The organism is Nocardiopsis sp. SBT366, from assembly GCF_001083815.1.
Lineage (GTDB): Bacteria > Actinomycetota > Actinomycetes > Streptosporangiales > Streptosporangiaceae > Nocardiopsis > Nocardiopsis prasina.
In genome coordinates this window covers 1-57,671 of sequence record NZ_LAVM01000026.1, presented here as the reverse complement: position 1 = coordinate 57,671, position 57,671 = coordinate 1, and the positions used below count along the sequence as shown (strand labels likewise).

General features: G+C 70.6%; 50 protein-coding genes and 3 tRNA genes (1 of these 53 running past the window's edge). 31 read left to right on the top strand and 22 right to left on the bottom strand.

Annotated features, from left to right (window positions below; all coding sequences use genetic code 11):
* The 3 genes from ADX84_RS10465 to ADX84_RS10455 all read left to right on the top strand — a co-directional run.
* Positions 1 to 726: the 3' portion of an isoprenyl transferase gene (locus ADX84_RS10465; protein WP_049571338.1), read on the top strand. 102 nt of this gene lie to the left of the window's left edge; the window shows 726 of its 828 coding nt (coding positions 103-828); its start codon lies off the left edge, out of view; its stop codon occupies positions 724 to 726.
* Positions 726 to 1,526 carry an SGNH/GDSL hydrolase family protein gene (locus ADX84_RS10460; RefSeq protein WP_199776546.1) on the top strand — a complete coding sequence of 267 codons (801 nt, stop codon included), beginning with the start codon at positions 726 to 728 and terminating at the stop codon, positions 1,524 to 1,526. The genes ADX84_RS10465 and ADX84_RS10460 overlap by 1 nt, the downstream gene beginning before the upstream one ends.
* A 118-nt stretch (positions 1,527 to 1,644) precedes the next feature.
* Complete coding sequence (locus ADX84_RS10455) at positions 1,645 to 2,481, top strand: SGNH/GDSL hydrolase family protein (protein WP_049571335.1); 837 nt, start codon at positions 1,645 to 1,647, stop codon at positions 2,479 to 2,481.
* A 178-nt stretch (positions 2,482 to 2,659) separates the two neighbouring features.
* On the opposite strand, the gene ADX84_RS10450 is transcribed toward ADX84_RS10455, so the two are convergent.
* The 8 genes from ADX84_RS10450 to ADX84_RS10415 all read right to left on the bottom strand — a co-directional run bounded on the left by ADX84_RS10450 (position 2,660) and on the right by ADX84_RS10415 (position 8,379).
* Positions 2,660 to 3,019 (bottom strand): hypothetical protein, encoded by a 360-nt coding sequence (locus tag ADX84_RS10450; protein WP_049571332.1) that lies wholly within the window; start codon positions 3,017 to 3,019, stop codon positions 2,660 to 2,662.
* The gene (locus tag ADX84_RS10445; RefSeq protein WP_049571329.1) at positions 3,016 to 3,243 is read right to left on the bottom strand and encodes a hypothetical protein; all 228 of its coding nucleotides are present in this window, start codon (positions 3,241 to 3,243) and stop codon (positions 3,016 to 3,018) included. Before ADX84_RS10445 ends, ADX84_RS10450 begins: the two co-directional genes overlap by 4 nt.
* A 62-nt stretch (positions 3,244 to 3,305) precedes the next feature.
* Positions 3,306 to 4,271: a sphingomyelin phosphodiesterase gene (sph, locus tag ADX84_RS10440; protein WP_199776545.1), complete on the bottom strand. Its 966-nt coding sequence runs from the start codon at positions 4,269 to 4,271 to the stop codon at positions 3,306 to 3,308.
* 176 nt (positions 4,272 to 4,447) lie between these two features.
* Positions 4,448 to 5,689, bottom strand: a complete 1,242-nt coding sequence (locus ADX84_RS10435) for an IS30 family transposase (RefSeq protein WP_049571323.1) — start codon at positions 5,687 to 5,689, stop codon at positions 4,448 to 4,450.
* A gap of 77 nt (positions 5,690 to 5,766) precedes the next feature.
* Positions 5,767 to 6,174 carry a Fur family transcriptional regulator gene (locus tag ADX84_RS10430; RefSeq protein WP_049571319.1) on the bottom strand — a complete coding sequence of 136 codons (408 nt, stop codon included), beginning with the start codon at positions 6,172 to 6,174 and terminating at the stop codon, positions 5,767 to 5,769.
* Positions 6,171 to 7,073 carry a metal ABC transporter permease gene (locus ADX84_RS10425; protein ID WP_049571316.1) on the bottom strand — a complete coding sequence of 301 codons (903 nt, stop codon included), beginning with the start codon at positions 7,071 to 7,073 and terminating at the stop codon, positions 6,171 to 6,173. The genes ADX84_RS10430 and ADX84_RS10425 overlap by 4 nt, the downstream gene beginning before the upstream one ends.
* Complete coding sequence (locus tag ADX84_RS10420) at positions 7,066 to 7,917, bottom strand: metal ABC transporter ATP-binding protein (protein WP_049571313.1); 852 nt, start codon at positions 7,915 to 7,917, stop codon at positions 7,066 to 7,068. Before ADX84_RS10420 ends, ADX84_RS10425 begins: the two co-directional genes overlap by 8 nt.
* Before the next feature lie 90 nt (positions 7,918 to 8,007).
* Positions 8,008 to 8,379 (bottom strand): DUF6703 family protein, encoded by a 372-nt coding sequence (locus ADX84_RS10415; RefSeq protein WP_049571310.1) that lies wholly within the window; start codon positions 8,377 to 8,379, stop codon positions 8,008 to 8,010.
* A 326-nt stretch (positions 8,380 to 8,705) separates the two neighbouring features.
* Between ADX84_RS10415 and ADX84_RS10410 the strand changes: the two genes are divergently transcribed.
* From ADX84_RS10410 to ADX84_RS10400, 3 genes are all read left to right on the top strand, one after another.
* A complete protein-coding gene (locus ADX84_RS10410; RefSeq protein WP_049571307.1) occupies positions 8,706 to 12,398 on the top strand; it encodes a CDP-glycerol glycerophosphotransferase family protein in 3,693 nt (1,230 codons plus the stop codon).
* Between the two features lie 105 nt (positions 12,399 to 12,503).
* A complete protein-coding gene (locus ADX84_RS10405; RefSeq protein WP_049571289.1) occupies positions 12,504 to 12,800 on the top strand; it encodes an antibiotic biosynthesis monooxygenase in 297 nt (98 codons plus the stop codon).
* 203 nt (positions 12,801 to 13,003) lie between these two features.
* Positions 13,004 to 14,392 carry a glycine--tRNA ligase gene (locus ADX84_RS10400; protein WP_199776544.1) on the top strand — a complete coding sequence of 463 codons (1,389 nt, stop codon included), beginning with the start codon at positions 13,004 to 13,006 and terminating at the stop codon, positions 14,390 to 14,392.
* A gap of 65 nt (positions 14,393 to 14,457) precedes the next feature.
* Here ADX84_RS10400 and ADX84_RS10395 read toward each other — a convergent pair whose 3' ends face one another.
* Positions 14,458 to 14,679, bottom strand: a complete 222-nt coding sequence (locus tag ADX84_RS10395) for a hypothetical protein (protein ID WP_049571283.1) — start codon at positions 14,677 to 14,679, stop codon at positions 14,458 to 14,460.
* 292 nt (positions 14,680 to 14,971) lie between these two features.
* On the opposite strand from ADX84_RS10395, the gene ADX84_RS10390 reads away from it, so the two are divergent.
* Both ADX84_RS10390 and ADX84_RS10385 read left to right on the top strand, forming a co-directional pair.
* Positions 14,972 to 15,346, top strand: coding sequence for a PadR family transcriptional regulator (locus tag ADX84_RS10390; protein ID WP_049571280.1), 375 nt, complete (start codon positions 14,972 to 14,974; stop codon positions 15,344 to 15,346).
* Positions 15,343 to 16,725, top strand: a complete 1,383-nt coding sequence (locus ADX84_RS10385; protein WP_049571276.1) for a permease prefix domain 1-containing protein — start codon at positions 15,343 to 15,345, stop codon at positions 16,723 to 16,725. The genes ADX84_RS10390 and ADX84_RS10385 overlap by 4 nt, the downstream gene beginning before the upstream one ends.
* 118 nt (positions 16,726 to 16,843) lie before the next feature.
* On the opposite strand, the gene ADX84_RS10380 is transcribed toward ADX84_RS10385, so the two are convergent.
* Positions 16,844 to 17,515 carry a hemolysin III family protein gene (locus ADX84_RS10380; RefSeq protein ID WP_307869267.1) on the bottom strand — a complete coding sequence of 224 codons (672 nt, stop codon included), beginning with the start codon at positions 17,513 to 17,515 and terminating at the stop codon, positions 16,844 to 16,846.
* Between the two features lie 466 nt (positions 17,516 to 17,981).
* On the opposite strand from ADX84_RS10380, the gene ppdK reads away from it, so the two are divergent.
* The 8 genes from ppdK to ADX84_RS10340 all read left to right on the top strand — a co-directional run bounded on the left by ppdK (position 17,982) and on the right by ADX84_RS10340 (position 32,242).
* The gene (ppdK, locus tag ADX84_RS10375; protein ID WP_049571271.1) at positions 17,982 to 20,678 is read left to right on the top strand and encodes a pyruvate, phosphate dikinase; all 2,697 of its coding nucleotides are present in this window, start codon (positions 17,982 to 17,984) and stop codon (positions 20,676 to 20,678) included.
* Positions 20,679 to 21,015: 337 nt separating this feature from the next.
* Positions 21,016 to 22,098 (top strand): YdcF family protein, encoded by a 1,083-nt coding sequence (locus tag ADX84_RS10370; protein WP_049571267.1) that lies wholly within the window; start codon positions 21,016 to 21,018, stop codon positions 22,096 to 22,098.
* Positions 22,099 to 22,147: 49 nt separating this feature from the next.
* Complete coding sequence (locus ADX84_RS10365) at positions 22,148 to 23,413, top strand: deoxyguanosinetriphosphate triphosphohydrolase (RefSeq protein WP_049571264.1); 1,266 nt, start codon at positions 22,148 to 22,150, stop codon at positions 23,411 to 23,413.
* A 148-nt stretch (positions 23,414 to 23,561) separates the two neighbouring features.
* A complete protein-coding gene (locus ADX84_RS10360; protein WP_234003910.1) occupies positions 23,562 to 24,587 on the top strand; it encodes a LacI family DNA-binding transcriptional regulator in 1,026 nt (341 codons plus the stop codon).
* 130 nt (positions 24,588 to 24,717) lie between these two features.
* Complete coding sequence (gene dnaG / locus ADX84_RS10355) at positions 24,718 to 26,613, top strand: DNA primase (protein ID WP_049571258.1); 1,896 nt, start codon at positions 24,718 to 24,720, stop codon at positions 26,611 to 26,613.
* Between the two features lie 104 nt (positions 26,614 to 26,717).
* Entirely contained in the window at positions 26,718 to 27,803 is a 1,086-nt protein-coding gene (gene rpoD, locus ADX84_RS10350) for an RNA polymerase sigma factor RpoD (RefSeq protein WP_049571255.1), read from the top strand.
* A 117-nt stretch (positions 27,804 to 27,920) separates the two neighbouring features.
* Positions 27,921 to 29,246: a glycoside hydrolase family 18 protein gene (locus tag ADX84_RS10345; RefSeq protein ID WP_049571375.1), complete on the top strand. Its 1,326-nt coding sequence runs from the start codon at positions 27,921 to 27,923 to the stop codon at positions 29,244 to 29,246.
* A gap of 65 nt (positions 29,247 to 29,311) precedes the next feature.
* Positions 29,312 to 32,242: an FAD-binding and (Fe-S)-binding domain-containing protein gene (locus ADX84_RS10340; protein WP_049571372.1), complete on the top strand. Its 2,931-nt coding sequence runs from the start codon at positions 29,312 to 29,314 to the stop codon at positions 32,240 to 32,242.
* Positions 32,243 to 32,264: 22 nt separating this feature from the next.
* Here the strand turns inward: ADX84_RS10340 and ADX84_RS10335 are convergent, their stop codons facing one another.
* Entirely contained in the window at positions 32,265 to 32,819 is a 555-nt protein-coding gene (locus tag ADX84_RS10335; RefSeq protein WP_049571252.1) for a hypothetical protein, read from the bottom strand.
* A 2-nt stretch (positions 32,820 to 32,821) separates the two neighbouring features.
* Positions 32,822 to 33,166, bottom strand: a complete 345-nt coding sequence (locus ADX84_RS10330; protein ID WP_049571251.1) for a hypothetical protein — start codon at positions 33,164 to 33,166, stop codon at positions 32,822 to 32,824.
* Positions 33,167 to 33,325: 159 nt separating this feature from the next.
* Between ADX84_RS10330 and ADX84_RS10325 the strand changes: the two genes are divergently transcribed.
* Together ADX84_RS10325 and ADX84_RS10320 are read left to right on the top strand one after the other, a co-directional pair.
* Positions 33,326 to 33,398: transfer RNA gene (locus ADX84_RS10325), tRNA-Asn, on the top strand.
* 223 nt (positions 33,399 to 33,621) lie between these two features.
* Positions 33,622 to 33,694 (top strand) — tRNA-Asn (locus ADX84_RS10320).
* Between the two features lie 114 nt (positions 33,695 to 33,808).
* On the opposite strand, the gene ADX84_RS10315 is transcribed toward ADX84_RS10320, so the two are convergent.
* Entirely contained in the window at positions 33,809 to 34,693 is an 885-nt protein-coding gene (locus tag ADX84_RS10315) for an SAM-dependent methyltransferase (protein ID WP_049571248.1), read from the bottom strand.
* A 610-nt stretch (positions 34,694 to 35,303) separates the two neighbouring features.
* On the opposite strand from ADX84_RS10315, the gene ADX84_RS10310 reads away from it, so the two are divergent.
* Positions 35,304 to 36,005 carry a dihydrofolate reductase family protein gene (locus tag ADX84_RS10310; protein ID WP_049571246.1) on the top strand — a complete coding sequence of 234 codons (702 nt, stop codon included), beginning with the start codon at positions 35,304 to 35,306 and terminating at the stop codon, positions 36,003 to 36,005.
* Positions 36,005 to 36,490, top strand: a complete 486-nt coding sequence (locus ADX84_RS10305) for a dCMP deaminase (protein ID WP_049571243.1) — start codon at positions 36,005 to 36,007, stop codon at positions 36,488 to 36,490. The genes ADX84_RS10310 and ADX84_RS10305 overlap by 1 nt, the downstream gene beginning before the upstream one ends.
* Positions 36,491 to 36,521: 31 nt before the next feature.
* Here the strand turns inward: ADX84_RS10305 and ADX84_RS10300 are convergent, their stop codons facing one another.
* Positions 36,522 to 39,014 (bottom strand): RNA helicase, encoded by a 2,493-nt coding sequence (locus ADX84_RS10300; protein WP_049571240.1) that lies wholly within the window; start codon positions 39,012 to 39,014, stop codon positions 36,522 to 36,524.
* Between the two features lie 150 nt (positions 39,015 to 39,164).
* Positions 39,165 to 40,154, bottom strand: a complete 990-nt coding sequence (locus ADX84_RS10295; RefSeq protein ID WP_049571237.1) for a malate dehydrogenase — start codon at positions 40,152 to 40,154, stop codon at positions 39,165 to 39,167.
* A gap of 261 nt (positions 40,155 to 40,415) precedes the next feature.
* Here ADX84_RS10295 and ADX84_RS10290 point away from each other — a divergent pair.
* Positions 40,416 to 40,489 (top strand) — tRNA-Ile (locus tag ADX84_RS10290).
* A gap of 366 nt (positions 40,490 to 40,855) precedes the next feature.
* Here the strand turns inward: ADX84_RS10290 and ADX84_RS10285 are convergent.
* On the bottom strand, positions 40,856 to 41,293 hold the full coding sequence (locus ADX84_RS10285; RefSeq protein WP_049571234.1) for a hypothetical protein: 438 nt from the start codon (positions 41,291 to 41,293) through the stop codon (positions 40,856 to 40,858).
* A gap of 19 nt (positions 41,294 to 41,312) precedes the next feature.
* Complete coding sequence (locus tag ADX84_RS10280) at positions 41,313 to 41,915, bottom strand: hypothetical protein (RefSeq protein ID WP_049571231.1); 603 nt, start codon at positions 41,913 to 41,915, stop codon at positions 41,313 to 41,315.
* 236 nt (positions 41,916 to 42,151) lie between these two features.
* Here ADX84_RS10280 and ADX84_RS10275 point away from each other — a divergent pair, with 236 nt between their 5' ends.
* Positions 42,152 to 44,062: a GDSL-type esterase/lipase family protein gene (locus ADX84_RS10275; protein WP_053107278.1), complete on the top strand. Its 1,911-nt coding sequence runs from the start codon at positions 42,152 to 42,154 to the stop codon at positions 44,060 to 44,062.
* A gap of 10 nt (positions 44,063 to 44,072) precedes the next feature.
* On the opposite strand, the gene ADX84_RS10270 is transcribed toward ADX84_RS10275, so the two are convergent.
* The gene (locus ADX84_RS10270; protein ID WP_049571228.1) at positions 44,073 to 44,693 is read right to left on the bottom strand and encodes a TetR family transcriptional regulator; all 621 of its coding nucleotides are present in this window, start codon (positions 44,691 to 44,693) and stop codon (positions 44,073 to 44,075) included.
* Between the two features lie 280 nt (positions 44,694 to 44,973).
* The gene (locus tag ADX84_RS10265; protein ID WP_049571225.1) at positions 44,974 to 45,690 is read right to left on the bottom strand and encodes a glycerophosphodiester phosphodiesterase; all 717 of its coding nucleotides are present in this window, start codon (positions 45,688 to 45,690) and stop codon (positions 44,974 to 44,976) included.
* 229 nt (positions 45,691 to 45,919) lie between these two features.
* Between ADX84_RS10265 and ADX84_RS10260 the strand changes: the two genes are divergently transcribed.
* Entirely contained in the window at positions 45,920 to 46,690 is a 771-nt protein-coding gene (locus tag ADX84_RS10260; RefSeq protein WP_049571222.1) for a DeoR/GlpR family DNA-binding transcription regulator, read from the top strand.
* Positions 46,691 to 46,768: 78 nt separating this feature from the next.
* Here ADX84_RS10260 and ADX84_RS10255 read toward each other — a convergent pair whose 3' ends face one another.
* Positions 46,769 to 48,052: an MFS transporter gene (locus ADX84_RS10255; RefSeq protein ID WP_049571220.1), complete on the bottom strand. Its 1,284-nt coding sequence runs from the start codon at positions 48,050 to 48,052 to the stop codon at positions 46,769 to 46,771.
* Between the two features lie 142 nt (positions 48,053 to 48,194).
* Here ADX84_RS10255 and ADX84_RS10250 point away from each other — a divergent pair, with 142 nt between their 5' ends.
* The 3 genes from ADX84_RS10250 to ADX84_RS10240 are packed head-to-tail and all read left to right on the top strand — an operon-like array spanning position 48,195 to position 51,310.
* Entirely contained in the window at positions 48,195 to 49,805 is a 1,611-nt protein-coding gene (locus ADX84_RS10250; RefSeq protein ID WP_049571217.1) for a sensor histidine kinase, read from the top strand.
* A gap of 53 nt (positions 49,806 to 49,858) precedes the next feature.
* Positions 49,859 to 50,521, top strand: a complete 663-nt coding sequence (locus ADX84_RS10245) for a response regulator transcription factor (protein ID WP_049571366.1) — start codon at positions 49,859 to 49,861, stop codon at positions 50,519 to 50,521.
* Between the two features lie 48 nt (positions 50,522 to 50,569).
* Positions 50,570 to 51,310, top strand: a complete 741-nt coding sequence (locus ADX84_RS10240; RefSeq protein ID WP_049571214.1) for a metal-dependent phosphohydrolase — start codon at positions 50,570 to 50,572, stop codon at positions 51,308 to 51,310.
* Here ADX84_RS10240 and ADX84_RS10235 read toward each other — a convergent pair.
* Together ADX84_RS10235 and ADX84_RS10230 are read right to left on the bottom strand one after the other, a co-directional pair.
* The gene (locus ADX84_RS10235; protein WP_049571211.1) at positions 51,231 to 51,527 is read right to left on the bottom strand and encodes a DUF4031 domain-containing protein; all 297 of its coding nucleotides are present in this window, start codon (positions 51,525 to 51,527) and stop codon (positions 51,231 to 51,233) included. The genes ADX84_RS10240 and ADX84_RS10235 overlap by 80 nt on opposite strands.
* A 44-nt stretch (positions 51,528 to 51,571) precedes the next feature.
* Complete coding sequence (locus ADX84_RS10230) at positions 51,572 to 52,039, bottom strand: Lrp/AsnC family transcriptional regulator (protein ID WP_049571209.1); 468 nt, start codon at positions 52,037 to 52,039, stop codon at positions 51,572 to 51,574.
* A 152-nt stretch (positions 52,040 to 52,191) separates the two neighbouring features.
* Between ADX84_RS10230 and ADX84_RS10225 the strand changes: the two genes are divergently transcribed.
* The 5 genes from ADX84_RS10225 to ADX84_RS10205 form a co-directional block, all read left to right on the top strand.
* Entirely contained in the window at positions 52,192 to 53,094 is a 903-nt protein-coding gene (locus ADX84_RS10225) for a tryptophan 2,3-dioxygenase (protein WP_053107276.1), read from the top strand.
* Positions 53,095 to 53,182: 88 nt separating this feature from the next.
* Positions 53,183 to 54,421: a kynureninase gene (kynU, locus tag ADX84_RS10220; protein WP_049571205.1), complete on the top strand. Its 1,239-nt coding sequence runs from the start codon at positions 53,183 to 53,185 to the stop codon at positions 54,419 to 54,421.
* A 724-nt stretch (positions 54,422 to 55,145) separates the two neighbouring features.
* On the top strand, positions 55,146 to 56,003 hold the full coding sequence (locus ADX84_RS10215; RefSeq protein ID WP_049571202.1) for a hypothetical protein: 858 nt from the start codon (positions 55,146 to 55,148) through the stop codon (positions 56,001 to 56,003).
* 683 nt (positions 56,004 to 56,686) lie between these two features.
* A complete protein-coding gene (locus ADX84_RS10210; RefSeq protein ID WP_017546220.1) occupies positions 56,687 to 57,127 on the top strand; it encodes an Lrp/AsnC family transcriptional regulator in 441 nt (146 codons plus the stop codon).
* A 68-nt stretch (positions 57,128 to 57,195) separates the two neighbouring features.
* The coding region (locus ADX84_RS10205) for a PhzF family phenazine biosynthesis protein (protein WP_049571198.1) at positions 57,196 to 57,671 on the top strand (476 nt) is incomplete at its 3' end.

Sequence of the window (57,671 nt, the reverse complement as noted above, 5' to 3'; positions counted from 1 at the left end):
CTCGTGCCACGCCACGTGGCCGTGGTCATGGACGGCAACGGCCGTTGGGCGAAGGAACGCGGTCTGGCGCGTACGGAGGGGCACAAGGCCGGTGAGTCCTCGCTCTTCGACGTGATCGAGGGCGCTCTGGAGATGGGCGTCCCCAACCTGTCCGCCTACGCCTTCTCCACCGAGAACTGGAAGCGCTCACCCGACGAGGTGCGCTTCCTCCTCGGCTTCAACCGCGACACCATCCGCAACCGCCGCGACGAGCTGCACGCCCGCGGCGTGCGCGTCAAGTGGGCCGGGCGCCCCGGCATGCTCTGGAAGAGCGTCATCAAGGAACTCAAGGACGCCGAGGAGATGACCCGGGACAACACCCGGCTCACCCTCCAGTTCTGCGTGAACTACGGCGGTCAGGCCGAGATCGTCGACGCCGCCCGCGAGCTGGCCCGCCAGGCCGCCGCGGGGCGCATCTCCCCGGAGAAGATCACCGAGGACACCCTCACCCAGCACCTGTACGCCCCGGACGTGCCCCCGGTGGACCTGTTCGTGCGCTCCTCCGGTGAGCAGCGGCTGTCCAACTTCCTCCTCTGGCAGTCCGCCTACGCCGAGTTCGTCTTCCTGGAGACGCTCTGGCCCGACTTCGACCGCCGCGACCTGTGGCGGGCCTGTGAGATCTACGCGAGCCGGGACCGCCGGTACGGCGGCGCCGTGCCCAACCCGGTGTCCGAGGAGGAGAAGTGATGGTGGGACGGACCGACGAGGCGCTGGTCAGGCCGGGGATGTCACTCGTGTCCATCGGTGACAGCTTCACCGAGGGCGTGGGTGACCCCTATCCGGACGGCAGCGGCGTGTTCCGGGGCTGGGCGGACCGGCTCGCCGAGCACCTGGCCGACCACGTGGGCGAGATCGAGTACGCCAACCTGGCCGTGCGAGGCAAGCTCATCCGCCAGATCATCACGGACCAGGTCCCGCCCGTCCTGGAGATGGCCCCGGACCTGGTCACCCTGTGCGCGGGCGGCAACGACCTGCTGCGCCCCGCCGGTGACCCCGAGCGCCTGGCGAGGATCCTCGACCACACGGTGGCCCGCCTGCGCGCCCAGGGCAGCCAGGTGGTGCTGTTCACCGGGGTGAACGTCTCCACGGGGTACATGCGCGGCACCATCGGGCCGTTCGCGCGCTACTACCTCAACGTGCGCGCGATCGCCGACAAGCACGACTGCTTCCTGGTCGACCAGTGGTCCATGGACGTACTCACCGACTCCCGCGCCTGGGACGAGGACCGACTGCACATGTCCCCGCAGGGCCACCGGCGCCTGGCGCTGCGCGTGGCCGAGGTCCTGGGGGTGCCCACCGGTGAGCGCTGGGACGAGCCGTGGCCCGAGACGGAACCGGTCAGCTGGACCGAGGCGCGCCGGGACGACCTGAACTGGGTGAAGGACTCCCTCGGTCCGTGGATCGGCCGCCGCCTCACAGGGAAGTCCTCGGGCGACACGGTGACCGCCAAGCGTCCCGTGCTCACCCCGCTCACCAAGGACCGCTGACCGCGCCTCCGACACCGTTCCGGGCACACCGCGCATGGTGTGAGTTCCGCCCCAAAACAGGCGAAATCCACAACCTACTGTCGCGTAACCGTGGCGTCGAGTTGCATCATCGAACACCATGAGCGGTGTGCCGACCGGATCTCCCGGTGACCTGAAAAGCAAGGACATCCTGTCCTACGTCGCCCTCGGGGACAGCTTCACCGAGGGCATGAGCGACCCCTACCCGGACAGCGGCAGCGTGCCCAACGGCCGCTACCGGGGCTGGGCCGACCGTGTGGCCGAACACCTGGCCCACCACGTGCCCGAGGTTCGCTACGCCAACCTCGCCATCCGTGGACGCCTCATCGCGCAGATCCGCGACGAGCAGGTGCCGCGCGCGGTCGAGATGAAGCCCGACCTCGTCACCCTGTGCGCTGGTGGCAACGACATCATCCGTCCGGGCAGTGACCCGGACCAGGTCGTGGCGATCTTCGAGTCGATGGTGGCCGACCTGCGCGCCACCGGCGCCCGGGTGGTCATCTTCACCGGCTTCGACACCAACTGGCAGCCGGTCATGCGCCATCTGCGCGGCAAGATCGCCACCTACAACATGCACATGCGCGCCGTGGCCGACAGGTACGGCTGTGACGTCGTCGACGTGTGGAGCATGAAGGTGCTCTCGGACGCCCGTGCCTGGAACTGGGACCGCCTCCACCTGTCCTCAGAGGGACACCGCAGGCTGGCCCTGCGGGTGTGCGAGGTCCTGGACGTCCCGGTGGACTCCGACTGGAACCAGGCCTGGCCGCCGCCCGAGGCCCGTGACTGGCGCACCGCCCGGCAGGAGGACCTGCACTGGGCCCGCGAGTTCCTGGTGCCGTGGATCCACCGCCGCCTCACCGGCCGCTCCTCGGGCGACGGTGTCGACGCCAAGCGCCCCACACTGGAACGCTGCGAGCCCTCCCAGGACGGCCGCTGACGGGTTCCGGTGGTCGCGCGGTCCGCGCTCCCCGGTGACCCGTGACCGAGAGGTCCGGTCGTGGCCGCGCGAGTCCCCGCGTGCCGTGGGACGACTGGCCGAGCGGCTCCGACGACACGAGGCCCCCACCGCGACCCGCGGTGGGGGCCTCCGCACACATGGACTCGGGGCCGAGACCTCAGGTGGCCGTGACCAGGTCCTGGGCGGTGGCCATGTTGACCCGGCTCGGCTGGTCGTCGACCGGCCAGTTCGGGGTGGCGCCGCCCGCAGCGTGGATCGCCGTGCGGACGAGGTCCAGGGCCCGGCGCAGCACCCGCGGGGGGTCGCCCTCGTCGAGGACCAGGATCTCCACGGTGACGGTACGCGCCAGGGCGTCGGTGCTCACGGTCGAGTCGGTGAAGTCGGGGTTGTGCCGCTCCAGTTCGAGCAGCTCCCGCATCACGGACTCGCCGTGCGCGTGGACCATCTCCGGAGTGCTCGCCGGTTCGGAGCCCAGCCGGAACTGAAGGGACAGTTGGGTGGCGGTCCTCACGCTCACACGTCCTCCTGCTGCTCGGGCGGGCACACTCGTCTCACATAGCGTACGGTCTGGGTCCAGTAGTTGGGGTTGGAGGGCGACAGGTGGACCTGTCGCTGGTGGGATCCGCAGGGACACTTGATCGTGTAGTACGTGGGCGGGTCCTCGACCCGCCACCCGAGCTCCGCGATCCGCCGGAGCGCCTCCTCACCCTCCTTCTTCGGGTGCTTCGTCCAGTGGCCCAACGCGTTCCTTCCCAGATTCCCCCATGGGCCGGGGCCTGTCGAGGGTGCTTCCCCGCCGGGGGTCAGGGGCGCGGGGTGGAACCGAACACCGGGTAGTGGTCCGAGTAGTCGTCGTAGGTGTACGAGCGGCCCCAGGAGCGTACCGTCCAGGGTTCGCTCTTCACCGCACGGGTCTCGTTGACGTAGGCACGCGGTGCGGCGCCGTTGCGGATCGGCAGGACGTGGTCCAGCTGCTGGGCGTCCCAGTCCGAGTAGCCGTGCGCGGCGATCGAGTTGCTTGAGGGATCCCAGGAGGGCGCGTCGCCCGTGTGGTCGGGCGCCACGGCGTCCAGCCGCTCGACGGCGCGCTCCCACTCGGCGCCGCCACCCACGATGTTCAGGTCACCGGCCAGGTAGATCCGCTCGTCGTCGGGGATGCCCCTGGCGTCCAGCAGCGCCACGATCTGGTCGATCTGGTCCTCGCGTACGCGCACGTCCTCGCCGGAACCGCACGCGCCGTCCTCGGACTGCATGTGGGTGCCCACCACGTGCAGGCGGCCGTCGGGGGTGTCCAGCTCGACGTAGGCGAAGCCCTTGTTGGAGAACCAGTCGGCGCCGCAGGCGCGGGCGAAGACGTGCTGTTCGGCCCGGACGATCGGCCAGACGCTGTGCACGCTGACACCGCCGTTGGTGAGGGTCCCGTCGCGGAAGCCGGTGGTGTGGTCCCAGCCGGACCTGGAACGGCCCACGACGGGAGTGCCGTGCGGGTACTCCTCGGCCAGACCCGCGCGCAGGCGGTCGGCGCCGGAGTTGTCGAAGAGCTCCTGGAGGACCACGACGTCCTGACCGGAGAGGAGCCCGTCCCGGACGGTCAGGTCCGCGCGGATGTCCTGGCCCCAGTTGGGGTGGAGGGCCCTGGGGAGGAGGAAGGCGTTGTGGGTGACGACGCGGGGATCGGTCCGGTCCTCCGACGCGGAGGCGGGGGAGGCGGACAGGAGCGGGGAGATCAGCAGCGCGGTCAGCAGCGCGGCCGTGGTTCGTCTGTACACGAGGGCACAGCCTGGCCCAGTCATGACACGACACGGCTACCAGCCGGTAACCACCGGGTGGAGACCGCGTGCACCCTCCAGAACGGCGAGGAACCGCCCGGGTGAACCGGGGCCACACACGACGATGGCCCCGCACACGCGTGTGCGGATTCTAGGGGTCGTCGCAACACAGAAGGTCAGTTGCTCGCTTGGAGCAGCTTAGCGAGGCGCTCGGCTGGGGTATCCCAGCCGAGCGTTTTGCGTGGGCGCCCGTTGAGCTGGACAGCGACTGCTTCCAGGTGCTCACGCGAGTGCACCGACAGGTCAGTGCCCTTGGGGAAGTACTGCCTGAGCAGGCCGTTGGTGTTCTCGTTCGAACCCCGCTGCCAAGGGCTGGCCGGGTCGCAAAAGTAGACCGGGATGTCGGTGGCCACGGTGAACTCGTGGTGGCGGCCCAGCTCCGAGCCCTGGTCCCAGGTCACCGAACGCGCCAGATGGTGGGGCAGGGTCACCACCGTTGAGGTCAACGCTTCTTGGACCTGGTCGGCGCTGCGCCCCTGGCCCAGGTGCAGAAGCATCGTGTACCGGGTCGAGCGCTCCACCAGAGTGCCGATGGCCGAAGTGCCACCTGCTCCGATGATCAAGTCCCCTTCCCAGTGGCCGGGCACCGCCCGATCAGCGACCTCGGGCGGGCGTTCGCTGATCATCACCATCGGATGAGCGAAGCGCTCCCGGCGGTGCTGGGCCTGGCGGCGGGGCTTGCGCCGGGCCCGCCCCGAGCGCAGCGCGGCAGCCAGCTCCCGGCGCAGTTCCCCACGGCCTTGGACGTAGAGCGCTTGGTAGATCGTCTCGTGGCACACGTGCAGCTCCGGCCGCTCGGGGAAGTCCCGTTTGAGCCTACGGCTGATCTGTTCTGGGCTCCACTTGTCGTTGAGCAGTTCCTGGACCACAGCACGCAGCTCGGGGTTCAGGGCGAACGTGGAGGGTTTGGGCCTGGGCCTGCGGGCTTCGGCGCGGGTTTGGGCGGCGTGGGGGCGGTAGTGGACTTTTCCGCGCGGGTCCACGGTGGCGTTGCGGCGTAGTTCCCGGCTGATCGTGGAAGGGGATCGGCCCAGCTCAGCGGCGATGGCTCGTACACCCAGACCTTCACGGTGCAGGTCTGCGATCTGGATGCGCTCGTCGACGGTCAGGTAACGGCCGAAAGAGGTCGGCTCAGCAGTGGGGCGGGCAGGGGCAAGAGAGCGTTCCTGCCCGTCTTTGGTTCGGGTGGGGCGGCCGAATCGCCAGCGGTGTCCCGTCTTGCGGTTCACGCCGACGATCCGGCACGCCTGTGTCGTACTTACTCCTTGAGCCACAAGGGCAAGATAGGTCGCCCGTTCAGCTTGGAGCTTCTTGGGTCCCTGAGGGTCCCGGTTCTGTCGGATCTCGAAGTCGTCCATCGCACCCCGTCAAGTGGGGTGTTGCAACGACCACTAGAACTCAAGCACGCGTGTGCGGGGCCATCGGCAGTCGTCGGTCAGACCTGCTGTGCGCTGCCCTGTTGGGCCGGGCGCAGCGAGCAGGGGCCGCAGGTGCCGAACACCTCGACCGTGTGGGTCACCCCGGTGAAGCCGTGTTTGGCCCCCACCTCGGCGGCCCACCGCTCCACGGTGGGACCCTCGATCTCCACGGCCGTGGAGCAGGTCCGGCACACCAGGTGGTGGTGGTGACTCTCGGTGTCGCACGCACGGTAGACGGCCTCGCCGTCGTCGGTGCGCAGGACGTCGACCTCACCGGAGTCGCTCAGGGCCTGAAGAGCCCGGTACACCGTGGTCAGGCCGATCTTGGAACCGTCGGCTCGCAGGTCCGCGTACAGGTCCTGCGCGCTGCGGAAACCGGAGGACTCGGTCAGTGCCTGACGGACGGCCTCGCGACGTGTACTCATGGTGTCACCCTCCCCCGATCTGTCTGGGGCATCGTATCCGCCGGACTCCCCGTCACGGGATGCAGGGGTGCCGGTGTCCGCCGCTTGGTCACGCGGCGCAGGACCCCGCCGAGCAACACGGCGAGGCAGAAGACGGCCAGGGCCAGCAGCACGATCGTGGCCCCCGGTGCGAGGTCCGAGTAGAAGGCCGTGGTCAGCCCGCCGAGCGAGGAGACCAGGCCGATCAGCACCGCCAACCCCATCGTCACCCGGAAACTGCGGCTCAGCTGCTGCGCGGCGGCGACCGGGACGATCATCAGAGCGCTCACCATCAGCACGCCGACCACCCGCATCGCGATCACCACGGTCAACGCGGCGGTCACCGCCAGCAGGATGCTCAGGAAGCGGACCGGGAGGCCGTGGGCCCTGGCCACCTCCTCGTCCTGGCACAGGACGAACAACTCCCGGCCGAACACGGCCAGCACCGCGACCACGCCCACCGCGAGCACGCCCACGATCCAGATGTCCTGCTCGCCCACGGTGCTCACCGAACCGAACAGAAACGATGTGAGGGTGGCGTTGCTCGCCCCCGGGGTCATCCCGATGAGCAGGACACCCCCCGCGATGCCGCCGTAGAACAGCAGCGCGAGCGCCACGTCGCCACTGGTGCGCGTGCGCACCCGAACCAGCTCCATGAGGATGGCGCCCAGGGTGGCCACGACAGCGGCCGTGAGCACCGGGGAGGTGCTCGTGAGCAGGCCCAGCGCCACACCGGTCAGGGCGATGTGTCCGATGCCGTCGCCCAGCAGGGCCAACCTGCGCTGGACCAGGAAGGTGCCGATGATCGGGGTGACCAGGCCGACCAGCACCGCGGCGAGCAGCGCGCGCCGCATGAACTCGTACTGGAGCAGCTCAGTCACGGCGGGGTACCTCCAGGCGGACCATCTCCGTCGGCGCGGTGGTGTGCGCGGAGCGGGGGTCGGGATCGTTGGGGTCGGGGTGCGGATGCTGGTGCTCGTGTCCGGGACGCGCGCACTCGCCGGTGGCGGCGGGGGCGGGGCCGTCGTGCACGACCCGGCCGTGCTCCAGCACGACCGCGCGTTCGATGACCTCCTCCAGAGGACCCAGTTCGTGCAGCACCAGGACCACGGTGCTGCCCCGGTCGCGCAGGTGGGTGATCGCCCTGGCCAGGGCGCGCTGGTTCTCCGCGTCGACCCCGGCCATGGGCTCGTCCATCACGAAGGTGTCCGGGCGTCCGGCGAGGGCTCGGGCGATGAGCACGCGCTGCTGCTGGCCGCCGGAGAGTTCGCGCACGGCGTCCCCGGCACGGTCGGACAGGTCCACGGCGGCCAGGGCCTCGTCGACGGCGGCGCGGTCGGCCCGCGTGGGCAGGGAGAGTCGGCGGCGCCGGGCGACCTGCCCTGAGGCGACGATCTCGCGCACGGTGGCGGGCACCGCGCCCCCGGCGGTGAGCCTCTGGGGCACGTAGCCGATCCGCTTCCAGTGCCGGAACCGGCGCAGGGGCGTCCCGTGGAGAAGGATGCGCCCGGAAGTGAGGGGCACGATGCCGAGCATCGCGCGCATCAGGGTGGACTTGCCCGAACCGTTGGGTCCGAGGACGGCCATGGTCTGACCCACGGGGACGTCGAGGCTCACGCCGTCGAGCACGGTGACACCGTCGTAGGCGGCGTGCGCGTCGACGGCCTGGAAAGCGTGCGGGGTGTCGGGGCCCGGGGCCCCGTCCTCCGTGAACTGGGCAGACACTGCTTCATTATCACGAAAACGAAAATGATTGTCAAAACTGACAAGAGTGACGAGCGTCCCCCGGCCCCGGGAGCCGAACGCCCCCGGCCCTCAGAAGCCCAGCATCCTCGCCACCGCCAGGACCAGCACCACCACGATCATCAGGACACGCGGCACCCGCTGCTGCCGGTGGAGCGAGGGCCAGGTCAGGAAGGCCAGCCACCCGAAGGCCGCCGCCACCAGCAGCAGACACGGAGCGCCCAACCACCCCGGTGCCATCAGACCCGCCAGGAACAGCGCCCCCAACACCACCGGTGGCAGCCAACCCGGCCTCTGGTGCAGCCACACCAGGGGCACCGCGCTGCGCCGCTCCACCTCGTGGCGCAACCGCCCCGCGCCCGGGGTGAAAAGGGAGTCACCCGGGGGAAGCGGGCGCCCGGGGGCGGGTCGTCGCTGTTCGTCCTCGTGCTCGGGAGAGGCCATCGCCGCCTGTTCCTCTTCACTGTGTCCCGGCCCCCACGACCCCGACCGGACGCTTTGGGGGCGGTCGGTGTGCGCACCGTGTCTCAGGGCCTGTGATAATCCTGGATCAGACCCTAGTGCAGGGCCCTGGCACAGCGCCGGGCACAGGCGCGGCGCAACACCGCGCATCTCCCCTCGTACCCGCACCCCGACTGTTCCGGGTTCGACACGAGACGGGTCGTGAACCGTCTACATTCAGTTACTGACCGTCTGTTCCATGCGGACCGTCCGCACCACGGTGCCCGCACGTCGTGTAGAGACGAACCCTCCGGAGGGTGTCAACTTCCGTGCCCGAACCCACAGTCATCGTGACGTTCGACGTCACCGAACCGCACTTGCAGAACTGCCTCGACTCACTGGCCCGTCAACGTGACGAGAGCCAGACCGGGGCGGCGGCGCGCGACGGCGCCGCACGACCGGACATCGAGATCGTCCTCGCCCCGGTCCGCACGACCAACGGCGGTCCCGCGCCGGAGCCGTCCGACCCCGGGACCACCGACCCGGACACGAACGGGGACGACGAGGCGACCACCGCCGACGAGCCCCTTCCGGAGGAGAACGACCAGGGGGACGAGGCCGTCGAGTCCGCGCGCGAGGACGGGCTGGCCACCGCCACCGCCTTCGCCGCCGCACCGCCCGCCGGGCTGAGGGTCACCCTCCTGCCCGGCGAACCCGCCCCGCACCTCACTGAGGCGCGCTCCCGGGGCGCGGCCGCCGCCACCGGCAGCCACCTGCTGTTCCTCTCCGGCTCCGACGCGCTCACCGCCTACGCGCTGGCCCACCTGGCCCAGAGCGCGGCCGACACCCGCTCCGACCTGGTCATCGGCAACGTCCACCAGTTCAACGAGCTGGGCGCCGCACCCTCCAAGGCGCACCGCAAGTTCGGTCGCCACCGGCTCGCGGAGGACCCCAGGGCGGTTCCCGGCCTGATCGCGGACGCCACCCTCGGCAACCGGCTCTGGCGCCGGGAGTTCTGGGACTCCCTGCCCGAGCACGGCGTCACCAAGGAGGACACCGACCTCGCCATCGGCCGCGCCACCCTGCTCGCCCAGGCCGTCGACGTCCTGCCCGCGCCCGTCCTGCTGATGCGCGAACGCGAGAAGGTGGGCATCCCGCTGGAGAGCGAGGCGCTCACCCGCCGCGTCACCGCCATGCGTGAACTCGGCGCCGACCTCACCACGGCCGACCGCGAGCTGTGGGACCGCATCCGCCTCCAGGGCGAACTCCACCGCCTCGTCCTGCGCCTCGACGACGCGGACGAGAAGGTCCGCGAGACCGTCCTCGACCTGCTCAACGCCTACCTCGACCACGTCCCGGACAGCCTCCTGCGCGGCCTGAACGTGCTGGACCGCCTCCTGTACCACCTGGTGCGCAAGCGGCGGCTGGACGACGTGCTGGAGGTGGCCACCTTCGCCAAGAGCGTGGAGATCAAGAAGGCCACGGTCGTCCGGCAAGGGCTGGGTTACTACATCCGCTACCCGTTCTTCGGAGCCAAGGACCCGGCCAAGGCGGTCCCCCGGGAGATCTACCGTCTCGAGGACGAGATCAAGGTCCGGCAGAAGACCGAGGACATCCACTGGGAGGACGGCCGCCTGCACGTCAGCGGCCGGATCGGCATCCGCAACCTGCGCGCCCGCAAACGCTGGCAGCAGCACGTGGTGGCCTTCGTGGTCAACACGGCCACCAAGCGCCGCGTGCGCGTCCCGGTACGGACCCGCCTGGCCGCCGAGTACCGGCTCCCCGACCTGCCCGACTCCGCCCGTCACGACTACGGCGGCTTCACGGTCGTCGTCGACCCCCGCCGCCTGCGGGGTTCCGGCGACTGGGAGCCTGGCGAGTGGAAGATCGAGCTGGTGGTGTTCAACCGCAGCCTGGCCCGCCGCCGCATCGTCTCCAGCCCCGTGCCCGGCCCGCCCGAGCGGCCCGGCTACCAGAGCGTCGGCGACGACGTGTGGGTGCGCCCGCACTGGAACAAGGACCGGCACCTGGTCATCGCCGTCGAACCGGCGCGCGCCCAGGTCACCGAGCACCGCTTCGACGCCCGCACCGCCGAACTCACCGTGGGCGGCGAACTGCTGTCCGCGCCCGCCGCCGAGGCCACCGAGCTGCGGCTGGTGCGGCGCCCCGGCACGGCAAGGCTCAGCTACCCGGTCACCATCCAGGGCGGCCGCTTCGAGGCCAGGGTGCGCGCTGAGGAGCTCTTCGCCCGCAGCCTCAGCGAGTGCGGCGGCGTGATCCGGCAGGAGGAGTGGGACGCCCACCTGGTCACCGCCGACCAGCGCACCGTCCCCCTGGTCCTGCCCGACGAGGCCCGGACCACCGCCTACGACTCCGAGGGCGCCCAACAGCAGCTGGCCGTGCAGCGCACCTTCACCGGCCACCTCAAGCTGCGGGCCGGCCGGGCCCACCCCTGGGTGGACCGGGCGGAGTGGCAGGAGCGCGTCCTGGTCCTCGGCGGTGAGTTCTCCCCGAGCAACGAACTGAGCGTGGTGGCCAAGGCACGCGGTCGCGACGAGGAGCACGCGCTGACCGTGGAGCGGTCCGGGAACCGGTTCACCGCCCGGTTCGACCCCTCCCGCATCGCCACCCTGTCCGGCGAGCTCTCGCTGTCCACCGGTTCCTACCAGCTGTGGGGCCGGGTCAGCGAGGAGACCGCAGGGGAGGGCGGTGAGACGGCCAGCGTGGACGTGGGCGTGGAGTTCACCGACTCGCTCATCCACGACCTGCCGACCGAGACCGAGAGCCCCGAGCGCACGTACACGCTCTCCTACCAGGGACGCGGCATCCCGGTGCTCCAGGTCGGCACCGACCTGCGCCCCGTCGAACGCGGCGCCTTCGCCCAGCGCGAGCTCCGTGAGACCTTCTACCCGGCCCAGCGCGCGGAGCCCGTCACCGAGGGCATCCTCTTCGACACCTACACCGGGCGCCAGTACTCGGACAGCCCGCAGAGCCTCTACGCGGAGCTGCGCAAGCGCGACAAGTGGGCCGACTACCCGATGTCCTGGCTGGTCGCCGACGGGCAGGTCCGCCTGCCCGACGACCTCGCGCCGGTCCGCCACAAGGGCGAGGAGTACTTCCGGGAGCTGGCCCGCAGCCGGTACCTGGTCAGCAACTCCCGCCAGCCCGCGTGGTTCCACCGCCACCCCGACCAGGTGGTCGTGCAGACCTGGCACGGGTCCATGCTCAAGCGCATCGGCTTCGACGTGGAGAACATCCGGGGCAAGTCACGCGACTACTTCGACAAGCTCGCGTGGGAGACCCGGCAGTGGGACTACCTGGTCTCGCCGAGCCCCTGGGCCACCCCGATCCTGCGCAGCGCCTTCCGGTTCGAGGGCGAGGTCCTGGAGACGGGCTACCCGCGCAACGACATCTTCTTCTCAGCGGAGCGCGAGGCCGTCGCCGAGCGCACCCGGCGCCTGCTGGGCCTGCCCGAGGGCAAGAAGGTGGTCCTGTACGCCCCCACCTGGCGGGACGACAAGTACTACACGCGCGGCAAGCACAAGCTGGACCTGCACCTTGATCTGCGCCGCATGTACGAGAAGCTCGGCGACGACCACGTGCTGCTGGTGCGCCGCCACCCCCGCGTGGTGGACAGCGTGCCGATCGTGGGGGAGGACTTCGTCTACGACGTGTCCCTGTACCCGGAGATCATGGAGCTCTTCCTGATCACCGACGTGCTGATCACGGACTACTCGTCGATGATGTTCGACTTCGCCAACACCGGCCGCCCCATGCTCTTCTTCACCTACGACCTGGAGAGCTACCGGGACAACCTGCGCGGGTTCTACTTCGACTTCGAGGAGACCGCCCCCGGACCGCTGCTGACCCGCTCCGACGACGTCATCGAGTCCCTGCTGGACATCGACGAGGTCGCCAAGCGCAGCGGCGCCTCCTACCGGTCGTTCGTGGACCAGTTCTGCCCCCTGGACGACGGCCACGCCTCCGCCCGGGTCGTGGACCGCGTCTTCGGTAAGGAGTAGCGGGGCGGCGCCCGCTTCGGGCCCGCCCTTCGCTCCGGCCGTGCTCGGGCCGCTCCGGACCACCTCCGGGGCGGCCCGCTCCCGCGTCTGCGCCACAATGGACGGGTGATCGTCATCACCCGATACTCCGTGCCCGAGGCCGACACCGAGGCCTTCCGAACCGACGCCGACGCCGCAGTGGCGGTCCTGGCCCAGCGCCCCGGATTCCGGTGGCACCGCATCGGCCGCGCAGCCGACGAACCCACGCTGTGGACCGTGGTCACCGAGTGGGACGGCGCCGGGTTCTACCGGCGGGCCCTGTCCGACTTCGACGTCAAGGTCAACGCGGTCCCGCTGCTCTCCCGGGCCATCGACGAACCCTCCGCGTTCGAGATCCTCGCCAGCGGCGAGACGTCGTCCTGACCCTCGCGGCCCTCCTCCACACGTGGTCGGGGCGGGGCCCGCACAAACGGTGCGCGCCCGCCTCCGGATTGCTCTAGCCTGGTGGGAAGCGGTCTCCCGGTGCGCCACATCCGTGGCTCCGCGCGCGGACCGCCTCCCAACAGAACCGACGATGTATCGCGAACAGCGATCCACCGACCGCCAGCCGGATGGAGAGTCACCCCATGGCCGCCAAGTCAGAGGCAATGGACGCACTGGTCAACCTCGCCAAGCGCCGAGGTCTGGTCTACCCCTCCAGCGAGATCTACGGAGGTCTGCGCGCCGCCTGGGACTACGGCCCCCTGGGCGTGGAGCTCAAGAACAACGTCAAGCGCCAGTGGTGGCGTTCGATGGTGCAGGAGCGCGACGACATCGTCGGCCTCGACTCCAGCGTGATCCTGGCCCGCGAGGTCTGGGAGGCCTCCGGCCACGTGACGGCGTTCGTCGACCCGCTCACCGAGTGCCAGTCCTGCCACAAGCGCTTCCGGGCCGACCACCTCATCGAGGCCTACGAGGAGAAGCACGGCAAGGAGCCCGCCGAGGGCCTGGCCGCGATCGCCTGCCCCAACTGCGGCGCCAAGGCCTCCTTCACCGAGCCCCGTATGTTCAACGGCCTCCTGCGCACCTACCTGGGCCCGGTCCAGGACGAGAAGGGCCTGGCCTACCTGCGTCCCGAGACGGCGCAGGGCATCTTCATCAACTACAAGAACGTCGAGCAGAGCGCCCGCCGCAAGGTCCCCTTCGGCATCGGCCAGATCGGCAAGTCGTTCCGCAACGAGATCACCCCCGGAAACTTCATCTTCCGGACCCGTGAGTTCGAGCAGATGGAGATGGAGTTCTTCGTCAAGCCGGGCAGTGACGAGGAGTGGCACCAGTACTGGATCGACCAGCGCCACCAGTGGTACCTGGAGCTGGGCATCGCCAAGGACAACCTGCGGCTGTACGAGCACCCGCAGGACAAGCTCTCCCACTACTCCAAGCGGACCGTGGACATCGAGTACCGGTTCAACTTCCAGGGCAGTGAGTGGGGCGAGCTGGAGGGCGTCGCCAACCGCACCGACTACGACCTCAAGACGCACGCCGAGGCCTCCGGTGTCGACCTGTCGTACTTCGACCAGGAGAACAACGAGCGCTACATCCCCTACGTCATCGAGCCTGCGGCCGGTGTCGACCGGGCGGTGCTCACGTTCATGCTCGACGCCTACAACGTCGACGAGGCTCCCAACGCCAAGGGCAAGCTGGAGAAGCGCGCCGTAATGCGCTTGGACCCGCGCCTGTCGCCGGTCAAGGCCGCCGTCCTGCCGCTGTCGCGCAACGCCGACCTCTCGCCCAAGGCCCGTGACCTCGCCGCCCTGCTGCGCAAGCGCTGGAACGTGGAGTTCGACGACGCCGGTGCGATCGGCCGCCGCTACCGCCGCCAGGACGAGATCGGTACCCCGTTCTGCGTGACGGTGGACTTCGACACCCTCGAGGACAACGCGGTGACCGTGCGCGAGCGCGACACCATGTCGCAGGAGCGCGTGTCCCTGGACCGCGTGGAGATGTACCTGCTGGAGCGCCTGCCCGGCTGCTAGCACCCGGAGCCTCCAACGCCCACGGCCGTCCGTCCCCGAACAGGGGAGGGGCGGCCGTTCGGCGTCTACGGGACGCCCCTCGCGGATTCGGACCTCTCGACCGCGACGGTGTCACGCCCCCGGTCCCGGAGGACGCGGGCCAGGAGGCTGAGCGCCCAGGTGACACCGCCGGTGACGATGATCCGGTCGGGCGCCGCGAGGACGCCGCGGCTGCGGGCCAGCCAGGAGGAGAGTTCTGCGCGCAGCGCGAGCGAGCCGTGGAGCTGGAGGAAGTTCGTGCCGCTCATCTTGGCAGGAGCCCAGCGGCGGAGGTGAACAGCAGAGACGGCCGGACCCGGGGGGATGTGGTCTCCGGCCGTCTCCTCGGCGCCCCGGCCGCACACGGCCGCAGCACCGGTACTCAACCTAACGGCAGGCGCGAGGAGCGATGGGGGAGTTTCGGCCCGCTTGTCCCATCGCGTGAGTAAATCGTGACGACCGGAAGTGGTCGCTCCTCGTCCTGGGGGACAGCATGCCTAGGAGTGCTATGCCTAGAGGTGCTAGGGTTCGTGTCGCGAACACACGGGGGTGAGGACAAGCATGCACATCGACAAGGACCTGGTCGCCGCCTCGGCCACACCGTTGGTCCTGGGAATCCTGTCCGAGGGAGAGTCCTACGGCTACGCGATCGTCAAACGCGTCAACGAACTCTCCGACGGGCGGATGAACTGGACGGACGGGATGCTGTACCCGCTGTTGCACCGCTTGGAGCGCAACGGACTCGTGCGCGCGTCCTGGGGCAGGTCCGAGGCGGGGCGACGGCGCAAGCACTACGCCATCACGGACGCGGGGCTGGAGGCGCTGGCACAGCGGCGCGAACAGTGGAGCGTGGTCGCGGATGCGCTCCGGCAGGTGTGGGAGTCCGTGCCGCGCCCGGAGTACCCGGGCCCCGCCCCGGCCGGGGGGCTCGCGTGACCGGCGACACCGCACGCGGTGACGTGCTGGAGGAACAGATCGACCAGTGGCGCGGATTCGTGACCCGCCGCCGCGCCATCTCCGCCCCGGACGTGGAGGAGATGGAGGACCACTTGCGCGAGCAGATCGCCGAACTGGAGTCGGGTGGACTGGACGGCGATGAGGCCTTCCTCGTCGCTGTCAAGCGCATGGGCGCTCTGGACGCGGTCTCGCGCGAGTTCGCCAGAGAACACTCCCACCGACTCTGGAAACAGCTGGTGCTGGTCCCCGAGGCCGACGAGGAGTCCGGTGCGTCGCGCTGGCGCGAGCTCGGGGCGACGCTGCTCTTCGCGCTCGGCGCCGGTCTCGCGGTCAGGCTGCTGGTTGGCGCGGTGGACGACGAGATCGTGCTGATCCTCAACCTCCCGTTCGTGGTGCTGCCCTTCCTGGCGGGGTGGTTCGCCTGGAAGCGCCGCGCCCCCTGGCAGGTGGGCGCCGTGACGGTCGCCCTCGCGGCGGTCCCGGCTCTGGCGGTGAACCTCTACCCGTTCCAGGAGACCGTCGACCCGTATCCGGCGCCCGGGATGACCCAGGTCCTCGCGATCACGCACGTGCCGATCCTGTTGTGGCTGCTCGCGGGTGTGTTCCACACGGGCGGTCGATGGCGCTCCCACGAGCGGCGGATGGACTACGTCCGGTTCACGGGCGAACTCGTGATGTACCTCGTGCTGATCACCCTGGGGTCCGTGGTCCTGCTGGGCCTCACCGCCGCGGTGCTCGCGCTGGCCGACGTCGACGTCTCCCCGTTCGTCGCCGACTGGCTCGTGCCGTTCGGTGTGCCCGGGGCGCTGCTGGTGGCCGCTTGGCTGGTGGAGGCCAAGAAGAGCGTGGTGGAGAACATCACGCCGGTCCTGAGCAGGGTCTTCACCCCGTTGGCTCTGCTGATGCTGGTCGCCGACCTGGTGGCGATGCTGGTGAACGGCCCCCTGGCCAGGGTCGACCGCGAGATGCTCATCGTCATGGACGCGGTCCTGGTGCTGGTCCTGTTCCTGCTGCTGTACTCGATCTCGGCGCGCGACCCGCTGCTCCCACCGGGTGTCCTCGACTGGCTCCAGCTCGCGCTGGTGGGCACCGCGCTGGCGGTCAACGCGGTCGCGCTCACGGCCATGCTGACCCGGATCGCGGAGTTCGGGTTCACCGCGAACAAGACGGCGGCGCTCGGCCTGAACCTCGTGTTGTTGGTGCATCTGGTGTGGTCGGCGTGGCTGCTGCTGGGCTTCGTGCGGGGGAGACGGCCGTTCGCGGCGGTCGAGCGGTGGCAGACCACCTACCTGCCCGTGTACGCGCTGTGGGCGGCCGTGGTCGTGCTGGTGTTCCCGCCACTGTTCGCCTTCTCCTGACACGCGGGCTCCTGACACACGGGCTCCTGGCACACGGGCTCCTGACACGCGAGGCGGCCGGGCCCTCGTGGGGCCCGGCCGCCTGGCTGGGGTGACCGCGCGATCGGAGCCGCGCCGGTCAGGTCGCCGTGTAGACGACGAACGAGACCGCGATGTAGTGGCAGACGAAGGCCGCGATGGTCAGGGAGTGGAAGATCTCGTGGAACCCGAACCAGCGGGGCGCGGGGTCGGGCCGCTTGAGCCCGTAGACCACGGCGCCGACACTGTAGAGCAGGCCGCCCACGAGGATGAGGATCCAGGTGGCCGGGTGGGTGCCGTTGACCAGGTCCGGGATGAACAGGACCGCGACCCAGCCGATGGCCAGGTACAGCGCTGTGGAGAGCCAGCGCGGAGCGTTCAGCCACAGGAGCTTGAACGCGACCCCGGCGACCGCGCCGCCCCAGACCAGCGCCAGCATGGCCGTGCGCAGGGTGCCCTCCAGCACGAGCATGATGAACGGCGTGTAGGTGCCCGCGATGATCAGGTAGATGTTCGAGTGGTCCATGCGGCGCAGGACCTTCTGGGCGCGCGGTGACCAGCGGCCCACGTGGTAGATGGCCGAGGTGCTGAAGAGCATCACCGAGCTGAGCGCGTACACCGCGCTGGCCGCCATGGCGGGCACGGTGGGGGAGAGGGCCACCAGGACGATGCCCGCCGCCAGGGCGAGCGGAGCGGTCCCCAGGTGCAGCCATCCCCGGAGCCGGGGTTTGACCGCTTCCAGCAGGTCCCCGGCGGCCGCCGCAGCTCGCACGCTCCCTGTTTCCCGCGCCTTCGACACCGTTCGCACCCCTCAGTTCCAGCGACCCCGCTCCCTGGCGGGCCACACCGAGAAGCCTAACTTACGGCTGCGTAGGTTACTTGACGGTAATGCTGTGTCACGCGGCACAGTGGGCTCGGGAGACGTTGCTGGCCAGGGGGGTTGGTCGCGCCTGCGGTTCTCGCCGGTTTCGACCGTGCCGTCCTTGAGGCGGTGTGTGGTCGAGCGTCCCTGACCAGCGTAGTCGTGGGCGGCGGTGCTGTTCCCGTTGCGTCCTCGCGGGTGCGGGCGTGAACTCGAAGTGGACCATTGGTATAGACCTGTTCGGCGTCCGTGAACAGGTGCTATGCCGAAGAAGGGTGGTTCATGGAGGGTCGCTCGTGCGGAGTGTGGATAGGGTCGCGCCCAACAGGGGCCGACCCGACGCCGAACGGCCGCGAGAGAACGAGGGAGCACCCCCGTGACCAAGTACGTCTACAAGTTCACCGAGGGCAACAAGGACCTGAAGGACCTGCTCGGCGGCAAGGGGGCCAACCTCGCCGAGATGACCAACATCGGTCTCCCGGTTCCCCCCGGTTTCACCATCACCACGGAGGCGTGCCGTCACTACCTGGAGAACGGCGCCGTCCCCGAGGGGCTCGACGCCGAGATCGAGGCCGACCTCAGGGAGCTGGAGAGCACCATGGGCCGCCGGCTCGGCCAGCCGGACGACCCACTCCTGGTGAGCGTGCGGTCGGGCGCCCGCTTCTCCATGCCCGGCATGATGGAGACCGTCCTCAACATCGGCCTCAACGACGAGTCCGTGAAGGGCCTTGCCGCCCAGGGCGGCGACGAACGCTTCGCCTGGGACTCCTACCGCCGCCTCATCCAGATGTTCGGCAGGACCGTCCTGGACATCGACGGCGACCTGTTCGAGGAGGCCATCGAGGAGCTCAAGGCCGCCAAGGGCATCACGAACGACCTCGACCTGGACGCCGCCGACTTCCGCCAGCTCGTGGAACGGTTCAAGGAGATCGTCGGCGAGCAGACCGGGAGCCCCTTCCCGAGCGACCCCCGCGAGCAGATGAACCTCGCCGTCAAGGCCGTCTTCGAATCCTGGAACGCCCCCCGCGCCGTCCTGTACCGCCGCCAGGAGCGCATCCCCGCGGACCTCGGCACCGCCGTGAACATCTGCTCCATGGTCTTCGGCAACCTCGGCATGGACTCGGGCACGGGCGTGGCCTTCACCCGCGACCCCGCCACCGGCCAGACCGGCGTCTACGGGGACTACCTCCAAAACGCCCAGGGCGAGGACGTGGTGGCGGGCATCCGCAACACCGTCTCCCTCACCGAGCTGGAGCGGATCGACCCCCGAAGCCACGAAGAGCTCATGGGCATCATGGACACCCTGGAGAACCACTACCGGGACCTGTGCGACATCGAGTTCACCATCGAGCGCGGCAGGCTGTGGATGCTCCAGACCCGCGTGGGCAAGCGCACCGCCGCGGCCGCCTTCAGGATCGCGGACCAGCTCGTGGACCAGGGGATGATCGGCCTGGACGAGGCGGTCCAGCGCGTCACCGGCGACCAGCTCGCCCAACTGATGTTCCCGCGCTTCGACGACGAGGCCACCGCCGGGGAGGACGTGCACCGCCTCGGACGCGGCATGAACGCCTCGCCGGGAGCGGCCGTGGGCAAGGCCGTCTTCGACTCCTACACCGCCGTGAAGTGGTCGCGCAGCGGGGAGAGGGTCATCCTCTGCCGCCGTGAGACCAACCCCGACGACCTCGAGGGCATGATCGCGGCGGAGGGCATCCTCACCAGTCGTGGAGGCAAGACCTCCCACGCCGCCGTGGTGGCCCGGGGCATGGGCAAGACCTGCGTGTGCGGCGCCGAGGAACTCGACATCGACACCAAGAACCGGCGCATGACCGCCCCGGGCGGCGAGGTGATCGAGGAGGGCGACGTCATCTCCATCGACGGCACCAGCGGCCGGGTCTACCTCGGTGAGGTGCCGGTCGTCGACTCCCCGGTGGTCCGCTACTTCGAGGGCGAGGTCGACCCCGCCTCCGACCAGGCCGACGACCTCGTGCGCTCCGTGCACCGCCTCATGCACTACGTCGACGCCGCCCGCCGCCTGTACGTGCGCGCCAACGCCGACACCGCCGAGGACGCCGCCCGCGCACGCCGTATGGGCGCCCAGGGCATCGGCCTGTGCCGTACCGAGCACATGTTCCTCGGTGACCGCCGCCAGCTCGTCGAACGCCTCATTCTGGCCGACACCCCCGACGAACAGCAGGGATCGCTCGACGCCCTCCTGCCACTCCAGCGCGAGGACTTCGGCGGCATCCTGGAGGCCATGGACGGACTGCCCGTCACGGTCCGACTCCTCGACCCGCCGCTGCACGAGTTCCTGCCCGACATCACGGAGCTGTCGGTACGCGTGGCGGTGGCCGAGGCCAGGGGCGAGAGCCACGAGAACGACCTGCGCGTCCTCCAGGCCGTGCACAGGCTCCACGAGCAGAATCCCATGCTGGGGCTGCGCGGCGTGCGCCTCGGTCTGGTCGTCCCAGGGCTGTTCACGATGCAGGTGCGGGCCATCGCCCAGGCCGCGGTGGACCGGATCCGTGCCGGCGGCCGCCCCCGCCCGGAGATCATGATCCCGCTGGTCGGCACCGTTCAGGAGCTGGAGATCATCCGGGACGACGCGCTGCGCGCCCTGCGCGAGGTGGGGGAGGAGAGCGGGATCGAGCTGGACTTCCCCGTCGGCACCATGATCGAACTGCCCCGCGCCGCGCTCACCGCCGGGCAGATCGCCGAGAACGCCGAGTTCTTCTCCTTCGGCACCAACGACCTCACCCAGACCGTGTGGGGCTTCTCCCGAGACGACGTGGAGGCCTCCTTCTTCTCCGCCTACCTGGAGAAGGGCGTGTTCGGCGTATCGCCGTTCGAGTCCCTGGACGTGGACGGGGTGGGTCGTCTGATCCGCATCGCCGTGGAGGAGGGCCGAGCGGCGCGGCCCGGCATCAAGCTCGGTGTGTGCGGTGAACACGGCGGGGACCCGGCATCGGTGCACTTCTTCCACAGGGTGGGGCTGGACTATGTGTCCTGTTCGCCGTTCCGCGTCCCCGTGGCCCGTCTGGAGGCGGGCCGGGCCGCCGGTCGCGCCGTGCGGTGACCGACCGAACGCCCGTGGCGGCGTCCCCACGAAAGGGGCGCCGCCACGGGCGTTTCACGGGACCGGTGAGACTAGAATCGGGCATCACGGCCGAGTCGACGGAAAAGTCGACCGTGACCTTTTCGTGATATATTTTCGACGTCGGTACGCGCCCACGCGCGACGCCCCGATCCCCCTCCCACCGTCGGGGCTCCGGGCACTCCCAGTCGCCCGTGCCACGTCCGGCTCCCCCTTCCCGGTGCCCCCGCCCACGCGGGGAGACCACGAACCAGCGGTGGGTGCGGGGCGTCCCAGTGGGCGTACCGCGTTCCTGATCCAATCAAGCGGAGGTGAGCCGGTGCGAACGGCGAGCGACGGGCGCGGCGACGAGGCGTGGGACGACCCGGCCACGACCCCCGCTGACCACGAGGCCACCCAGGTCTTCTCCCGCGACGAGCTGGCCGGTGCCGCCTCGGCGGCCGAGGGCACCCGGCGGTTCACCCGGCCCGAGGTCTCCGACCCCGGTGACCCCGCCGACGCCGCGAACAGCACGCGGGAGTTCAGTCGTGTCGACCCGGCCGACACCGCGGACCAGGGCGCGGCCTTCACCCGCAGGTTCGTCCGCGACCGGCCGTCGCCGCGCGGGGAGCGGGACCTGCCCCCGCACCGCGACGAGACCGAAGGGTACGGCCGCGAGGAACCCTGGGAGGGCTCCGGTCACGAGGGGTCCTACGACGAGCCGTACGAGGAACCCCGCGTCCGCGAGCGCGGCGGCCGACGCACCCCGCCGCCACGCACCCACACGCCCAGGCGCCGCAGGCGCCGCCGTTTCCGTGCGCGCTGGATCATCGCCCTGATCCTGGTCGTCGCCATCGCGATCCCGCCCGGGACCTGGGGATGGGTCTGGTACACCGCGCGCCAGGACGACCGCACGCCCTCCGACGCCATCGTGGTCCTGGGCGCCAGCCAGTACAACGGCGTCCCGTCACCCGTCTTCGAGGCCCGACTGCGCCAGGCCCAGGTCCTCTACCTGGACGGCGTGGCGCCCAACATCGTCACGGTCGGCGGCAAACAGCCCGACGACGCCTTCACCGAGGCGGCCGCGGGCCGCAACTGGCTCATCGAGGTGGGCGTGCCCGCCGACCACGTCGTCGCGGTGGAGGAGGGCAGCGACACCCTCCAGAGCTTCAAGGCCATGGAGGGGGTCTTCGAGTCCAACGGCTGGGAGACCGCCATCCTGGTCTCCGACCCCTGGCACAGCCTGCGCTCCAAGGTGATGGCGGCCGACCACGGCATCGAGGCGGGTACCTCCCCGTCGCGCTCCGGGCCCGCTGTCATCGAGCGCCAGACCCAGCTGTGGTACATCACGAGGGAAACCGCGTCGCTCTGGTACTACTGGATCTTCAACGACAGCAGTGACATCCGTGTCAACGCGGCCTGACCAGGGCCAATGACATGTTTCGTCGTTGCCGGGAAGTAGGCTCGGGCCCATGACGACCATCTCCGGAGAGACCGTGGGCGCGGAGAGCGGCACCCACGGGTACACCGCACGCGACACCGAGCGCCACTCCCAGGAGTCGCGTAAGAGCAGGCGTCGCGGCCCCTTCGAGCGGGACCGCGCCCGTGTCCTGCACAGCTCCGCGCTGCGCAGGCTCTCCGCCAAGACCCAGGTCGTCCAACCCGGGGTGAGCGACTTCCCACGCACCCGGCTGACCCACTCCCTGGAGTGCGCTCAGATCGGCCGGGAACTCGGCCAGGCCCTGGGCTGCGACCCCGACCTCGTCGAGGCCGCCTGTCTGTCCCACGACCTCGGCCACCCGCCCTTCGGCCACAACGGCGAGCGCGCCCTCGACGAGGCGGCAGCCGCGTGCGGCGGATTCGAGGGCAACGCCCAGAGCCTGCGCCTGCTCATCCGGCTGGAGGGCAAGGTCATCGATCCCGGCGGCCGCAGCGCCGGGCTCAACCTCACCCGCGCCACCCTGGACGCCACCGTCAAGTACCCATGGCGGCGCGGTGAGGGCGGCGACACCCACAAGTTCAACTGCTACCCCGACGACTCCGAGGCCTTCGCCTGGCTGCGCGAGGGCGCACCCGTCGGACGCACCTGCTTCGAGGCCCAGGTCATGGACTGGGCCGACGACGTCGCCTACTCCGTGCACGACGTCGAGGACGGCCTGCACGCGGGCCTGGTCAGCATGGCCGCCCTGCGCGATCCCGTCGAGCGCGCCGAGGTCTGCCGGATCGCCGCCGCGATGTACTGCGACGCCGACCCGGCCGAACTCGACGAGGTCATGGGCGACCTGCTCGCCGAACCCGTCTGGCCCACCGAGTTCACCGGAGACCTCGCCTCCCTCGCCGCGCTCAAGAACCTCACCAGCGAACTCATCGGCCGGTTCTGCCGAGCGGCGGAGGGCGCCACCCGCCGCGCCCACGGCCCCGGCCGACTCACCCGCTACCGCGCCGACCTCGTCCTGCCGCGCCGCGCCCTCCTGGAGTGCGCCCTGCTCAAGGCGGTGGCCGCGCACTTCGTCATGTCCCGCGAGGAGGCCCGGATCTACCAGGCCGAGGAGCGTCGCACCATCACCGAACTGGTCGCCGCCCTGTGGCAGGGGTCCCCCGGAGCCCTGGACCCCCAGTTCCGCGCCGTCTTCGAGAACGCCACCGACGACACCTCGGCCCTGCGCGTGGTCGTGGACCAGGTCGCCTCCCTCACCGACACCTCCGCCACCGCCCTGCACGCCCGGCTCCTCGGCTGACACACCCCCACCAGGGGCGGGCGCAATCACCGCCGTTGCCGGTCTTGACGCGCACCACACGAGCCCGCACACTGCTCAGTGCGCCCGGCCGCCGCGCCCGCGTGGCGGGGCGCCCAGGAGCGCACCGGTACGAGCGAGGGACCAGGGCATGCCCCCACCGCGTGGCCCCGTCATGAACGACGTCGCCAGGCTGGCCGGAGTGTCCCACCAGACCGTCTCCCGTGTCCTCAACGCCCATCCCGGGGTGCTCCCCGAGACCGAGGCCCGCGTACGCGCGGCCATCACGGAACTCGGCTACCGCCGCAACTCCTCCGCCCGCGCCCTGGTCACCCGCAGATCAGGGCTGGTCGGCGTGCTCACCACCGTTCCCGACCACCCGGACACCCTCCGCGCGCTGGTCGGGATGGAACGCGCACTGGCCGCCTCAGGCCGCACCCTGCTGTACGCCGGAGCCGCTCCCGAGGGCCTGCCCGCCGCCGCCGAACGCCTGCTGGAACACGCCCCCGAGGGCTGCGTGGCCCTCGTCCCCGGCCAGGAGGGGCAGCTCGCCGACCTCCACCACCCTCCGCCGATCGTCGTCGTCGACGCGGACCCCGGCACCGCACGCCACCCCCTGGCGACAGTGGGGACCGACCACCTCGGCGGCGCCCGGGCCCTCACCCGCCATCTGCTCGAGCTCGGGCACGGCACGGTGCACCACGTCGCCGACGGCTCCCCGGGACACACGGCCCGAACCCGGGGCTGGCGCGCGGCCCTGGAGGAGGCCGGGGCGCGCGTCCCCGTCCCTGAGATCCCCGCCGCGACCGGAGCGGACGCCGGTCACGCCGCCGGACTGGCGCTGGCGGCCCGACGCGCGGCGGGCGAGGAGGTCACCGCCGTCCTGGCCACCGACGACCTCCTCGCCCTCGGCCTGCTGCGTGCCTTCGACGAGTCCGGCCTGGGCGTCCCCGGGCAGGTCAGCGTCGCCGGGTTCGGCGACCGCCCGGAGGCGGCCCACCTGCTCCCCGCGCTCACCACCGCCGCCGAAGACCCAGCCGAGGTCGGCGAGGCCGCCGTGGGCCTGCTCCTGAACCTGCTCGCCGCACCCGGAAGGGACCCGGTCGCGCCCCTGCTCCTCCCGGCCCGCCTGCGTGTACGCGGGAGCACCGGGCCGCCACCCGTGCGCCGCCGCTGAACCCCGGCGCCGGGCCCCGCGATGATCACCGTCACTCCGAGCGGCCGGACCGCCCGCGAACGGGTGTCCTGGGAGACCCTCTCTGTGGACGGTGGTCGGAACGTCCCGGGGGAGAACTACCCTGAAAACCGTGGCAGGCCGGATCAAAGACGAAGACATCGCTCTCGTACGCGAGCGCACACCCATCGCTGACGTGATCGGTGAGTACCTCCAGCTGCGCAACGCCGGAGGTGGCTCGCTCAAGGGGCTCTGCCCCTTCCACGACGAGAAGTCCCCCTCCTTCAACGTCACCCCCGCCAAAAACCTGTTCTACTGCTTCGGTTGCGGAGAGGGCGGGGACGTCATCTCCTTCGTGCAGAAGATCGACAGCCTCAGCTTCGCGGACGCGGTCGAGTCCCTGGCACGGCAGACCGGTATCGTCCTGCGGTACGAGGAGGGCGGGCGCAGCAGCCCCCGCAGGGACGAGGGCAAACGGCAGCGCCTGCTGGACGCGCACAGGGCGGCGGCCCAGTTCTACTCCGAGCAGCTCCTGTCACCCGGGGCGGTCGCCGGGCGGCGGTTCCTGGGCGAGCGCGGCTTCAACCGGGTGCACGCCGAGCAGTTCGGGCTGGGGTTCGCCCCCGCGGGCTGGCAGAACCTCACCGACCACCTGCGTCAGAAGGGCTTCACCGACAACGAGATCATCGAGGGCGGTCTGGCCAGTCAGGGGCGGCGCGGAGCCTACGACCGGTTCCGCAACCGTCTGCTCTGGCCGGTAAGGGAGGTCACCGGAGAGGTCGTCGGGTTCGGGGCGCGCAAGCTCGACCCCGAGGAGGACGGACCCAAGTACCTCAACTCCCCGGAGAGCCCCATCTTCCACAAGGGCCGCCTCCTCTACGGCCTGGACCTGGCCAAACGGGAGATCTCCAAGCAGGGCAAGGCGGTCATCGTCGAGGGCTACACCGACGTCATGGCCTGCCACGAGGCCGGTGTGACCACGGCGGTCGCCACCTGCGGCACCTCGTTCGGCGAGGACCACCTCAAGATCCTGCGCCGCATGCTGCACGGGCGGCCCAACCACGAGACCCGGGTGGTCTTCACCTTCGACGGCGACAAGGCCGGGCAGAAGGCGGCCGTGCGGGCCTTCGCGGAGGAGCACGGGTTCTCCTCGGAGACCTTCGTGGCCGTCCAGCCCGACGGCCTCGACCCCTGCGACCTGCGCCTCCAGAACGGGCCCCAGGCGGTGGCCGACCTCGTGGAGGACGCCACCCCCCTGTACGAGTTCATGGTCCGCAAGACCTTCGAGAACTACGACCTGTCCACGGTGGAGGGCCGGATCGCCGCCCTCGACGCGGCCGCGCCGGTGGTGGCCAGTATCCGCAACGCGGGCACCCGGGAGGCCTACGCCAAGAACCTGGACCGCTGGCTCGGGTTCCTGGACGAGGCCTTCGTGGTGCGCCGCGTCCGCCAGCACATGCGCCAGGGCGGATCGCAGAGTGCCTCCAGGGCTGGAGCTCAGGGCTCGGCCAGGCCAGTGCCCACGCCGGATGCCCAGGCCGCACCCTACGATCTGAACGACTTTTCATTGCAGAGGGAGCGACAGGCGCTCAAGCTCGCCGTCCAACACCCCAACCTGGCACGCGGTTTCGACAATCTTGCCGAGGGTGACTTCACCGTCTCGCAACATCGCGCGATGTTCCAGCTCATCCGGGAACAGGGCGGTGTCACAGCCGCCGTGGCTGACATGGAGAAATGGGCCCTCACTCTGCGTGACGCGGCGCCGAACGACTTCCAACGCGATTTTGTCACGCGTCTGGGTGTGGAGGAGATCGAGTTCTATGGAGAACTCGACGTTCATTTTGCCCGAGAATTGTTGGGCACAATCAAGACTCATTCCATCAACCGCAGCGAGTCAAACCTAAAATCCGAGCTGCACCGGATCGACCAGGCTTCTCAGCCAGAGGAGCACAATCGGATCTTCGTCGAGCTCATGCAGCTTGGCCAGCAGAAACGTGCACTGCTGGAGTCTGGCATCGACCGTATGTAGCACCGGGGTGACAATAGTAGTTCTCCCTATTGCGGTGAGTGTGCGGGCACAATGGAGTAGTGCCTCCCACAGTTGTGTCCAACGAAATACCACACGTCCGCCAAGTGGTTCCGCTCCTTCCTGACTCCGGCCGGGGAACGGTGAGTCGTGGGGAGGTCGCGTCCGCGTTGGAAAGCCTCGACGCGCCACCCGGCTCCCTGGACCAGACCATCACGGACCTCGCCGGGGCCGGGGTCGACGTGGTCGAACCGGAGGATTCGGTGCCGGTCACCGACCCGGGCCGCCGCTCCGGTTCGGACCTGGTCCGCATGTACCTGCGTGAGATCGGCCGGGTGCCGCTCCTGACCGCGCGGGAGGAGGTGGACCTGGCCAAGGCCGTCGAAGCGGGCCTGTACGCCCAGCGCCGGGAACCCGCGTCGGGGCACTGCGCGACGGACGAGCTCGTCGCCCTCGTGGAGGAGGGGCGGCGGGCCAAGCGGCGGCTGATCGAGTCGAACCTGCGCCTGGTCGTGTCCATCGCCAAGCGCTACATGGGGCGGGGTCTGCTGTTCTTGGACCTGATCCAGGAGGGCAACCTCGGCCTCATCCGGGCAGTGGAGAAGTTCGACTACACCAAGGGTTTCAAGTTCTCCACGTACGCCACCTGGTGGATCCGCCAGGCCATCACCCGGGCCATCGCCGACCAGGCCCGCACCATCCGCATCCCGGTGCACATGGTCGAGACCATCAACAAGATCGTCCGTGTCCAGCAGCAGCTGCACCAGCAACTGGGCCGCGAGCCCAGCGTCGCCGAGATCTCCGCCGCCGCCGGGTTCGTCGGGGAACGGGTCCTGGAGATCCAGCGCATCGCCCGCGAACCCGTCTCCCTCCAGGCACCCATCGGTGAGGAGGAGTCCGACTTCGGTGACTTCATCGAGGACTCCGACGCGGTCGTGCCGGTGGAGGCGGCCGCGTTCACCCTGCTCCAGGAACAGCTGCGGGTGCTGCTGGGCGACCTCTCCGAGCGGGAACGACGGATCATCCGGCTCCGCTTCGGTCTGGCGGACGGGCATCCGCGCACTCTGGAGGAGGTGGGCCGCGAGTTCGGAGTCACCCGCGAACGGATACGCCAGATCGAGGCCAAGACCCTCGCCAAGCTCCGCCACCCCTCGCGCGCGGGCACCCTGAAGGACTTCCTGCACAGCGGCTGAGGCACAGGACAACGTCCGGCACCCACCGTGGGTTCCCTCGAACACGGGAACGGCCTCATCTGGCCGACATGGGACGAACCCCCCGTCCGCGTCCGCCCGTGCCCCTACGGTCGAGGTGTGAACGCCTCGCCGACCCCACCCGAGCCCAGGACGCCCTCCGGGCGGCGTCCACTGCTGGTACTGGGCGCGGCCGCCACCGCCGTCGTGCTGCTCGTGGGGGCACTCGTGCTCAAGAACCAACGCGAACCCGAGCGGATCGGTTACTTCGCCGACTGGAACGTGGCCAACCGCGGCTACACCGTCAACGAACTGCTCGACAGCGGGGCGCCAGCGGACCTCACCCGGATCATGTGGGCCTTCGGCGGTATCGACCGCGACGGCCTGTGCCACATCCCCGAGGACCGCCACGACCAGCCCTGGGAGCTCTACCAGCGGCGCTACGCGGCGGACGAGAGCGTCAGCGGGCAGGCGGACGAGTACGAGCAGGAGCTCGCGGGCGGCCTCAACCAGCTGCGCCAGCTCCGCGGGCAGTACCCGGACCTGGGGGCCAGCCTCTCACTGGGCGGCTGGAACTGGTCGGTGAACTTCTCCACCGCCGCGCGCACCGAGGAGTCCCGGGAGGCCTTCGTCGCCTCCTGCCTGGACCTGTGGCTGCGCGGGAACCTGCCGGTGCGCGGTGACGAGCCCCAGGGCGGGGACGGCTCGGGCGCGGGCGTCTTCGACGGAGTCGACCTGGACTGGGAGTGGCCAGGGGGACAGGGCAACCCCGACAACGTGGAGCACCCCGACGACCCCGCCAACTTCACCCTCCTGGTCGCCGAGTTCCGCCGCCAGATGAACGCCCTCTCCCGGGAGACCGGGCAGGACTACGTGCTGTCCGCGTCACTCCCTGGCGGCCGCGATCACGCCGGGGCCTTCGAGCCCGAGGTGTTCGACCACGTCGACTTCGCCACGGTCCAGGGGTACGACTTCTCCGGCCCCTGGAGCGAACGCACCGCGCACCACTCCAACCTGTACGCCCCCGACCACGACCAGGACGCCAACAGCGTCGACCAGGCGGTCCAGCGCTACCTGGACCTGGGCGCCGACCCCGGCCAGATCGTCATGGGCGTCCCGGCCTTCGGGCGCGGCTGGCAGGGGGTGCCCGCCCAGTACGAGGGCCGCGACCAGGTCGCCGGTGGCGCGGCCGACGACGACTACGACGGACCCACCCGCCCCTTCGACCAACTGGAGGAGATGGGAGGCCGCCGCTTCCTGGACGAGGAGGCGGGCGCCTACTGGGTCTACGACGGCGACGAGTGGTGGACCTACGACAACGCCGAGGTGATCTCGCTCAAGGGCGCCTACGTCCGCGAGCACGGCCTAGCCGGGATGATGGTGTGGAACCTCGACATGGACCCCGACGGCGCACTGGTCCGCGCCATGCGCGAGTCCATGGACTGATCGGCCCGACAGCCACGCCGCGCGCCGAGGTTGCCACCCCACACCGCCCGCGCCACGCTGTGGGCATGGCCGATCCGCACAGCACCACCCCACGCCCGGACCTTCCCGCACTCCGCCGCGACCTGGAGGAGGGCGTCCGGGGAACCGTCGCCCTGGACGCGGGCACGCTCGCCCTCTACACCTCAGACGCCTCGAACTACCGGCGCGTACCACTCGCCGTGGTCATCCCCGAGACCGTCGACGACTGCGTGGCCGCCGTCCGCGCGTGCGCCGCGCACGGGGTGCCGATCATCCCGCGCGGCGGGGGCACCTCCATCGCCGGGAACGCCATCGGTACCGGCGTGGTCATCGACACCTCACGCCATCTGCGCGCCATCCTCGACATCGACCCCGAGGCCCGCACCGCCACGGTCCAACCCGGGGTGATCCTCGACGACCTGCGCGCCGCCACCGCCGAACACGGGCTCACCTTCGCCCCGGACCCCTCCACCCACAGCCGCTGCACCATCGGCGGCATGATCGGCAACAACGCCTGCGGCTCCCACTCGGTGGCCTGGGGCACCACCGCCGACAACGTGGTCTCCCTCGACCTGCTCCTGTCCGACGGCACCCGGATCACCGTCGGCTCCGAGCACACCGAGAAGGAGTTCGAGGAACTGGCCGCACGCCCCGGACGGGAGGGGGAGATCCACGCGGCACTGGCGCGCCTCGTGGAGACCCACCGTGCCGAGATGCGCACAGCCATGCCCGAGTTCCGGCGCCGTGTCTCCGGCTACGGCATCGACCGCCTGCTCCCGGAGAAGGGGCGCGACGTCGCCGCCTCCCTGGTGGGCACCGAGGGCACCTGCGCCATGGTGGTGGGCGCCACCGTGCGCCTGGTTGAGTCGCCGCCCGCCCGCGCCCTGGCGGTGCTGGGATACGACGACGCCCCCTCGGCCGCCGACGCCGTGCCCGGGCTGCTCGAACACTCCCCTCTCACGGTCGAGGGCATCAACGACCGCATCGTGGCGGCCCTGGACCGCCACGGGTCGAAGTCACGGGTGCCGCTGCCGCTCGGCCACGCCTGGCTGCTGGTGGAGATCGCGGGCGCGACCCCGGACGAGGCGGCCGACTCCGCGCGGAGGATGATCGACTCCCTGGACGAGGCCAGCGGCCCGCGCGACTCCGCGGTGGTCACCGACACCGGCCACCAGAAGGCACTGTGGCGCATCCGGGAGGAGGGCGCCGGCCTCACCTCGCGCACCCCCACCGGGGCCGAGGCGTGGTCGGGCTGGGAGGACGCCGCCGTCCCGCCGGAGAACCTCGGCGACTACCTGCGCGACTTCGAGGACCTGATGGCCCGCCACGACCGCTACGGGGTCGTCTACGGCCACTTCGGTGACGGCTGCCTGCACGTGCGCATCGACTTCGAGCTCACCCACGAGGAAGGGCGCCGCGAGTACCGGGCCTTCATGGAGGAGGCCGCCGGGATCGTGGTGCGGCACGGGGGATCGCTCTCCGGCGAGCACGGTGACGGCCAGGCCCGTTCCGAGCTCCTCTCCCGCATGTACCCGGAGGGCCTCGTGCGGGCCTTCGGCGAGTTCAAGCGCGTCTGGGACCCCGACAACCTCATGAACCCGGGCATCATCGTCGACCCGCTTCCTCTGGACGCCGACATCCGGGTGGCCACCGACATACGCCCGCGACTCCCGCTGCTCTCCCAGACCTCCCTGGCCTACGGCGAGGACGACGGTGACTTCGCCAAGGCGTTGCGCCGCTGCTCGGGCGTGGGCAAGTGCCGCCGCCAAAGCGGACCCGGCGTGATGTGCCCCAGCTACCAGGTGACCCAGGAGGAGAAGCACTCCACGCGCGGCCGCGCCCACCTGCTGTTCGAGATGGCCAACGGCGAGGTGATCACCGACGGGTGGCGCTCGGAGGAGGTCCGGGAGTCGCTGGACCTGTGCCTGTCCTGCAAGGGGTGCCTGAGCGACTGCCCGGTCAACGTGGACATGGCCTCCTACAAGGCCGAGTTCCTGCACCAGCACTACAAGGGGAGGGTGCGCCCGGCCGCGCACTACTCGATGGGCTGGCTGCCGGTGCTGGCCCGCCTGGCCTCCCTGGCCCCGGTGGAGGCCAACCGGGCGGTCCGCCTGCCCGGGGTGTCCTCGCTGGCCAAACGGATGGCGGGGGTGGCGGCCGAACGCGACCTCCCGGCCTTCGCCCGCACCACGTTCACCCGTGCCCACCGACGCCGCCTCAATCGGGGCGAGGGGCGTGCGGGCGGGCCCAAGGTGGTCCTGTGGCCCGACACCTTCGGCAACCTGTTCAACCCGAACGTGCTGGTCTCGGCCGTGCGTGTGCTGGAGGACGCCGGGTTCTCCGTGGTGCTGCCCAGGGGACAGGTCTGCTGCGGGCTCACGTGGGTCTCCACCGGCCAGCTGGACGTGGCCCGAGCGGTCATGCGGCGGGCGGTGGCGGCCCTGGCTCCGCTGGTGTCCCAGGGGCTGCCGGTGGTGGGCCTCGAACCGAGCTGCACGGCCGCCCTCAAGCACGACCTCGTGGAGCTGCTTCCGGGGGAGGAGAGCACGCGGGTCGCGGCCGCCGTGCACACCTTCGCCGGGTTCCTCAACGAGTACGCCCCGGAGTGGACGCCGCCGCGCGTGGACGCCTCCGCGCTGGCGCAGGTGCACTGCCACCAGCACGCCGTGTCCGGCTTCGACGCCGACCGGGAGCTGATCGCCCGTGCCGGGATCGACGGCGAGGTGCTGGACTCGGGTTGCTGCGGGCTGGCGGGCGACTTCGGTTTCACCGAGGGGCACTACGAGGTGTCCTCGGCCATCGGTGAGCGCGAACTCCTGCCCCGGGTGCGCGCCGCCGGGCCCGACACCCTGGTGCTGGCGGACGGCTACAGCTGCCGCACCCAGATCGAACAGGGGACGGGCCGCCGGGCCCTGCACCTGGCCGAGGCGCTCGCTCTCGGGCTGGACCGCGGGGCCCGGGCCCGGAGCGAGGCCTGACGCGTTCGGGTGCGGGGTGGGCTCACACGCCCATCTGTTCGTGGAGGAGGGCCAGGGCCCGGGAGACGGCGTCGGACAGGCGCTGGTCCCCGGGGTCCAGGCCCTCGCCCAGGTGCACCCGCCAGTCGATCTCACTGCCCAGGGGCGCACGCCGGGCCACGAGCCGGAAACCGGTCGCGGACTCGGCGTCGGGGAAGGGCACGAACCGGTTCACCAGGATGGTGGAGGTGACCCGTTCGGCGACGGTCTCGGCGATGCGCCGGTAGTCCACCGGGTCGCCGGTGAGTTCGGTGCGCAGCCGCACGGTGTGCTCGCCCGCGCCCTCCTCGACGAACGTGAGGGTGTCGGGACTCCACCGGGCCTGGTCGATGTCCTGCCAGGGCACGCTGTGCCCGTCGGGCAGGTGGAGGGCGCGGGTGGTGGCCACCAGCACCGCGTCGTCCACGGATCCCTCGGTGGAGTCCGAGGCGGGGGCGCCCCCGGCCGGCGCGGCGACGCGTGCCTGTGACAGCACCCGCTCGCCGCGCTCCAACCGGGAACGCAGCCGCTCGGGGATGTTCTGGCCGAACAGTGGCATCGTCAGACGTCCCGGTCCTCGGACCCGCCTCCGTTGGCGCCCGTCCCCGGGCGGGTCCCGTTGGACGGGCCGGTCTCCCACTCGACGAGCTCGATCTCCTCCTCGGTGGGGCGCGCCAGGAAGTCGCGCACGGAGGTGATGGGCATCCTCTCGACGGCCTTGTCGTAGGCGGCGCGGCCCGCTCTGCTGGTCTGCGCGCCGACGACCCCGGCCACCTCCTGGACCAGGGGGCTGTCGGCCACCTTGCGGGCGGTGCGGGCGAGCTGCTCGTAGCGGGCCCGGCCCGCCTTGGCGCCCAGCACGTATCCGATGGCGAGTCCGGCGACGAACGTGATCCGGTAGCGCATGGCTTCCTCTTTACGGCCTTGGTGACGGTCGGCGTGGTCCGTGCCCCGACGTTACCCGGTCGTGCCGCGGGCCACACGGGCCGACACCGGTCACGAGCACTCCCGAAGCGCGCTAGTCTGTTCATGTCGCCGAGGCCGCAGTGCCTTGGGCAGGCGCGATCCCGCGTAGCTCAATCGGCAGAGCAGCCGGCTGTTAACCGGCAGGTTACTGGTTCGAGTCCAGTCGCGGGAGCGTGAGAGGAAGGCCCATCGGAGAGATCCGGTGGGCCTTTTTCGTGTGTGCCCTGGGCCGTCCGCCGTCCGGGCTTCTGCCGGGGCTTCGGCCCGCTTCCGCGACGTGCTCGACGCGCGTTGCGAGAGTGCGCCCCCAGCCTGAGAAAACGTCACGAGCACCCTTGCGGACGCGCTAGGATTAGTGCTGTCGCCGAGGCCGCAGGGCCCCGGAAGAGGCGCGATCCCGCGTAGCTCAATCGGCAGAGCAGCCGGCTGTTAACCGGCAGGTTACTGGTTCGAGTCCAGTCGCGGGAGCGTGAGAGGAAGGCCCATCGGAGAGATCCGGTGGGCCTTTTTCGTGTGTGCGGGGGCGACCCCCGCCCGCTGCCGGGCCCGTGGGCTCCAACGCGGGGACGAGGGTGGACGTGCTCAGACGCGTCCCATGCCGCCGATGATCAGTTGTCGGTTGCGGTGCGGCATCTGGTAGCTCCCGGGGATGGGGGGAGCGACCGGAAGGGTACGCCACTTCTGGGCCTGGAGCAGGCCCGGGGGCACGGACTCCCAACCGTCGAAGAGCGCGGCGATGTCGCGTTCCGCGCGCCAGTACCCGTGCCCCAGCTGGTCGGTGAACAGCTGCTGGAGCTGCTCGGCCCGGAACGCGTCCTTGGGGTGGCGGACGGGGTCCGGGCGACAGTAGTGGCTGAGGACCATGTGGCTTCCGGGCGCCAGGGCCCCACGCAGCTCCGCGATGCCGCGTGCGGCGGTGTCGAGGTCGCCCAGGTGTGAGACGACCCCGGTGAGCAGGAGCCCGACCGGCTGGTCGAGGTCGAGCAGGCTCGTCTCCGGGTCGCGCAGGAGGCCCGGGACGTCCTCCAACCCGCCGCGCACGGCGGTGGTGGTGCGGCCGTCACGGATCAGCGCGAGGTGGTGGGCGAGCACCACGGGGTCGTGGCTGGCGTAGACGACCCGGGTGTCGGGGAAGCTCTCGTGGGCGATCTCGTGCGGGTCCCCCGAGGTGGGCATGCCCGCGCCCACCTGGAGGAACTGTCGGATGCCCAGTTCGGCGGAGAGGTGCCGCACCGCCCGCTGGAGGAAGGCGCGTTCCCCCAGGACGAGGTCGACGAACCCGGCCGCGGTGTTCTCGGCCCTGGCCGCCAGGTCCCGGTCCACCTGGAAGTGGTCCTTGCCCTTGAGGTGGAAGGAATGGAGCCGGTTGATGTTGGCCCTGGCCAGGTTGACGGGCGGCGGGGGTTTGGCACGGACGTGATTGTCCCCCGCCTGCCTCAGGAAGTCGGGGGAGGTGAAACGAGACATCGCCGTCCTCTTGCTCTGAGGTGGGGAAGTGCGGTCGACTCCCATGAATCTGGGATGACCCCTCGCGGGGTCGCGTCAAAGGATTGTATTCCGCGTTGGCGCGGTTGTTAACAGAGTCCAGGATACAGGTGGTAAAAATCGTCGCCCGGGCTCTCCCTTGGAGGTGCGGACGCCATGCGTTAAGGCGGGCTTGGGTGGACTTGTGTTTATACACCTAATGTCCATTTTGCGAGGAACGGGGTCCGGGGTGTGCCCGTCGGGGCACGTCTGCCACGCGGTGAGGGGCGCTCCGACCCCCTCCCTTCGGGCTTCACGGGGACCCGCGCCGTCCCTGGGGCGGCTCCGCGGCCCACCGGTCGGCCTCGAGGCCCTCCCTTCGAAGGACCCGGGTCCTCGGTCCCGAACGGTTCGGCCCCGAAATCGGACGGGTCCACTATTGGAAAGGCGGTGGGCAATTTCCCAAACGCACCCACTGCCTGCGGAAATCCACCGAAGCACCGTTAAACCATTCGCCGCCCCACCGGAGGAGAGCGTCGGAAATGGCGGGCTCGGCGCGAGGCGGGCGCGCTCCCTCGGATCCCGGGTCCGCGGCCGCCGTTAACCTGGTGGGATGGACCGTCCCCACACCATCCTGAGCTGCGCGATGTCGCTCGACGGACGCATCGACGACACCAGCCCCGAACGCCTCCGGCTGTCCAACGAGGCCGACTTCGCCGAGATCGACGAACTGCGCGCCGGGTGCGACGCCATCCTGGTCGGCGCGGGTACCCTCCGGGCCGACGACCCCCGGCTCCTCGTGCGCTCACCGGCCCTGAGGGAGCGCCGTCGCGAGCAGGGGCGGACCGAGAACCTGATCAAGGCCGTGGTCACCCGAAGCGGTGAGGTGGACCCCGGGGCGCGCCTGTTCTCCACCGGGGACGCCGGGGCGGTCGTCTACACCGGCGGTACCGGGGTGGCCACCGCCACCCGGCTCCTGGCCGGGCGCCCCGACACCGACCCTCCCGCCGAGGTCGTGGACGCGGGTGACCCGCCCACCGCCGAGGCGATCCTGGACGACCTCGCCGCACGGGGCGTCTCCCGCCTGCTGGTCGAGGGCGGCGGCCACATCCACACCCTGTTCCTCACCTCGGGCCTGGCCGACGAACTCCGGCTCGCGGTCGCCCCGTTCCTGGTGGGGGAGGAGGGCGCCCCGCGCTTCGTCATGCCGGGCGCCTACCCCTACACCCCCGAGGCGCCCATGCGCCTGGTGGAGGCTCGCGCCCTCGGGGGCATCGCGGTGCTGCGGTACGTCCTCGACCCCGGGGAGCGGTGATGGAGCCGACCGCTACCACCAGCGGACCCGCGCCGGAGGAGGGGGCGGCCGACGCGTTCTGGCTGGCGGAGGCGGTGCGGCTGTCGCGCTCCTGTCCGCCCTCCACCACCGCCTACTCGGTGGGGGCCGTCGTGGTGGCCGAGGACGGCCGGGTACTGGGCGCCGGGTACTCCCGGCGCGACGACCCGCACGACCACGCCGAGGAGGTGGCGCTGCGGGGAATCGATCCCGAGGACCCGCGCCTGGCAGGGGCGACCGTCTACTCGTCCCTGGAACCGTGCAGCTCCCGAGCCTCGCGGCCGCGCTCCTGCACCGCGCTGATCCTGGCCACACCCGTGCGCCGGGTCGTCCTGGCCTGGCGTGAACCGGCGCTGTTCGTGGACTGCGACGGTGCCGAGCGCCTGACGGCCGCGGGGGTCACCGTGGTCGAGCGCCCCGACCTCGCCCAGGGCGTCCGCGAGGTCAACGCCCACCTGCTCGGCTGAGGGGGACCTCCGCCCGGAGGCCCCCACCCGCCTAGAACCGGTTCACGTCCGTCACGTGCACCACCGCGCGGCCCTCGGCGTTGGACGCCGCCAGGTCCACCTCCGCACTGATACCCCAGTCGTGGTCCCCGGCGGGGTCGGCGAGGATCTGCCGCACCCGCCACATGTCGTCCTCCTCCTCGATGAGGAGCATCTTCGGGCCGCGCGCGTCCGGCCCGGTGCCGATCTGGTCGTGCTCGGCGTAGTACGCCTCCACGGCCTCGGCCCACTCCTCGCCGCTCCACTCGTCGTCCTCGGAGAGCTTGCCGAGGTCGCCGTAGCGCCGCCGGGAGGCCAGCTCCACGCGGCGGAACATCTCGTTGCGGACCAGCACCCGGAAGGCGCGGGCGTTCGAGGTGACCGGCCGGACCTTCTCCTCCGCCTCGGCACCCTCGCCCTCGGCCTCCTCCTCGGGATTGGTGAGCTGCTCCCACTCGTCCAGCAGGCTGGAATCCACCTGGCGCACCAGCTCGCCCAGCCACTCGATGAGGTCGCGCAGTTCCTCGGTCTTGGAGTCGTCGGGAACCGTCTGGTTGAGGGCCTTGTAGGCGCTGGCCAGGTACCGCAGCACGAGACCCTCGGAGCGGGCCAGCTCGTAGTGGCCCACGTACTCCACGAAGTTCATCGCGCGCTCGTACATGTCGCGGGCCACGGTCTTGGGCCGCAGCGGGTGGTCGCCCACCCACGGGTGACCGCGCCGGTAGACCTCGTACGCGTGGTCGAGGAGCTCCTCCAGCGGCTTGGGGTAGTCGATCTCCTCCAGCCGCTCCATGCGCTCGTCGTACTCGATGCCGTCCATCTTCATTTCCTGGACGGCCTCGCCCCGGGCCTTGTTGAGCTGGGCGCCCAGGATCTGACGCGGGTCGTCCAACGTGGACTCCACCACGGTGAGCGCGTCCAGCGGGTAGGTCGGCGACTCGGTGTCCAGCAGCTCCAGGGCGGCCAGCGCGAACGTGGACAGCGGCTGGTTGAGCGCGAAGTCGGCCTGGAGGTCGACCGTGAGCCGGGCGGTGCGGCCCTGGTCGTCCGGTTCGGGCAGGGTCTCCACGATCCCGCCGTCCAGCAGCGAGCGGTAGATGGCGATCGCCTCGCGGATGTGGCGCCGCTGCGTCCTGCGGTCGTCGTGGTTCTCGGTGAGCAGGTGCTTCATGGCGGTGAAGCAGTTGCCCGGCCGCGCGATGACGCTGAGCAGCATCGCGTTGCTCACCCGGAAACGCGAGTTCAGCGGCTCGGGGTCGGCGTCGATGAGCTTGCGGAAGGTGGCCTCGTCCCAGGACACGAACCCCTCGGGGGCCTTCTTGCGCACCACCTTGCGCCGCTTCTTGCTGTCGTCGCCGGCCTTGGCCAGCGCCTTCTCGTTCTCGATGACGTGTTCGGGGGCCTGGGCGACCACGTTGCCGACCGTGTCGAACCCCGCCCGCCCGGCGCGCCCGGCGATCTGGTGGAACTCCCGCGCGCGCAGCCTGCGCACCCGCACGCCGTCGTACTTGCTCAGCGCGGTGAACAGCACGGTGCGGATGGGCACGTTGACGCCCACCCCGAGGGTGTCGGTGCCGCAGATGACCTTGAGCAGACCCGCCTGGGCCAGCCGCTCCACGAGGCGCCGGTACTTGGGCAGCATCCCCGCGTGGTGTACCCCGATTCCATGCCGCACGTACCGGGACAGGTTGCGGCCGAACTTGGTGGTGAAGCGGAAGTTGCCGATCTCGTCGGCGATCCGCCCCTTCTCCTCCTTGGTGCACATGTTGATGCTGGTCAACGACTGTGCGCGCTCGATCGCCTGTGCCTGGGTGAAGTGCACGATGTACACGGGAGCGTCACCGTTGCCCAGGAGCTCCTCCAGGGTCTCGTGCAACGGGGTGGCCCGGTAGTCGTAGTAGAGGGGGACGGGGCGCTCGGCGGAGGTGACCACCGCGGTCGACCGGCCCGTGCGCTTCTCCAGATCCTCCTCGAACCGGCTGACGTCGCCCAGGGTGGCCGACATCAGCAGGAACTGCGCCTGGGGCATCTCCAGCAGGGGCACCTGCCAGGCCCAGCCGCGGTCCGGTTCGGCGTAGAAGTGGAACTCGTCCATGACGACGGTGTTGATGTCGGCGTCCCGGCCCTCGGCCAGGGCGATCTGGGCGAGGACCTCCGCCGTGCAGCACACGATGGGCGCGTCGGCGTTGACGCTGGCGTCACCGGTCATCATGCCGACGTTCTCGGTGCCGAAGATCTTGCACAGGTCGAAGAACTTCTCCGACACCAGCGCCTTGATGGGCGCGGTGTAGAACGCGCACTCGTTCCGGGCCAGGGCCGCGAACAGCGCGCCGGTGGCGACCATGCTCTTGCCCGAGCCGGTGGGGGTGTTGAGGATGACGTTCGACCCGGAGACGACCTCGATGAGGGCCTCCTCCTGGTGCGAGTAGAGGGTGAGGCCCCGCTCCTCGGCCCACAAAGCGAACGCCTCGAAGAGGGAGTCGGGTTCTGGTTCGGCCGGAAGCACATCAATGAGACTCACGGTCTCTATACTGCCCGCTCCCCGACCCCCTTCGGGACACGGCGGGGTGTTCGTCCCCTCACCAGGCCCGGAACACGGACGGGCACGTCCCCCAGGGGGGGAACGTGCCCGTGACCGTGCTGGCGCGTCGGTCCCCTAGACGAGGCCGAGCTTCCTGACGGTGTCGCGCTCCTCGACGAGCTCCTGCACCGAAGCGTCGATACGGCCGCGGGAGAACTCGTCGATCTCCAGGCCCTGCACGATCTCCCACTTGCCGTTCTTCGAGGTGACGGGGAAGGAGGAGATGAGGCCCTCGGGGACGCCGTAGGAGCCGTCGGACGGGATGGCCGCGGAGGTCCAGTCGCCCTCGGGGGTGCCGTTCACCCAGTCGTGCACGTGGTCGATGGCGGCGTTGGCGGCCGAGGCGGCCGAGGAGGCGCCACGGGCCTCGATGATCGCGGCGCCGCGCTTGGCGACGGTCGGGATGAAGTCCTTCTCCAGCCAGTCCTGGTCGCCGACGGCCTTGGCGGCGTTGGCGCCGTTGACCTCGGCGTTGAACAGGTCCGGGTACTGGGTGGCGGAGTGGTTGCCCCAGATCGTGAGCTTCTTGATGTCGTTGATCGACACGTTCAGCTTCTTGGCGAGCTGGGTCAGCGCGCGGTTGTGGTCCAGACGCGTCATCGCGGTGAAGCGCTCGGCCGGGACGTCCGGGGCGTGGCTCTGGGCGATGAGGGCGTTGGTGTTGGCGGGGTTGCCGACCACCAGGACGCGGATGTCGTCGGCCGCGCCGGCGTTGATCGCCTCGCCCTGGGGCTTGAAGATGCCGCCGTTGGCCTGGAGCAGGTCACCGCGCTCCATGCCCTTGCCGCGCGGGCGGGCGCCGACCAGAAGGCCGACGTTGGCACCCTCGAACGCCTTGGTGGCGTCGTCGAAGATGTCGATGCCCTGGAGCAGGGGGAAGGCGCAGTCGTCGAGCTCCATCGCCGTGCCCTCGGCGGCCTTGACGGCCTGCGGGATCTCCAGCAGGCGCAGCTTCACCGGGGTGTCGGCGCCGAGCAGCTGGCCGGAGGCGATCCGGAACAGCAGCGCGTAGCCGATCTGACCGGCGGCGCCGGTGACGGTGACGTTGACGGGTGCGTTGGACATGCGTGAACTCTCCTGACGACGTTGTGCGACCCGCGATGTTACCAACGGGTTCGAGGCGGCTCCGGAGCCGGGCCCAGGGGGTACGGCCAGGCGCGCGCCGCACCATCACACCCTAGACCGCCCCCCGATGACGTTCGCGACCAAGGTGCGCCCAAGCGCTTCGCGCGTCGTCACAGGTGCGGGCAAGCCTTGCGGAGCAACGGATTTCGGGCGCGGAAACGTCGGACGCATCCTGTTAGGATGACGTTTGCTGACGACGGAGGGCCGGTAGCTCAGTTGGTTAGAGCAGGGGACTCATAATCCCTGGGTCGCGGGTTCGAGTCCTGCCCGGCCTACCCCTTCCGAACAAACGAAAAGCGCCGCCAGCCTGCACTGACAGGCCAGCGGCGCTTTCTTTCCTATCCGGCCGTGTTCGGACGGCTACGGCCCGAACCGGTCAGCCGTGCCGAATGCGTGTTGAAGTATTGGCCCCCCGCTAACCACCGCCGCGCACGACGGCGACCCTCGGGTGCGCGCCTCACCAAACGGCACGCATAAACCAAAAGTCGGACATCAGTGCCGCGTTCTGCTCATTTCACCACTCGTCGGTCTCGCATTGACGACAGGCCCCTTCGTCGGGCCATCGCCAGCCGGGGCGGGGTCCGGGGGCGGGGCGCCGACGGCGCGGTCGGACCGTCGGCGCCCCGTTTCCCGCACCCCGGTCAGTCGTCGCCGAGCAGCCCGCGCACGAAGGCGCGGTAGTCGCGCAGGGCCAGCCGCAGGGCCTCGGTGTCGTCGTCGGCCTTCTCCAAGGCGGTGCGCAGGGCCGTGCGACGCGCCTCGATCTCGGCGATCACGGCGTCGGCCACCTCCGACGCCAACGCGTCCGCCGCGCGCACCGATCCCGGCGGATCGTCCACGAACTCGCCCTGTGCCTCGTCCCAGCGCTCACGCAGCTCACGGGGGACCAGATCCCGGGGGTGCGGCCGCCAGGTCCGGGAGGGGTCGGGGGTCCTCGCGGGCCTGCTCTGTCGGGGCACTCCCACCTCGGCAGCCTCGGGGGTCTCCGGCCGCTCCGGCGACGCGGAGGGCTCGACGGGTTCGGGGTCGATCCGCTTCGCACCCGGCCGGTGCCTCGGCCGTACTGGGCGATCCGCCATGTGTACCTCCCTCGTGTGCTTACTCCACCTGTGCGCCTCTGGTCGTCTCGGCGCCGAGCAGGGCCTCCACCAGCCCCCGGTAGGCGATCAGTGCCTCGCGCAGGTTCTCGGTGGCGGTCTGGTCGGCCTCCGCGAGATGCCCGGCGGCCCGGGCAGCGCGGTAGCGGGCGACCGCGTCGGGATGGTCCACGGACAGGTCCCTGGCACGCCGCTCGAAGCTCGCGTCGTCGTGGACGCCGTCCTCGGAGACGGGACCGTCGGGATATCCGAGGTCCCGCATGATGGTGTCGGTGAGTCTTCGGGCTCCCCGGACCGACCCCACCGGGTCGTCGACGAACCCCTGTTGCACCTCGGCCCAGGCGCGCGCGTGGGCCGCGCGCTCCGCCTCGGTGGGTGAACGCAGCTCGGTGTCCCGGCGCTGGCTCAGTCGGTCGGCGAGGTCCTGCTCGGCGTCGGCCCTGCCGCCGTGCGCCTCCAGGGCCTGCTCGTACTCCTGGCCGAACCGCGCTCTGAGCCGCCGTGTGCGCAGGGCGGGGAGGACCGCCAACCACGCGACGATCGCGGCTCCTCCAATGACGACGACCACGGCCGCGACGATGATGACGATCGTTCCGGTCTCCACGGGGGGTACCTCCTGACGAGCCTTTGCCCCCGGGCGCCGAGTACGAAACGCCACGTTCCGTGCTGTTGGGGACCACGGGCCGACGCGGCCGGGCCGAAACCCCGATCCGTCCGATACGCCCTAGACTGGCCGCCGGTCGGAGGGCACCGTGGCCCACGTCTCGGCAACCACCGCGCCGCGGGGACCGTCGAACACGTGAGGTTGAGGTGAGCGGACGGAACCGGTGAGGAAGGCGTGTGGTGGACGGGGGGAGAACGACGGGGTACGGCACTGACCGGCCAGCCACGGTCTGGGACCACGTCCTGAGGGTGGTCTCCGTCGTCGCCGTGGTGGCGCTGTTGCTGGTCGCCATCAACGCCAGCGTCTCCCGCGACGTCGCCATGCAGTCCGCGGACGACCCGGAGGAGTCCGTCGCTGTTCCGCTCGCACAGCTCCTCGACCGCACCGGTGTCTCCCAGGACGGCACCGTGGGCTCCGGAGACCTCGACGGCGCCGGCAACAGCCTCTCCGCGCGCACCCTGACGGCGGCCGGCTGGAACCCCGGGGGAGAGGTGGTCCTCCTGGACACGCCGCTCGAACTCCCCGCCTACGGGCCGGGCCGTCCCGACCACGTGACCTCCGACGGCCAGTCAGTGACCCTGTCCGCCGAACCCGCCCCCTGGGAGTCCCTCACCTTCCTGGCCACCGGCACCCGCACGGACGGCACCGGCGCCGACGTGCGCGGCAACGGCCGTGTGGTCTACGCGGACGGAACCACCCAGGACTTCCCGCTCTCGGTTCCCGACTGGGCCGCGGGACCGGCCGGTGACGCCGTCCTGTCACTGCCCTACGCCAACTCGGCCACGGGTTTCGGGCAGGACGCCATCGGCTCCGTGCGCCTGTACGCCCGTTCGGTGCCGATCGACCAGGGCCGCGAGGTCGACCACGTCGTCCTGCCCACCGTCGCCGACGAGGACGCCAGCCTGCACGTCTTCTCCCTGGGCGGGCGCCCGCCCACACAGGCCTGGACCGGGACCTGGGCGCGCGCGGCGTCCGGGTACACGTCGGTCGGCCCATGGGAGGACCAGACTCTGCGACTGACCGTGCGCACCACCACCGGCGGACACAAGGTGCGCCTGCGGTTCGACAACACCTTCGCCTCCCGACCGGTCGCCCTGGGAGCGGTCTCGGTCGCACTGCGCGGCGAGGGCGCCGCCACGCACGGCGCGGCGGTCCCGCTGACCTTCGACGGGGCGCCCGGCGCGGTCATCCCCGCCGGGGGACGACTCGTCACCGACCCCGTCGACGTCCTGCTTCCACCTCAGACCGAACTGCTGGTCAGTGTGCACCTGCCCGAGCGGGTGACCGCCGCCCCCATCCACTACGCGTCGGTCGACACCAACTACACCAGCGTCCCCGGCAGCGGTGACCAGACCCTGGACCGCACCGGGGAGCCCTACACCGGGCTCGTGGACCACTGGCCCTTCCTCACGGGGATCGAGGTGACGGACGGGCCCGGCGCAGTGGTGACCTATGGCGACTCCATCACCGACGGACTGCGCTCCAGCCGGGACGGTCACGCGCGCTGGCCGGACGTGCTCGGCGCCCGGCTCCACGAGAGCGCCGACCTGCCCACCCTGGGAGTGCTCAACCTCGGTGTCGCGGGAAACCGGATCACCTCGGACGGTTATCCCGGGGAGGGCGTTTCCACCTACGCCAGCGGTGTGAGCATGCTGCACCGGGCCCAGCGCGACGTGTTCGCGCAGAACGGGGTGGAGGCGGTGGTGGTTTTCGCGGGGATCAACGACCTGCGCTGGGGTGCCTCACCGGACGTGGTGATCGCGGGGCTGGGACGGCTGGCCAGGACCGCCGAGGAGCACGGGGTGCGGGTGTTCGTGGCCACCCTCGCGCCGTGCGCGGGGGGATCCCGGTGCACCCCGCACGTGGAGGAGGGGCGCCAGCGGGTCAACGGCCACCTGCGGGCGGAGGCGGGCGACCCGGGCTCGGTCTTCGCCGGGGTGTGGGACTTCGACGCGGTGCTGCGGGACCCGGCCGTTCCGGAGCGGATACGCCCCGAGTTCGACTCCGGCGACCACCTGCACCCCAACGACGCCGGGCTGCGGGCCGTCGCGGAGTCGGTGGACCTCTACGAACTGGTGGGCGGCTGAGTCGTCGCGGTCAGCGCGGGCAGCGCAGGTGGTGGTGGATCACCAGGTCGACGTACACGCCGCCCAGATCGTTGAGGCTGAGCCCGGCCTCGGGCTCGTACCAGTGCTGGATCGAGTCGAAGGTCTCAAGGACGCTGTCGGTGGCCCGGCCCGTGTCCCGTATCCGGAACTGGTCCGCGCTCACTCCCGCGACGATGATCTCGCGGACGTGCTCGCGGTAGGTCCTGAGCAGGGAGCTGATCTCCCGGTGCCGGGCGGGATGGATGGCGCGCAGGGTGGGCAGCAACTCCTGGCTCAGGGCTATGGCGGACCGGTGCCGCCACCCGGAGTCCACGTGCCTGCGGACCAGGCCGGACATGCGTTCGGTGGGTGGTCTCCCGGGCGCGTCAGCGGCCAGTTGGCCGCTGACGCGTTCGCGGGTCGCGCGTAAGACCACGGCGTAGGACAGGTCGAACCTGGTGGGGAAGGCACGTCTGAGGCAGGCCGCGTCCGTGCGCGTCTCGCTGGCGATGCGCCGGGTCAGGTCGGACATGGAGATCCCGCGTGAACCGTGCTCGGCGAACAGCCGGGCCGCGCAGTCCAGGACGGGTGCCGTCGTGTGAAGTGCGTTCGGGGGGAGATCGGCCGTCATTCGTCGTTTTCTCATCGGTCGGTGCACCACGGACGTAAGGGGAGTCAAGGATATCCGTGACCGGTCCGCACATAGTGTGGAACCGAGGAATTCACCGGCGAACGCGGCATTCACGGTGCGCGTGTTGTTGGTGTTCCCGCCGATACCCGCTGAGGGATGTTTGTCATGTTCTCCCAGGTGGTCCCGTGAACCGAGGGAACGGTACAAGGTCCGCTCCGGTGTTTTACGGGTCCGCTTCCGGATGCGCCGCCGCTCCTTTCCCTGCCGCCCGCGCCGTTGTTCACGGCGCCCCCTGCGCCGTTTCCTGGGCACGGCCGGAGGTCAGGGAAACGAGGTCGTCCACGCGATCGGTGGCGAGCGCGTCCACGCCCATTCCCATGAGTCTGGCCATCTCGTGGAACTCGTTCACGGTCCAGGCCACCACCCCGAAACCGTGCCGGTGGAGGTCGGTCACCCGGTCCCGGTCCACCAGGGAGTAGTGCATCCCCAGGAACGTGGGGCGCAGCGCGCGCGCCATCTCCTCCGGTGGCGGCCCCGGCTGGTCCCAGGCGAGCATCACGCGGGCGCCGGGACTGCGGGCGCGCAGCGCCTTGAGCGTCTCCAACGGTCCGGTGAACAGCGCCTGGTCGCCGAACCCGTGTTCGCGCAGGACGGCGTCCGCGGCCAGCGCCGCCTGCGGAGAGGCGGCGTCGACCAGCAACGGCGCGGTGGCCCCGCCGCCGAACTCGGCGATGACCTCCATGAGAGTGGGCACGCGCCGCTCCACGTCGTCGCGGGCGGCGGCCAGTTCGGCCAGGGTCAGGTCGGCGACCTGACGCGGCGGGGAACCCGGGAGGGTCACGACACGTTCGTCCACCAGGACCGGGTACCCGTCCGCGGACAGGTGGACGTCGATCTTGACCAGGTCGGCTCCGGCGCGCAGCGCCGAGCGCAGCGCCGGGAGCGTGTTACCCGGGAATCGTGCGGTGTCTCCGCGTAGAGCGATGGACAACGTCATGCAGTCAAGAGTGGCAAAGAGACCGCGGTCACGTGGTGCAAACAGGAAAAACGCCCACCAAGGCGTCCCGGAGTCTGCGGGCGGCGCGGAGCGTGGGGGCCGATCGCGCGGCGATTGCGAGCGGTCTCACGTCGTGGGGGCACCGCCTGGGTACGGCTACCTGGGAAACTTCGATAAGGGGTGTCGTATCCGAACGGCACCCGCCAGGCCCCCGAGTGTGAGGCGAACGATGATCCCGGACCAGCGGCGAGAGCACATCCTGAAGCTTCTCCAGGAGCGCCACGTGCTGAGTATCAACGAGCTCACGTCGATGCTGTCCGTGTCCCACATGACCGTGCGTCGCGACATCCAGGCCCTGGAGAACGACGGCAAGGTCCTGTCGGTCACCGGCGGCGTGCGGTTGGCGGCGCGGCTCAAGAGCGAGCCCTCCTACCTGGCCAAGGCCCAGCTGGAGGTACCGGCGAAGCGGGCCGTCGCGCGCGCCGCCGCCGAACTGGTGCGCGAGAACTTCACCATCTACCTGGACGCGGGCACCACCACCCTCCAGATGGTGCCGCTGCTCACCGACAAGGTGGGGCTGACCGTCATCACCAGCGACTTCAACGTCGTCGGCCACCTGATGGAGTACCCGGGGATCGAACTGATCCACACCGGGGGCGTGGTGTCGCACTCCGACCACTCCTCGGTGGGCCAGTTCACCGCCGACTTCCTGCGGCAGGTCAACGTCGACCTCGCGTTCATCGCGAGCAGTTCCTGGGACGCCGAGCGCGGATCGACCACCCCGTCGGAGGCCAAGGTGATCGCCAAGCAGGAGCTGCTGCGTATCGCCTCCAAGAGCGTTCTGGTGGTGGACAGCACCAAGTACGGCAAGTTCGGCACCTTCCGGGTGGCCCAGCTGGAGGAGTTCGACCTGATCATCACCGACGACCGCCTTCCGCGTTCTGCGGTGGACGAGATCGGTGAGCGCGACATCCGCCTGAGGACCGTCCTGAGCGAGTAGTCACGGGCCCGGCCACCGGTCCCTGTAACGGGAGACGGAGCCGGGCCGGGTCCCGGAAGGCCGCGGAGTCGCAGCAGCTCAGACCCCCGAGTTGAGCACCGTGTCCTTGGTCACGGGCAGCTCCGGGCCGGGATCGGTGAGGCCGTCCGCGGCGCGCGACCGCTCGTACCAACGGGCGCGCAGCACCATCGTCGTCACCGCGAAGGAGACCAGTCCGCCCGCCGTCGCCAGTGCGAACGCCCCCTGGTGGCCGAAGGAGTCGGCGAGTGACCCCGAGACCATGGACCCCAGGGCCTGGCCCAGGATCAGGCTGCTCAGGATGATCGCCATCGACTGTGAGAGGCGGCTCGGAGGGGCGGACCGCTCGATCAGACCGAACAGGCTCACCAGGTGCGGACCGATCGCGACGCCCAGCACGAGGATGGCGACCGCCAGGGTCGCCGGACCGTGGTCCAGGTACAGGGGCAGGGTGAGCAGTGCCAGAGCGCCCGCCGCCACCCGCACCCGCGCGGTGAGCGTGAAGCCCACCGGCAGGGAAGCCATCATCAGCCCCGCGAGGGCGCTGCTGGAGCCCATCACCGCGTACATCAGCCCGGACAGGTCGCCGTGCCCGGCGTTGTCCGCGAAGGCGGTCACACCCGTGGACATGCCGCCGAAGAACAGACCCTGGCAGAACATCGGCACGGCGAGGAGCAGCAGCGCGGGCCGTGTGATGCGGCCCTCGGCGCCGAGCACCGGGGCCGCCCCGGGCGGGGCCGAGGGGTGCAGGGCGAACACGGTGCCGAACACACCGATCAGGACGGCCGCGCCGAGCACGCTCGCGGTGGGGGACAGGGTCAGGGTGAGGACACCGACCAGCGCGGGGCCCAGGACGAAGGCGGCCTCGTCCAGGACGCCCTCCACGGACATCACGGCGGAGACCGAGCGCTCGCGTTCCAGGCCGCGATCGGGTCCCTTGCGGATGAGCACCACCCACCGGGTGCGGGCCATCGGGCCCACCTGAGGCATGCACAGACCACCGATCGCGGCCAGCGCGACCATGGCGGGCAGCGGGACGTCGGCGGCGATGGCGGCGACCAGGGCGACGATGAGGGCGGCGTCCACGATCGCCGTGACCAGGACGGGGAAGCGCTGCCCGTGACGGTCCGCGAAACGCGCGATGACGGGCCCGCCGATCGCCTCACCGAGCGCGAACGCCCCGGAGACCAGTCCTGCGGCGGCGACGCTGCCGGTGGTGACGGTGACCAGGGTGAGGAGCCCGATCAGGGTCATGGACACGGGGAGCCGGGCCAGGAAGGTGGCGAGCAGCAGGGGCCAACCGGCGATCCGGTGCATCCGCCGCAGGGTCTCCAGGGGTGACATTCAGCCTCGTTCTGTCTCGTGGTGCCGCGCCGTCGCCCTCGGCCGCAAACCATCCCATGATAGGTGGACTCATCCAGGTGGCGGACGAACCCTGACTTTCGTGGGTGACCCGTGACCGGTGCGGCTGTGTAGGTTCGCCACCATGGACTTCACCGAACCCTCCCCGGAACCGCGCCGGGTCCCGGGCCCGCTTCGGGGCCTGGAGCCCGGCCCGGGATGGCCCACCCGGGGCGCCGTCGTGCGGGACCTGTTGCTGTGGCTCGGGGCGTCCCTGGTCCTGCTGGCCGAGGCCCATGCCTTCGCCGTCGCCGGATACGAACCGACCCTGACCGCCCTCCACCTGGTGGCCCTGGCCGGGGTGGTCCTCGTGCTCAGCCGCACCCACCCCCTCCTGGCGCCGTGCGCGGCCGTGTTCGTGTGTCTGTGGTCCCAGGCCTTCGTGGTCGTCCTGGTGTGCGTGGCCTACCTGGCCGGTCGGCGGTCGAGGAGGACCTGGGTCGCCGTGGCGCTCTTCGCCGTCCTGAGCCTGGCCGTCGCGCTGGTCGTGCTCCGTTTGGTGGGCGAGACCCCAGGGCTGTGGCTGAGCTCCGGGATCACCCTGGTGTTCTTCACGGCGCTGCCCTGGTTGGCGGGCGTCCACCGTCGCCAGCACCGGGAGCTGGGACAGGCGGGCTGGGAGCACGCGCGCCAGCTGGAACTCGGACAGCGGCTGACCGCCGACCGCGCCAGACTGCGCGAACGCGCGCGGATCGCCCAGGACATGCACGACTCCCTGGGCCACGATCTCAGCCTGCTCGCCCTGCGGGCCGGAGCCCTGGAGGTCGCGCCGGACCTGGCCGAGCACCATCGGGAGGAGATCGCCCGGCTGCGCGCGGGTGCCGTCGAGGCCACCGCCAACCTGCGCGAGATCATCGGGGTCCTGCGTCCTGACACCGGTACCGAACCCGCCCCCACCGCGCCCGCCGACGAGGGCGTGCCGGCCCTGGTGGAACGGGCCCGTGACTCGGGAGTGGAGGTCACGCTGATCAGCGAGGGGCGTCTCGACGCGCTTCCGCCGATGGTGGATCGCGCCGTCCACCGTGTCGTGCAGGAGTCCCTGACCAACGCCACCAAGTACGCGCCCGGCGCCCCCGTCGAAGTGAGGACGACCGCCGACGACACCCGGCTGGAGGTACGTGTCACCAACCGTGAGTCGAGTGAGCGGGGCCAGGTGCCGGGCGCGGGCGGTGGACACGGGCTCACCGGGATGGCGGAGCGGGTCCGGCTGACGCGCGGAGCCCTGACCGCCGGTCCCCACGAAGGCGGCTGGCGGGTGCGGGCCACCATGCCGCTGGACGGCGCCGAGGTGACCGACACCGCCGAGCACGCCGACGAGGCGATCGACCGGCTCCACAGAGCGGCCCGCCGCCGGGTCCAGCCGTGGACCCTGGCCCTGGTGGCCGCTCCGGTGGTCGTGGTCCTGCTCGTGGTCGCGACCGTCTACTACGTCCTCGCGGAGATCCTCGCGGCCAGCACCCTGCCGCCGGAGGACTTCGCGGCGATCGCGGTGGGCGATCACCGCGACGAACTCGACGTGCTCCCCGAGCGCCCGCTGCGGGTCTCCGAGTCGCAACTGGCGGAGTTCGACTCCGCCGACCCCGGCTGCGATCAGTACCGCGGCACGGCGGGGATGTTCGACGAGGACGTGGACTTCTACCAGTTGTGCTTCGAGGACGGGGTGCTCACCGCCAAGGAGAGGCTGGCGAAGCGATGAGGCCGCTGCGCGATGCTTCCCGAACGACCGAGACCGAAGAGGGGGACACGGCTGTGATCAGAGTGCTGCTCGCCGACGACGAGGCGATGATCCGCGCGGGCGTGCGCGCCATCGTGCAGAGCGATCCGGGCGTCGAGGTGGTCGCGGAGGCCGCCGACGGCCGGGAGGCGGTGGAGCTGGTGCTCTCCCACCGCCCCGACGTGGTGTTGCTGGACATCCGCATGCCGCGTATGGACGGGCTCGCGGCCTGCGCCGAGATCCTTCGGGTGGCCCCCGGTACGAGGGTGGTCATCCTCACGACCTTCGGGGAGGACGCCTACATCTCACAGGCGCTCGGAGACGGGGCCAGCGGGTTCCTGCTCAAGGCGGGGGACCCCCGTGAACTCATCGCCGGGGTGCACGCGGTCGCGGACGGGGGCGCCTACCTGTCCCCCAGGGTGGCCCGACAGGTGATCGATCGGTTCGGCGGAGGAAGGGCGGCGAAGGAGGCCGCGGCGGCCGAACGCCTGTCCGCCCTCACCGACCGTGAACGGGACGTGCTCACCCTGGTCGGGGCCGGACTGTCCAACGCCGACATCGCCGAACGCCTCTTCCTCGTCGAGGGCACGGTCAAGAGCTACGTGAGCGCCATCCTCAACCGTCTGGGTATGAGGAACAGGGTGCAGGCGGCCATCCTCGCCCACGAGGCCGGGCTGGTCGAGGGCTCCACGCGCTGACCCCGCGCCGACCTTTTGGGCCCGAGCCCGGACGGGAAGACTGGCCACATGGAGAGTTCCGAGGACCGGACGGACCGTCACCACCCCCTGCGGGAGGAGGACGCCGTCCTCCTGGCCGCCTCCTGGCGCCACCTCACGGGCGGGGACTGCGAGGCCCGGGCGGTGGGGGACGAGCTCCTGGACCGCTGGAGCGAGGAACACCGCCGCTACCACACCCTCTCCCACCTGTGGGCGACCCTGCGCGCCGTGGACGTGCTCCAGGAGGAGGCCCGCGACGTCGACACCGTGCGCTACGCGGTCTGGTTCCACGACGCCGTCCACGAGGGCGACCCCGGACAGGACGAGGACGAGAGCGCAGCCCTGGCCGAGCGCCTGCTCACGCTCCTGGGAAAGGACCCGGCACTGATCGCCGAGGTGGTGCGGCTGGTGGGCCTCACCAAGGACCACCGGCCCGCGCCGGGGGACGCCGACGGCGCGGTCCTCTGCGACGCCGACCTGTCGATCCTGGGCGGAGCGCCGGAGAAGTACCTGGCCTACACCTCCGCGGTCCGGGCGGAGTACCGGCGCCACTCCGACAAGGTGTTCCGGGCGGGGCGGCTGCGGGTCCTGCGTTCGCTGCTGGAGGCCCCGCACCTGTTCCACACGCGGTTCGGTCGGGCGCACTGGGAGCCCCGCGCCCGGTCCAACATGCTCGCCGAGGTGGACCGGCTCAGCCGTGAGCCTTCGGCGGAGCCTGCCCCGTCCCGGCGTGCTTGGGGCGGCGCAGCCCCGCCGCGCGCAGACGGGTGACCAGTTCGCGGCCGCTGACCCGCTCGGCGCCCAGTTCCAGTGCCCGGGCGTGCAGGTGTTCGGGCACGTCGTAGTGGTCCCGCTCGAAGGCGCGCGGCGCGACCCCCAGTTCGCTCGCGAAGGCGTGCAACTCCTCGAAGGAGCTGTCGCTCACCAGGTGGGCGAAGCGCCAGCCACGGGGGCCCGGCCAGACGGGACTGTCGATCAGAACACTCACCGGTCAACTCTAGACGGGAAGCGACGGGACGGGGTCCGCGGCTCTCAACGCGTCTGCGGGGCGGTGACCGGGCGCCAGGGCACCGGGCTGGACAGGATCATGGTGCTGGAGGGACGGCCGTGCACGGCGAGCTGGTCGATGACCTCCTCGAAGTGCTCCATGGAGCGCACCGCGATGAGCAGCACGCAGCAGGCGTCGCCGGTGACCCGGTGTACCTGGAGGATCTCCGGCAGCTCCAGGGAGGACCGCTCGCGCAGCAGACAGTGCGCGCCAAAGCACTCCATGCGCACCAGCGCGGTGACCGGGAGGCCGGCGGCGGCCGGGTCCACATGGGCGTGGTAGCCGGTGATCACCCCGCGGTCGGTGAGCCGCCGTACCCGGTCGGCCACGGCGGGCGCCGAGAGGTTCACCCGCCGGGACAGCTCGTTGAAGGACAACCTCCCGTCCCGCTGGAGCTCGCCGAGGATGCGCTGGTCAACGCTGTCCAGCGGAGTTTCGAGTCGTGAGGCCATACTTTGCGTTCCCAAGGCTGATGTCGGATTCCTGTTACGAATGCTAGGTCAATGCCCGACTTGTGTCATCGGTGTCCATTCCTTCTCGCGGTCAATTGTCCCAGTATGTGAGTTCACGTACACGACCATGCAGTACACGAGGGGTACACCCGATGCTCTCCACCACGTCCGCCCAGTGTCCCTACGCCCCGACGGAGGACGTCGGCGCGGCGGAGGCCCGCGCCAGCAGGGCGGAGAGCAACGGGGGCAAGCCGACCCTGAGCTTCGAGAAGAACACCCCCTACGTCGACTACGCGGGGATCGACACCCTGCTGAGCCTCCAGAACCCGCGCACCAAGGAGCCCGCCGAGTCGGCCTTCATCATCGGAACCCAGGTGATGGAGCTCCTGTTCTCGCTCGTCCAGGAGCGCTGGGAGGCGGCCCGGGAGGCCCTGGAGGTCGACGACGTGCCCGGTACCGTCGCCTGGCTGCGCAGCGCCTGCAACGCCCAGGACGTGCTCAACAGCACCTGGGGCCTGTTCGGCGACATGACGCCCACCCAGTTCAACCGCTTCCGTGACTCCTTCGGGGAGGCCTCCGGCTTCCAGTCCTACAGCTACCGCAAGCTGGAGTTCCTCCTCGGTCACAAGTCCGCCGCCATGATCCGCCCGCACAAGGCCATGAGCGGGGTCGTCGACGACCTCACCGCCCTGATCGAGCGCCCCAGCCTGTACGACGCCGCCCTGCGCCTGCTGCACCGGCGGGGACTCCCCGTCCCGGACGCCTGCGCCGAGCGGGACTGGACCGAGGACTACGAGCCCTGCGCCGAGGTCGAGGCCGCCTGGATCGAGGTCTACGCCGATGACCGTCCCGGGAACGACCTGTACCTGTTGGCCGAGGCGCTGGTCGACGTCGCCGAGCGGGTGACACGCTGGCGTCAGCTCCACCTCGTCGCGGTCAAGCGCACGATGGGCGGCAAGCCCGGCAGCGGCGGCTCCAACGGGCTGAACTGGCTGGCCCGCAACGCCGAGAAGGACGTCTTCCCGGAACTGTGGTCCCTGCGTAGCACCATCTAGACCAGGACACCCCTGTCGGTCCGCGGAGACGGACCGGCCCGAGTCCACCACGGCCTCCACCCAGCCCCGGCAAGGAAGCAGGACCCCGATGACGCCCACCACCCGTGAGGAGTGCGCCGCGCTGGACGCGGCCGACCCCCTCGCCCCCCTCCGCGAGGAGTTCGTCCTCCCCGAGGGGGTGATCTACCTCGACGGCAACTCGCTGGGCGCACTGCCCCGCTCCACCCCCGCCCGGGTCGCCGACATGATCGAGCGGGAGTGGGGCCAGAACCTCATCCGCAGCTGGAACGACGCGGGCTGGTGGGACAAGCCGCGCACCCTGGGCGCCAAGGTCGCCCCGCTGGTCGGTGCGGCCGACGACGAGGTGGTCGTCGGTGACGGTGCCTCCGCCAACCTCTTCAAGACCCTGGTCGCGGCCCTGCGTCTGTCCGACCGCACGGTGGTGCTGGGCGAGGCGGGCAACTTCCCGACCGACCTGTACGTCACCGAGGGCGCGGTCGGCCTGGCCGGTGCGGAGCAGCGTCGCGTGGACCCCGACGGCCCGGAGCTGGCCGAGGCCCTGGCGCGCGGTGACGTGGCGGTCCTGCTGCTGAGCCACGTGGACTACCGCAGCGGGGTGCTGCGGGACATGGCCGGGATCACCCGCCTCGCGCACGAACACGGCGCGCTGGTGATCTGGGACCTGTGCCACAGCGTGGGCGCTGTGCCCATCGACCTCTCCGGGAACGACGTGGACTTCGCGGTGGGGTGCACGTACAAGTACCTCAACGCCGGTCCGGGCGCCCCCGCGTTCCTGTACGCGGCCCGCCGCCACCACGCCGCCTCCGACCAGCCGCTCAGCGGATGGCACGGCCATGCGCGGCCGTTCGACTTCGCCCCCGACTACGAACCGGCCCCGGGGGTCTCACGCTTCCTCAGCGGTTCGCAGCCCCTGGTGGCCGACGCCGCCCTGGAAGCGGGCCTGGACGTGTGGGCCAAGGCCGACCTCGCCCAGGTCCGGGCCAAGAGCCTGGCGATGACCGACCTCTTCCTGGCCAGGGCCGCCTCGGTGGGGCTGGCGTCGATCACCCCGGCCGAGCACGTCCGGCGCGGTAGCCAGGTCTCCCTTGTCCAGCCGGAGGAGGGGGCCGGGTACCCGATCGTCCAGGCGCTGATCGAGCGCGGTGTGATCGGGGACTTCCGCGCCCCCGACGTCATGCGCTTCGGGTTCACCCCGCTCTACCTGCGCTACGTGGACGTCCACGACGCCGCAACCGCGCTGGTGGAGGTTGTGGAGTCGGGGGAGTGGCGCGCCGAGCGATTCAACCGCAGGTCACAGGTCACCTGACCTGATGCGTACTCCCCGGTGGGGCAACCCGCCGGGGAGTTCTTTGTGCTCACCGGCCCTTGGACGCGTTCCTGTGACCCTCTCCAGTGCCCGGATGACGTGGCCTTTGCCCCGGTGTGCCCCAGGTCTCCCGCCCCCGACGCCCACCGGCCCGCGCCGTCATCGCCCGGTCCTTCGTGACCTTTCGGCTTGTCCGTAGCCTTTCGGGGGGTTCTGAACCGACCCGAACGCGTTCGTTCTGGTTTATGACGAGGGCCACTCGTGGGCCCGCCCGTCGTCCCCGATCGGGCCCGCGAACCCCTGCTGTCAGGGCAATCCCGTGACCTGCGAGTTCTCAGTGGGTGACGTCGTTGCGTGTTCAGCGAAACACGCCGCGTCATTTTACCCGCGATCCTTCGGCACTTTGCCAAACCCTGGGTTAGTGTCCTTCGTGACCGGTTCGTTATGGACCTTTAGCGATCCGGTGCCGAGCCCTTGACCGGCCAGCGAGCCGAAAGGGAATCGAGACCTCTTCATCTCTCTCGGGAACGAGCAGTGCGAATCCACGCGCAGCTGTCCGGCGGAGCCGATCCGGCCCCCCGTTCCCACCCCGCCACTCGCCGCCAGCGACGCGGGGCGTGCCATGACACGACACCCGTCCGGAACACGGACCTCTGCGTCCGCGTGCCCCGACACGTCATGGCCCGGTCTTCTCGGCTTCTGTCGTCAACCTGGCTATCACTTCATGAGCAACGACACTCCCATTCAGTACGGCGAAGTCACCGCGACCTATTTCTGGGACGACGGTTCCGGCATCAACGGAGACACCGGGATGCCCGCCGGTGGTGAACCCATGCAGAAGGGGCTGTTCTCCAGCCCCAGCTGGCCGCTGGGCACCGAGGGATTCATCGTCTACGAGGGTGAAGAGTACGAGTTCTTCATCGGTGACCGTGGTCCCGGTATCCCCTCGGAGAACTGCGACGTTCTCCTGGACATCGACGGCGAGACCTTCGCCGACATGATGGGCGAGAGCTTCGACAAGGACTCCCTCGTCGTCAGCGGTGGCAACGGCCACGCTGAGGTCGAGTACTTCATCACCGAGTGGGGCGACGGTAACGGGACCGAGGGTGCTCCCCACCCGTTCAACCAGTCCGGCAACAAGTGCGAGAACGCGGTCTCCGACGTCCCCGCCGAATACCTCCCCGAGGAGGAGACGGCCGAGGAAGAGCAGGCTGAGGAGCAGGCCGCCAAGGAGGACACCTCCGACGAGGCCGCCGAGGAGACCGCCAAGGAGGAGGAGCAGCAGGACGAGGCTCCCGCCGCAGCCGAGCAGGAGGACGAGGACACCGGCGTGACCGCCGAGACCGCGGCCAACGACCTGACCGGCTTCGGGCTGACGGGCGCCGAGGGCACTCCCACCGCCGCCGGTCTGCTGAGCCTGGCGATCATCCCCGCGATCCTCATCGCGCTGTTCTTCGCCTGGACCCGCCGTCCCTCCGGTGCCCACGCCGGTGCCGAGGACGAGGGCGACAAGGGTCTGATGGCTGAGAGCAACGGTCGTCACGGCATCGCCACGCTGTTCGACAAGCTGCTCGGGCGCTAGTCCCGGCAGTTCCGCGACAACCCCCGGACCCACCCCGGTCATCCGTGACCTCGGGAGTCCGCTAGGCCAGGTGTTCCTCCTGGCGGGGGGAAACAATGAGACTCCCGCAGGGCGCAAGGCCCGGGGGTGTGGGTAGGCCAGGGGCCGCGATCGTCGATCGCGGCCCCTGTGCTGTGTGCGCCTGCCGGGTCCGAGGGGTCAGTGCCCATCCGGCAGCAGTCGCGGGCGCCCCACGCGGTCGGTCGGCCGGTGCGGGGACCGCCCCGCACGGTGGTCGGGTCGGCGGGCCTCCGGTCGCCGTTGACGCGGAGGACCCACCCGACCCGTGGACACGGCGGCGCGTGGGCCGCGTGCCCTCACTCGCGCCGGGACCCACCGGGGCGACGCCCGAACCCGCGTTGTTCGGCGGCGTCGTCGCCGCCCGCGGGTGCGGAGTCTTCCCGTGGGCCCGCCACGGTGGTCAGCGTGGAGCGGGTCCCGATGGGGCCGGTCCCTCGGGTGCTCAGTCCTTTGGAGGAACCGGACGGAACCGATCATCGGTGTGCTTCATGTCTTGAATATGAGGCGAATCACCCCATATTGTCGATGCTCCCGGGCGGATGCTGGACGAACTGCTCGGTAGGACGCCCTCCACCACAAATCATCTGATGTGTCCACGACGCGGACGGTATGAGGTAAGACAAGTGGCCGTGCAGCTGGACGACACCGACCGCCGGATCATCGCGCTCCTGCGCGACGACGGCCGCATGTCGATCCGTGCCGTCGCCGAGAGCGCGCACATCTCCCGGGCCAACGCCTACTCCCGCCTCGAACGCCTGCGCGACGAAGGTGTGATCAGGGGATTCACCGCCGTCATCGACCCCGAGAAGTACGGCACGGCGCTGTCCGCCTACGTCTCCGTGCGGATCGAACAGCACTCCTGGGAGAGGTTCCGGGGCTACCTGCGCGACATCCCCGAGGTCGACCACGCCGCCCTGGTCTCCGGTGACGTCGACCTCCTGCTCCTCGTCCGGGTCGCCGACGCCGCCGCCCTGCGCACCTTCGTCCTGGAACGGCTCCAGCGCCTGCCCGAGGTGAAGAGCACCCAGACCATGTTCATCCTGGACGAACCCCACCTCCAGTAGTCGGGACGGGGGCCACTTCACTCTCCGTTGGCCCTTGGTGGACCGGATCCACTTGGGAGAATGGACCCATGCCCGAGTACCGCGTCATCGACGCCTTCACCGACCAGCCCCTCTCGGGGAACCCCGCCGCCGTCCTCGTGCTGGACGACACCTACCCCGACGCGTGGGCACAGGGGATCGCCGCCGAGTTCAACCTCTCCGAGACCGCCTTCGCGCGCCGGATCGACGACCCCGACGCGGACTTCGAACTGCGCTGGTTCACCCCGGTCACCGAGATCGACCTGTGCGGGCACGCCACCCTGGCCACCGCCCACGCCCTCACCGAACTCGGAGAGCGGGGTCCGATCCGCTTCAGCACCCGTAGCGGGGTCCTCACCGTCCAGAACCGGGACGGCAGGCTCTGGATGGACTTCCCCGCCCGCCCCGCCACCGCCACCGACGCCCCGGACGGGCTGGCCGCGGCCCTGGGCGCCGAACCCCGGTGGACCGTGGTCGGCGCCCAGGGCCGCGGCCAGCCCGTCCGGGGCGTCGGTGGCGGTGGCGG

Bases quoted from the DNA above. Each gene is read 5' to 3' on its own strand.
- ADX84_RS10460 (WP_199776546.1), top strand. From the start codon at position 726: ATGGTGGGACGGACCGACGAGGCGCTGGTCAGGCCGGGGATGTCACTC.
- ADX84_RS10455 (WP_049571335.1), top strand. From the start codon at position 1,645: ATGAGCGGTGTGCCGACCGGATCTCCCGGTGACCTGAAAAGCAAGGAC.
- ADX84_RS10435 (WP_049571323.1), bottom strand. From the start codon at position 5,689: ATGGACGACTTCGAGATCCGACAGAACCGGGACCCTCAGGGACCCAAG.
- ADX84_RS10430 (WP_049571319.1), bottom strand. From the start codon at position 6,174: ATGAGTACACGTCGCGAGGCCGTCCGTCAGGCACTGACCGAGTCCTCC.
- ADX84_RS10415 (WP_049571310.1), bottom strand. From the start codon at position 8,379: ATGGCCTCTCCCGAGCACGAGGACGAACAGCGACGACCCGCCCCCGGG.
- ADX84_RS10400 (WP_199776544.1), top strand. From the start codon at position 13,004: ATGGCCGCCAAGTCAGAGGCAATGGACGCACTGGTCAACCTCGCCAAG.
- ADX84_RS10395 (WP_049571283.1), bottom strand. From the start codon at position 14,679: ATGAGCGGCACGAACTTCCTCCAGCTCCACGGCTCGCTCGCGCTGCGC.
- ADX84_RS10390 (WP_049571280.1), top strand. From the start codon at position 14,972: ATGCACATCGACAAGGACCTGGTCGCCGCCTCGGCCACACCGTTGGTC.
- ADX84_RS10365 (WP_049571264.1), top strand. From the start codon at position 22,148: ATGACGACCATCTCCGGAGAGACCGTGGGCGCGGAGAGCGGCACCCAC.
- ADX84_RS10360 (WP_234003910.1), top strand. From the start codon at position 23,562: ATGCCCCCACCGCGTGGCCCCGTCATGAACGACGTCGCCAGGCTGGCC.
- ADX84_RS10340 (WP_049571372.1), top strand. From the start codon at position 29,312: ATGGCCGATCCGCACAGCACCACCCCACGCCCGGACCTTCCCGCACTC.
- ADX84_RS10335 (WP_049571252.1), bottom strand. From the start codon at position 32,819: ATGCCACTGTTCGGCCAGAACATCCCCGAGCGGCTGCGTTCCCGGTTG.
- ADX84_RS10330 (WP_049571251.1), bottom strand. From the start codon at position 33,166: ATGCGCTACCGGATCACGTTCGTCGCCGGACTCGCCATCGGATACGTG.
- ADX84_RS10315 (WP_049571248.1), bottom strand. From the start codon at position 34,693: ATGTCTCGTTTCACCTCCCCCGACTTCCTGAGGCAGGCGGGGGACAAT.
- ADX84_RS10310 (WP_049571246.1), top strand. From the start codon at position 35,304: ATGGACCGTCCCCACACCATCCTGAGCTGCGCGATGTCGCTCGACGGA.
- ADX84_RS10305 (WP_049571243.1), top strand. From the start codon at position 36,005: ATGGAGCCGACCGCTACCACCAGCGGACCCGCGCCGGAGGAGGGGGCG.
- ADX84_RS10295 (WP_049571237.1), bottom strand. From the start codon at position 40,154: ATGTCCAACGCACCCGTCAACGTCACCGTCACCGGCGCCGCCGGTCAG.
- ADX84_RS10285 (WP_049571234.1), bottom strand. From the start codon at position 41,293: ATGGCGGATCGCCCAGTACGGCCGAGGCACCGGCCGGGTGCGAAGCGG.
- ADX84_RS10270 (WP_049571228.1), bottom strand. From the start codon at position 44,693: ATGACGGCCGATCTCCCCCCGAACGCACTTCACACGACGGCACCCGTC.
- ADX84_RS10265 (WP_049571225.1), bottom strand. From the start codon at position 45,690: ATGACGTTGTCCATCGCTCTACGCGGAGACACCGCACGATTCCCGGGT.
- ADX84_RS10260 (WP_049571222.1), top strand. From the start codon at position 45,920: ATGATCCCGGACCAGCGGCGAGAGCACATCCTGAAGCTTCTCCAGGAG.
- ADX84_RS10255 (WP_049571220.1), bottom strand. From the start codon at position 48,052: ATGTCACCCCTGGAGACCCTGCGGCGGATGCACCGGATCGCCGGTTGG.
- ADX84_RS10250 (WP_049571217.1), top strand. From the start codon at position 48,195: ATGGACTTCACCGAACCCTCCCCGGAACCGCGCCGGGTCCCGGGCCCG.
- ADX84_RS10240 (WP_049571214.1), top strand. From the start codon at position 50,570: ATGGAGAGTTCCGAGGACCGGACGGACCGTCACCACCCCCTGCGGGAG.
- ADX84_RS10230 (WP_049571209.1), bottom strand. From the start codon at position 52,039: ATGGCCTCACGACTCGAAACTCCGCTGGACAGCGTTGACCAGCGCATC.
- ADX84_RS10225 (WP_053107276.1), top strand. From the start codon at position 52,192: ATGCTCTCCACCACGTCCGCCCAGTGTCCCTACGCCCCGACGGAGGAC.
- kynU (WP_049571205.1), top strand. From the start codon at position 53,183: ATGACGCCCACCACCCGTGAGGAGTGCGCCGCGCTGGACGCGGCCGAC.
- ADX84_RS10215 (WP_049571202.1), top strand. From the start codon at position 55,146: ATGAGCAACGACACTCCCATTCAGTACGGCGAAGTCACCGCGACCTAT.